The sequence below is a fragment of the Undibacterium sp. TJN25 genome, assembly GCF_049339885.1.
In the GTDB taxonomy this organism is placed as follows: domain Bacteria; phylum Pseudomonadota; class Gammaproteobacteria; order Burkholderiales; family Burkholderiaceae_D; genus Undibacterium.
On sequence record NZ_JBMPPM010000004.1, the window covers coordinates 575,655 to 633,325 of the forward strand.

Genomic DNA, 57,671 nt, shown 5'->3' on the forward strand with positions numbered 1-57,671 from the left:
TCGCCGGTGCCGCCGGCAATGTCGAGCACTTTGAAACCCGGGCGGACAGCGGCCTGGGCGATCGTGAATATCTTCCACGCCCGGTGCAGGCCGGCTGACATCAGGTCATTCATGACATCGTATTTAGCGGCTACCGAATGAAAAACCTCGGCAACCTTATGTACTTTTTCGTCTTCTTCTACGGTCGTATAACCGAAATGGGTCGTATTGGTCATGATTTTCGCCTATGGAATGCGGGCATTATCCCAGATTTTCCATCAAAACACGCCGGATATGCGTGTGCTGGACCGCTTAGCGGCCGCTATATGCCGTTAGGGGGCGCCCGCGCGCTGGCTTGACGGCCAGTTGTGCCGGGCGCAGGCTTTGATGACAGGCGCTAGTGCTGGTGTCCGCAGCCGCTGGCTTGTTGCACCATAGGAGTGTCCCGTCCTGCTTCCCGGTCAAAACCGGCGGCTTCCAGCCGGTTCAGGTAGTCCAGCCACAGGCTGGGCTGGTTCTCACCCAGCCAGTACAGGTATTCCCAGGTATAGATCCCGCTATTGTGCGCATCGGAAAAATGCGGCTGCACCGCATAGTGGCCCACCGGTTCCAGCGCAGTCAGCGTGATGTCGCGTTTGCCGGTCTGCAGCGTTTCCTGCCCGGGACCGTGGCCACGCACTTCGGCGGAAGGGGAATAGACACGCAGCAGTTCAAACGGCAACGAAAATTGCGCGCCGTCATCAAACGTGACCTCAACAACGCGCGACTGCGTGCGTACCGTCAACGCGGTGGGAATAGGCGCCGGAGCGCTTTGTTTGGAGCCTGTCATGATGTTCTCGTTTATTGGTTCGCCTGTGCCTGCAGCCGCCTTGCCAGCTCGGCGCGCAAGGCCGGCAGCAGTGTCCGCCGCGCCGACACGTCGGCGATGTCAGTATGCGCCGCAGCCCACACAGGATGAGGAAAATGCGCGTCGTCCTGATAGCGTGGAATTACATGCCAGTGCAGGTGCGGCACCATATTGCCAAAGCTGGCCAGATTGATTTTGTGCGGCAGCATCACAGCGCGGATTGCCTCTTCCACCGCCCATACTGCCTGCATGATCTCCGCGCGCTGCACAGCCGGCAGGTCCGTCATTTCCTTCACGTGACCGTTCCAGATCACGCGGCAAAAGCCGGGGTAGTTGCTGTCATCCACCAGGATTACGCGCCAGCGCTCGCTGGAAAACACCACATCTCCCAGCGCGGCATCACACAGTTCGCAGCCGTCCATCATTACACCAGCACCCGTTCTATGCCGCCATTGTTGGCGCGCGCCACATAATCCGGCATCCAGTTTTCACCCAAGATGTGTTTCGCCATCTCAACCACGATGTAGTCAGCCTGCGTACTGTTGTCGTCGTTATAGCGCGACAGGCCCTGCAGGCATGCCGGGCAGGACGTCAGTACCTTGACCTCGCCGGTGAAACCGTCGGCGCGCAGCTTGTCGGCGCCCTTGGTCATTTCTTCTTCCTTGCGGAAACGGATCTGCGTCGATATATCCGGACGCGACGCAGCCAGTGTGCCGGCTTCGCCGCAGCAGCGGTCGTTCTTCTCAACCTTCTGGCCGTCCACTGTCGTGATCAGCGCGTTCACCGTCTTCAGCGGGTCCTGCAATTTCATCGGGCTGTGGCAAGGGTCGTGGTACATATAGCGAGTGCCGCTGACGCCGGCCAGCTTGACGTCTTTTTCCAGCAGGTATTCATGGATGTCGATGATGCGGCAGCCGGGGAATATCTTGTCAAACTCATAGCCCTGAATCTGGTCGTAGCAGGTGCCACAGGACACCACTACGGTCTTGATGTCCAGGTAATTGAGCGTATTGGCCATCCTGTGGAACAGTACGCGATTGTCGGTGATGATCTTCTCCGCCTTGTCGAACTCGCCGGCACTGCGTTGCGGATAACCGCAGCACAGGTAACCCGGCGGCAGCACCGTTTGCACACCGACATTCCACAGCATCGCCTGCGTCGCCAAGCCGACCTGCGAAAACAGGCGCTCGGAACCGCAGCCGGGGAAGTAGAACACGGCTTCGGTATCAGCTGTGGTCGTCTTCGGATCGCGGATGATAGGCACCATCTTGTCGTCTTCAATATCCAGCAAGGCACGCGCGGTTTTCTTCGGCAGGTTGCCCGGCATCTTCTTGTTGATGAAGTGGATTACCTGCTCCTTGATGGGCGCCTTGCCCACCGACGCCGGAGGCGCCTTGGTCTGTTTCTTTGCAAACTTCTTCAGCAGGTCGTGGCCCATGCGCTGCGCCTTGAACACGATACCCGTCATGACCTGGCGGGTCGCATTGATTGTCGCCGGGTCGGTCGCATTGAGGAAAAACATTGCGCCGGCCGTGCCAGGGTTGAATGATTTCTTGCCCATCTTGCGTAGCAGGTTGCGCATGTTCATCGACACGTCGCCGAAATCGATATCGACAGGGCAAGGCGTCAGGCATTTATGGCAAACCGTGCAGTGGTCAGCCACATCCTCAAACTCCTCCCAATGTTTGATCGATACACCGCGCCGCGTCTGCTCTTCATACAGAAAGGCCTCCACCAGCAGCGATGTCGCCAGGATTTTATTGCGCGGTGAATACAGCAGGTTGGCGCGCGGCACGTGAGTCGCGCAGACCGGTTTGCATTTGCCGCAGCGCAGGCAATCCTTGACGCTGTTGGCAATCGCCCCGATGTCGCTCTGCTGCATGATCAGCGACTCGTGGCCCATCAGGCCAAAGGATGGCGTATACGCATTCCTCAGGTCGGCGGCAAAATCGGGCAGGTTCAGCAGCTTGCCCTTGTTGAAACGGCCTTCCGGATCGATACGCAATTTGTAATCGCGGAAATCCTTGATCTCCTCTTCCGTCAGGAACTCCAGCTTGGTGATGCCGATGCCGTGTTCGCCGGAAATGACGCCATCCAGCGAACGCGCCAGTACCATGATGCGGGCAACCGCGGTATGCGCCACCTGCAGCATGTCGTAATCGTCGGAATTGACCGGGATATTGGTATGCACATTGCCATCGCCCGCATGCATGTGCAGAGCAACGAATACGCGGCTGCGCAATACCTTCTTATGGATCGCCGTGCACTCGTCCAGTATCAGCCGGAACGCAGCGCCATTGAACATCTGGCGCAGGTGCGCGCGCACTTCGGTCTTCCATGACACCCGTACGGTACGATCCTGCACGATGCTGAATACGGTAGCATCCGGCTGTTTCTGCAGGCGCTCGTCAAATACGAACTCCAGTTTGTCCAGGCCCAGCGCCAGCAATTCTGCCTTGGCCTCGGCCAGGGGCTTATCCAGTTGGTCCAGCAGATAAGTCCAGCGCGCGCGGGTCAGGTCCAGCAGTTCGGCGGCATGGCTGACGCGGTCTTCCAGCATCTCGGCGGCGGGAATGTCGTCTCCGTCAGCGTCTTCACTCTTGCCCAGCGGCAGATTGCCCTTGGCAAAAAATGCGGACAACTGGTCCAGCAGCGCCAGCTTGTTCTGTATCGACAGTTCGATGTTGATGCGTTCTATGCCGTCCGTGTATTCACCCATGCGGTTCAGCGGGATCACGACGTCTTCATTGATCTTGAACGCATTCGTGTGCTTGGAAATCGCGGCCGTCTTGGCGCGGTCCAGCCAGAATTTTTTGCGCGCTTCCGGGCTGACGGCGACAAAACCTTCGCCGACGCGGGTATTGGCAATGCGGATCACTTCCGATGCAGCCTGCGCCACGGCGTTTTCATCGTCGCCAACGATGTCGCCAAACAGCGCCATCTTGGGCAGCACGCCGCGCTTGGATTTGGTCGTATAACCGACAGCGCGCAAGTAACGCTCATCCAGATGTTCAAGGCCGGCCAGAATCGCGCCGCCCTTGCGGGTTTCCGCATCAAGAAAATCCTTGATCTCGACTATCGACGGTATGGCATCGCGCGCCTGGCCGAAAAATTCCAGGCAGACTGTACGCGTATGCTTGGGCATCTTGTGCAAAATCCAGCGCGCCGATGTAATCAGGCCGTCGCAGCCTTCTTTCTGGATACCCGGCAAACCCGCGAGAAATTTATCCGTCACGTCCTTGCCCAGGCCTTCCTTGCGGAATACCCGGCCCTTGATGTCCAGCTGCTCGGTTCTGAACGACACCTTTTCGCCAGGGTGCGTCCATTCCAGCCTGAATTTGGCTACCTCCACATCATGGATCTTGCCGAGGTTATGCTCCAGCCGCGTCACTTCCAGCCAGTCGCCGTTCGGATCCACCATGCGCCATGAAGCCAGGTTGTCCAGCGCAGTCCCCCACAGCACAGCCTTCTTGCCGCCGGCATTCATCGCGACGTTGCCGCCTATGCACGAGGCCTCGGCAGAGGTCGGGTCCACCGCAAAGACAAAACCGGCCTTGTCTGCCGCATCCGATACGCGCTTGGTCACCACGCCGGCACCGGAATAGATCGTCGCATAAGGCTGGCTCAATCCTGGCAGTACCGTCATTTCGACTTCGCCCAGCTGTTCCAGCTTCTCGGTGTTGATCACGGCCGACATTGGCGTCAGCGGGATCGCGCCGCCGGTGTAGCCGGTGCCGCCGCCGCGCGGGATGATGGTCAGCCCCAACTCGATACAGCATTTGACCAGACCGGCCATTTCATCTTCGGTATCCGGCGTCAGTACAACGAAAGGATACTCAACGCGCCAATCGGTGGCATCGGTCACGTGAGACACGCGCGACAGGCCGTCGAACTTGATATTGTCCTTGGCCGTATGCTTTGCCAGCTTGCGGTTGGCCAGCTTGCGCAAGTCGTAGGTCTGGCGGAACTCTTCGGCAAAATCGGCGACCGCTTTCCTCGCAGCCTGCAGCAGTGCCTCTACGCTGGCACTGCGGGCCTGCGATTCTTCCGGGTTTGCGTCTGCCTCGTCGGACGTAATGCGGCGTTTTTCCACTTCATGCAGGCGGTGGTTCAGCGCATCGATCAGGTCCTGCCGGCGCTTCGGGTTGTCCAGCATGTCGTCCTGCAGGTAGGGATTGCGCCTGACGACCCAGATATCTCCCAGCACTTCATACAGCATGCGCGCAGAGCGGCCGGTCTGGCGTTTTCCGCGTAGCGTATCCAGCAACTGCCAGGATTCTTCGCCCAGCAGGCGGATAACAATTTCACGGTCGGAAAAGGACGTGTAGTTATACGGAATTTCCCTGACGCGGGTGGGTACGGCGCCATGCGGCGCATCTGCGAGTAGAGCCTGAATTTGTGCTGGAGCGTTCATCAGTAGGTTTGTGGTCTTTGAAGCGGCTGGGGTTCCTGGCGTCCGAAGTTCTTACCCCCCATCGCTGCTGCACAGTCCTGCATGAAAACTGCAATTCTACTGGCGGGGAGAAAGGGACCTCCGGCAAACTGCTGGGGCACCTCTAAAAGATTCATTCTAGCGTATTGCGATGCACCACGCCGTAACAGCCTTACACTTTTTACGGCATAAATAGGGGAAAAAGCCTGTTTTACCTGAGATTATTCGGCGGCAGGTCATTTGCGCTTTTCGTGAATTTCAAGGAGTATGCGATTAACCCTGGGCTATTTCCTGAGGGAAATGGCGCAATAAATTTACGATACTCCTGCCAGTATATGAAAAATCCCTGTGCAAGTGGCTTGAAGTGGTATTTAATTTACCATTCCGCAAGAGAAACCACTTAACCGAGCATTTCGGCGACCTTGCGCCAGAATCCATCCGGCACCGCCAGCAGCAGGTAAGTCATCGCAAGATACCGCAGGCATTTGCCGATTGCCATATACATCACGCTAGGCCAGAACGGCAGTTTCAGCCAGCCGGCCAGCGTGCAGATAGGATCGCCGATCACGGGCAGCCAGGCCAGCAGCATGGTCTTGGCGCCGAAGCGGCGCAGCCAGCGGAACCATGCCGCTTCCTGCTCCGCTGCAAACACCCGCTTGGCGCCGTAACCCATCCAGTAATCGACGATGCCGCCCAGCGTGTTGCCGATGGTGGCTACCAGGATCACCTGCCAGAACAGCGCCGGGTTGGCTCTGATGACGGCAAATACCGCCGGCTCCGAGCCCAGCGGCAGCAAGGTGGCCGAAATAAAGCTGATCAGGAAGACCGACGTCAGGCCGACCTTGGGCAAGGCCAGCACACCCAATAACCAATGTACTGCAGTTTCTATCATGCTGTATTGCCACTGTGTAAAATGCATCCATTATAATGAGCGGGCAACGTTTATATTCCACTATCGCCGACTCGCAGTTTTTTATTGCCCTATATTGCAAATTTGCAATCCAAAATTCATTTTATGACGACCGACTATCTTAAAAAAATCTTGACCGCCCGCGTCTATGACGTCGCTTTTGAAACGCCGCTGGAGCATGCGCCCAGCCTGTCGGCGCGCATGGAGAACCGGATTTATTTCAAGCGCGAGGACATGCAGAGCGTGTTCAGCTTCAAGCTGCGCGGAGCATACAACAAGATTGCGCATCTGAGCCCGGCCCAATTGAAGCGCGGCGTCATTTGCGCATCGGCCGGCAACCATGCACAGGGCGTGGCGCTCTGCGCCGCCAGAATGAATTGCAAGGCCATCATCGTCATGCCGACCACGACACCGCCGGTCAAGATTGATGCGGTCAGGACGCATGGCGGCGACAATGTGGAAATCGTGCTGCACGGCGAATCGTATACCGACGCCTACGACCACGCGATCAAGCTGGAACAAAAACACAAGCTGACCTTCGTCCATCCCTTCGACGATCCTGACGTAATCGCCGGCCAGGGCACGATAGGCATGGAAATCCTGCGCCAGCATTCAGAACCGATACATGCGATCTTTGTCGCCATCGGCGGCGGCGGCCTGATTTCTGGCGTAGCCGCCTATGTCAAGGCAGTGCGCCCCGATATCAAGATCATCGGCGTGCAAACCACGGATTCGGATGCGATGGCGCGCAGCATCAAGGCCGGCCGCCGCGTTACGCTGACAGACGTCGGCCTGTTCTCGGACGGCACTGCTGTCAAGCTGGTCGGCGAAGAGACCTTCCGCTTAACGAAACAATATGTAGATGAGATTATCCTGGTCGACACCGACGCCGTCTGCGCCGCCATCAAGGACGTGTTCCAGGATACCCGCAGCATCCTGGAACCGGCGGGGGCGCTGGCGGTGGCCGGCTGCAAGGCTTACATCGAACGCGCCAAGGCCGACAAGAAAAGCCTGAAGAACGAAACGATGGTCACTATCGCCTGCGGGGCCAACATGAACTTCGACCGGCTGCGCTTTGTGGCCGAGCGCGCGGAAGTCGGCGAAGCGCGCGAAGCGGTATTCGCCGTCACAATACCGGAAGAACGCGGCAGCTTCCGCCGCTTTTGCGAGCTGGTCGGTCCGCGCAATGTGACTGAATTCAACTACCGCATCAGCGATGAGAAGACAGCGCATATTTTCGTCGGCGTACAGGTTAGCAACCGTGAGGAATCGGGCAAGATCGCGAAGAATTTCGTCAAGCATGGCTTCCCCACGCTGGACTTGACCAACGACGAGCTCGCCAAGCTGCATATACGCCACCTGGTCGGCGGCAAAAGCGTGCTGGCGGAAAATGAATTGCTGTACCGCTTTGAATTCCCGGAGCGGCCGGGTGCGCTGATGCGTTTCCTGAACAGCATGGCGCCGAACTGGAATATCAGCCTGTTCCACTACCGTAACCATGGCGCCGATTATGGCCGCACGCTGGTGGGTTTGCAGGTGCCGAAAAAAGAAATGAAGGATTTCAAGGAATTCCTGAATTCGCTCGGCTACCGCTATTGGGACGAAAGCAGCAACCCAGCCTATCAATTGTTTCTGGGCTGAGCAGAACTGTAACAGTTTGCAATACTCGCCCTGCCCGGCGCGACGCGGGGCGAACATTCAGGGCCTGCAAGGGCCGCCATGAAACCTGTCGGCCTTTTCGCTGTCGCATGCATGTGAACAGATATTTGATAAAGTGCCGGGCTGGAAACGGCCCGTCTGTTTGGCTCCCTACAGTGGCCTGGACTGCTCGAATAGTATTGAGTACGTTAGCGCACGGTGCTGTGAACGCAAATTCGCAACAATGGAATCCGTCCAGGAACTTCAGGACTCTCAACGCCTGAGCGTTTTAGCACGCTAGGCAATTTAAAAAAAACGATGACTACAAGCTCAAACACCTCTGTGCCGCCAAGCACGCCGGAACTGTCCCAACTGGGAAAGCCTTCCACGTACAAAGCAGAGTACGACCCCAGCCTGCTATTCCCCATCTCCAGGGAAGGCAAACGCCAGGAAATCGGCATTACCGGCACCTTGCCTTTTTTCGGCCTCGACATCTGGAACGCCTATGAAGTGTCGTGGCTGAACCTGCGAGGAAAACCGCAAGTGGCGATTGCGTCGGTCAGCGTGCCGGCCGATTCGCCGAATATTGTCGAATCGAAGTCCTTCAAGCTATATCTGAACTCCTTCAACCAGACCCGCCTGGCAGGCACGGAAGCGCTGGTCAACCTGCTGCAGACCGACCTGTCCGCCGGCTTCGGCTCTGGCGTGCAGGTAACACTGACAACGCAGGAAAATTTCGGCAAGCTGGCAATGCAGGAAATGGACGGTCTACTGCTGGACCGCCTGGACATAGAGGTGGATTCCTATACGCCGGATCCCGCGCTGCTGAAAGCAGACCAGCAGGAAGCACCGGTAGAAGAAGTGCTGGTGTCGCATCTGCTGAAATCGAATTGCCTCGTCACCGGCCAGCCGGACTGGGGCAGCGTGCAGATACGCTATGTCGGCCCGCAGATAGACCAGGAAGGCCTGCTGCGCTACCTGATCGGTTTCCGCAACCACAATGAATTTCACGAGCAATGCGTGGAGCGCATCTTCAACGACATCATGCAGCACTGCAAACCGCAAAAACTGTCCGTCTACGCGCGCTATACCCGCCGCGGCGGCCTGGACATCAATCCGTGGCGCAGCAATTTTACGACTGCGCAGCGCCCATCCAACCACCGCAACGCGCGACAGTGAACGGAAACTGGACGGCACCGTATTTGGCGTCAGTAAAAAGAGCAAAAATATGTTTACTTTATCTGGAAGAAAAATATTACTGAAAGCAGCAAGCCTGGCGGCCCTCACGGCCGTCGCCATTGCCGGCATTTGCAGTCCGGCCATGGCGCAGCAAGCGGATGAGGAAATCAGCTTCTGGGAAAAAGGCAGCGAAAGGATAGGCGATATCGTCGACGAGGGCAGGCAGTCCATTCTGCTATCCGGCTATGCGCGCCATGGAAGGGGCACCTATTCCAGCGAGCGTCTGAAGGAATTGAACGAAGACGCCTGGGGCTTCGGGGTAGCCAAGACCCGCCGCAACGCCAAAGACAACGAAGAAATCGTCTATGCGCTAGGCATAGAAGACTCGCATTACAAACCGCAGCTGATGGCAGGGTATGCCTACCAATGGACCCGGCCGCTGAGCGGAAAATGGGAAATAGCCGGCGGCTATACAGCGATGTTCATGAGCCGTCAGGATTACTTCGGTGGAATGCCTTTCCCGATTGCGCTGCCTTTGGCATCCATAGGCACCCGGGATACCAAGCTGATGGCCTCTTACGTGCCGCGGCTGTCCAAAAACAAGGGTAATGGCGATGTGCTGTTGTTGTTTATGCGCTTCGATCTCCCTTAAAACCGTCATTTTCCCAAGTACCAGCAGACAAAAATGATGCATTTCCGCTGTTTTGATCATTTTTCCACGTCATATTGCCTGTTTATCAATAGATACTGTCCTTATTAGGCGGATAATGGCAGGCAATAACTTGTTCCCTGTAAACGCATTGGTATTAATTTCGTATTCATTTCATATTTATTGCGCAATTATTCGCATTTATTTAAAAGGTAGCCGGGATTATCCCACTCTGCATCTCATGCAAAATAGACAAGTCTCGCTGTGAACTCAATCTCCACCTTGAGCCGCAGCAAACAGCCACCGGCGGCACCGGCAACAATAGACAGCGAATGGCATGACAAGCTGATCCAGTTGAACCCGGACGCCATCTACGTTCTGGTAGATGGGGAGCTGATTTTCTCCAATCCCGCCGGCGCCGCGCTGCTGAAGGCTTCCGATTCTCGGCAATTGCTGGGCCTGAAGCCCGGCGCGTTTATCGCTCCAGCTTTCCTGGCACAGGCCGAAGATATGTTTCAGGGGCTGCTGCAGCACCGCATAGGCCCGTCCACTGTTATCGGCCAATGCCGCGGCCTGGACGGTAGCTTGGTCAACGTGGAAATCCGTGCCAGCCGCTTCATGCATGAACAACAGGCGGCCTTGCAACTGTCGGTCCACGAAACGGGTGCGCGGGAAAACCGCCTGCGCGGCCCGTCTGCGCAAAAAACTGTGTACGAAGAAAGTTTACTCGCCGCAGCAAAAAATCCTGCCGGCCATGAAGCGCTGAACACCGTCGCGCTGGACCGGCCACTGCCCAGCATCCTTGAAGATATCTGCAGGCGCATGGAAAAGCTGCTGGGAAATGGCGCAATCTGCTCCATCATGTTGCTTGATGCCGATGACGAACATTTGCTGCCCGGGGCGGCGCCTTCACTGCCTGAGGAATACTGGCACGCAATCACCAATGCGCCGGTGGGCCCGAATTCAGGCTCCTGCGGCGCCGCTATCTACCATGGCCGTCCGGTATTTTCTGAAGACATCGCCTACGATCCCTTGTGGGCCGATTATCGCGAGATCGCGCTGAAACATGGCCTGCAAGCCTGCTGGTCGGTGCCGGTGATCACGGCCTTCCAGACGGTGCTGGGCGCTTTCGCCGCTTATTATCCTGCGCCGCGCCTGCCGACTGAAGCAGAAAAGAACCGCATACTGGATGCAGTGGACCTGATCGCACTGGCCATCGACAAAAAGCGGATGGAACAGAGCCTGGCGGAAAGCGAAGAGCGCTACCGTTCCGTGGTCACCAACCTGACCGAAGGCATCATGGTCGTCGCGCCCGGCGGGCAGATACTGACCTGCAATCCGAGTGCGATGCGTATCCTGAAAATTACCGACATCCACTCCACCGGCCGCCGCCACCGCTACTTCAAGCACATCATCAATGAAGACGGCTCGGAAAGAAAGCTCGGGGACGATCCTGCTTCCGCAGTATTTCGCACCCGCGCGCCGATCATGAATTTGTCGATAGGCATGGAGTTGCGCGACCGCTCCGTCATCTGGCTGCTGGTCAATGTCATGCCCATCATTGACAGCGCCAGGGACGCTGTCACAGCGGTGCTGATTTCATTCACCGATACCACCGAGGTGCGCGAAACCCAGCGCCAGCTGCACTATATGGCGTCGCACGATGCGCTGACAGGGCTGCCCAATCGCCACCAGCTGAACCAGCGGCTGTCGCATGCGCTGGCCAACGCCAAGCGCAACAGCCACAGGGTAGCGGTGCTGTTTCTGGATCTGGACCGCTTCAAGAACGTCAACGATACCGCCGGCCACTCCGCGGGCGACAATCTGCTGAAAGATGTGGCGTCACGCCTCAGCTCCTGCATCAGGACCAGCGACATGCTCGCCAGGCTGGGCGGCGATGAATTCGTCATCGTGGCGGAAGCCGTCGATAATGCCGCGCATCTGAAGGAAATGGCAGAGCGCGTGCTGGCCCGTATCCGCGAGCCTTTTTATATCGAAGGAAACGAGTATTATCTTGGCACCTCGATAGGCATCAGCGTCTTCCCGCATGACGGCGACGATTGCGCCACGCTGCTGCGCTGTGCCGATTCGGCGATGTACTACGCCAAGGAATCCGGCCGCAACAACTATCAATTCTTCACCACCGAACTGAACGTGCGCGCGCAGCATCGTTATGCGCTGGAGAAAAACCTGCGCCGTGCCTTGCAGGACCAGGAATTCCTGGTGTACTACCAGCCCAAGATCTGCCTGAAAACTTCGCGCATCGTCGGCGCCGAGGCGCTGATACGCTGGCAGATGCCGGACATCGGCATCATCATGCCGAATGAGTTCATTCCGATTTCGGAAGAGATAGGCCTGATCCTGCCGATAGGCCGCTGGGTGCTGGAACAGGCCTGCAAACAAACCCAGCTGTGGCGCAAAAAGTTCACGTCCGACCTGGTCGTCAGCGTCAATATTTCGCCGCGCCAGTTCCAGGATCCAGGTCTGAGCAAATTCATTGAACAGGCGCTGGAAGATGCGGGGCTGCCCGCCGAAGGCTTGCAGCTGGAGATTACTGAAGGCTTGCTGATGGGCGAAGTCGACCAGTTGTTGCCGGTATTCAATGCGATCAAGGCGCTGGGCATCAGCATTTCGCTCGATGACTTCGGCACGGGTTTCTCGTCACTGTCGTATTTACAACGTTTCCCTATAGACAACCTGAAAATCGACCGCTCATTTATCCGCGATATCCCGGAAAACCCGGATTCGGTCGTCCTCACCAACGCCATCATTGCGATGGCAAATGCATTGGGCATGAGCGTTACCGCAGAGGGTGTAGAGAAGGCGGAACAGATGTTTTTCCTGACAGATTCAGGCTGCCAGCAGATGCAAGGCTATTATTTCAGCAAGCCGGTGCCGGTGGAAGAATTTGAAAAACTGCTGGCTGCAAATGCTGAATCGCAACATTGATTAGACTTGCATAGGCCCAAAAGAAGCCTATAATTTGTCAGACGCATATTTTGTGCGCCGCACCATTCCGCTTTACTGGTTTCGTATCATGACGAATATTGCAAAAATACTGCCCTTAGGCAACGTGCTGCTCGATCTTGAGGTCTCCAGCAAAAAACGGGCATTTGAACAAGCAGGGCTATTATTTGAAAATAATTGCAGCATTGCCCGCTCCGTTGTTTCAGACAATCTGTTTGCCAGGGAAAGACTCGGCTCCACAGGCTTGGGCCATGGGGTCGCGATTCCGCATGGCCGCATCAAGGGCCTGAAAGCGCCTATCGCCGCCTTTGTGCGGCTGGCGGAACCCATACAGTTTGAATCGCCGGACGGCGAACCCGTCAATCTGCTGATTTTTTTGCTGATGCCGGACAATGTCACGCAGCAGCACCTCGAAATCCTGTCCGAAATTGCGGAAATGTTATCCAATGAGGCCTTCCGTGCGTTGCTGAGCAGCGAACCGGATGCCGCCGCCGTGCACGACAAGATCATTTCCTGGCAGCCCAACCTGCAGTCTGTGGGCTGATGGCGCGGCTGCGCCGCCGTTCAGCGTCCGCCATGCGCCCCGCCCCGTAGCGCCCGCCCTTCATCCTGCCTACCCTTCCTATTCCTGCCGCTAGCCACTATGCCATTGCTGACCGAACTGACGATCCAAAAAATCTACGATGACAATCGGGATTCCATGCAGTTGGGCTGGTTTGCCGGCTTTTCCGGCGGCGACAAGCAGATCACCGGCGACGCCACTTCATCCGCCGACCAGGTGGGCCACCTTAACCTGATCCACCCGGGCCGCATACAGGTGCTGGGGCACCAGGAAATTGAATACTACAAACGCATCTCCCCCAACTCGCGCGCCAACCTGCTGAAAGAGCTGGTGGCCGGCGCACCGCCTGCGCTGATGGTGGCGCAGGGCCTGGATTCTCCGCCGGAGTTCCTGACGGTGTGCGATGACAATAATATCCCGCTGTTCTCCACGCCCTTGCCGGCGGCGCAGGTGATCGATTTCCTGCGCGTGTACCTGTCGAAAAAACTGGCGCAACAGATTACGATGCACGGCGTGTTCATGGATGTGCTGGGCGTGGGCGTGCTGATCACCGGCGAATCCGGCCTGGGCAAGAGTGAACTGGGGCTGGAACTGATCTCGCGCAGCCATGGGCTGGTGGCCGACGATGCCGTAGAGTTTTCACGCATCGCGCCCAATATGATAGAAGGCCGCTGCCCCAAGCTGCTGCAAAACCTGCTGGAAGTGCGCGGACTGGGCTTGCTGGATATCAAGGCGATTTTCGGCGAAACCGCGGTGCGCAGGAAGATGCGGCTGAAACTGATCGTCCACCTGGTCAGGCGCAGCACGCTGGAAGAAAATTATGAACGCCTGCCGATAGACTCGCAAACGGAGGAAGTACTGGGCCTGCCGATCAAGAAAGTGGTGATCCCGGTAGCTGCCGGCCGCAACATCGCGGTACTGCTGGAAGCAGCGGTGCGCAATACCATCCTGCAACTGCGCGGCATCGACACGCTGCAGGAGTTCATGGAACGCCAGCGCCGCGCAATGAATGACGAAATGGAGCCTTAGGCCAGGATGAGCGCTGCCGGAAAATTGATGTCCGGCATAGCCTGCAACGCCTCATCTGGAGCATAATATTGCCTGGGCTATAAGAAGCCCAGGCAAAAATGACGCTGGCTCGCGTCAGGCTACATCAAGTGCAATGCAAACCATCGAGACTACTATTCCATGCGCATACTCCTTATCTCCGGCATCTCTGGATCCGGCAAATCGGTAGCACTCAATGTCGTGGAAGACGCAGGCTACTATTGCGTTGACAACCTGCCCCCCAGCCTGCTGCCTGAACTGATTACCACGCTGCTGGGCGAAGGCATCGAGTCAGCGGCCATGGCCATCGACTCGCGCAGCGCGCACCTGCTGACCAGCCTGCCGGACACCATTGCCAAGCTGGGCCGGGACGGCCACGAAGTCAAGGTACTGTTCCTGACTGCCAGCACCGAATCGCTCGTAGCCCGCTTCTCCGAAACCCGCCGCAGCCATCCATTGTCACACCGCCAGCAACGGGACCAGCCGCTGACGGACAGGTTGAGCCTGACCGAATGCATACAGGAAGAACGCGAGATGCTGGCGGCAATACAATCGCTCGCGCATGTCATCGACACCTCCAACCTCAGCGCCAACAAGCTGCGCGAATGGGTCAAGGATGTCATACAGATACAGCATTCGCCGCTGACGCTGATGTTTGAATCCTTCGCCTTCAAGATAGGCGTACCGCTGGACGCCGATTTCGTGTTCGATGTGCGCATGCTGCCTAATCCCTACTACGATCTTGAGTTGCGCGCACTGACCGGACGCGATGAACCCGTCATCCAGTTTCTGAAGAGCCAGCAGATGGCGCTCGATCTGTATGAAGATATACGCAGCTTCATCGAAAAATGGCTGCCAATGTTCAAGAAAGACAACCGCAGCTACCTGACCGTGGCAATCGGCTGCACCGGCGGCCAGCACCGTTCAGTGTTTATGGTGGAACAGCTGGCAGGCTATTTCCGGGACAAGGAACAGGTCCTGCTGCGCCACCGCAGGCTAGGTTAGGCACAACCCGCGCAACAGACTTTTATCGACTACACCGGTTCAACAAGAGGATATTCCATGCGCAGACTATTCATTCTTTCCCTGCTTCCGCTGTTTTTTTCCAGTACCCTTGCCCTTGCGGATGAACAGGTCCGCAAACTGCCGGCCTTCAATGCGATCAATAGCAAGGGCCCCATCAGCATTTCGCTGGAAGCAGGAAAAGCGCAGACGCTAAGCGTCAAGGGCAGCGATACATTCCTCGCCAATCTCGTGACCGAAGTCGTCAACGGCGAACTGATGGTCAGCCTGAAGGACAAGAATTTCAAGTCCACCTCCGGCGACCCAAGGATCACCATCACGCTACCCGCACTGCGACAGCTTAAAGTGGAGGGCGCCGGCGACGCCACGCTGCGCAACATCGACGGCGAACGCATTGACATCAGCTACCAGGGTGCAGGCAGCCTTACCGCCAGCGGCAAGATCAAATGGCTGAGGCTGAAAGCCCAGGGTGTGGGGCAAATCGATACCAGGGAACTCAAGGCCGAACACGTTGACGTGGAATTCGAAGGCATCGGCACCGTCAAGGTCTATGCGAGCGACCTGCTGAATGCGGTAGTGGAAGGCATGGGTTCGCTGATCTACTACGGCAATCCTCGCACCTTCCATAAATCGGTACAGGGAATCGGCAGCGTCAGCGCCGGAAAATAAAAACGCAATTTTACGGCCTGTCGCCAACACGGGGGTAGGCCCTTACCCCATCACAACCCGCCGCATCTTCTGCGCGACATAAGACAGGCTCGCCACTGTCAGCGCCGCGCATACCAGCAAGGCGATCGCAATCGCCGCATGCCCGACGGCCTCGCCTTTCAGCACATGGTTCATCATGATGTTCTGCGCGAGCACCGGCGCCCACTGGAACCAGGCCGGCTCACGGCCGGGATTGAAGGTCAGCACCAGCGGCACCATGCTGACGACAAGGCTCAACATCTGGTTGCGCACCTGCGCCTCCTTGTAGCTCTTGCAATTCAGCGCCACCGCAATCTGTATCGCCGCCAGGCTGGCAGCCAGCGGCAACAGCACCATCAGGAAACCCCAGGCTTCTCGTCCGCCGAACTGGAATTCGGCGCGCAGGGTCTCGTTGCGGATCAGCCACTGCGAAGGGAAAAAACTCAGCACCGTCAGCACCACGACCGTCATGCTGACGGTGGCGACCGCCCCCCATTTGCCGATTGCCAGTTGCCATCCGGAGACGGGATTCATCATGAGCGGCTCCAGCGAGCCGCGCTCGCGCTCGCCAGCCGTGGTGTCGATGGCCGCATACATGCCGCCTATCACAATGGCCATGATCAGCATGAACGGCAGCATGCCGGTAATGGTGACCTTGCGCTCTTCTAGGCGGCTGATCTGGCGCTCCTTGATCTCCACCATCTGCAGCACCTCGGGTGACACGCCGCGCATCATCAGGCCCAGCAAAGCGTACTCCTGCGTATAGCCGTCCAGCACCTTCCGCAGGGGCCGCAGGCCGAACTGGGCCTGGGTATTGGCAGTATCGAATACGACTTCCAGCGTCACTTTTTCGCCTCGCGCCAGCTTGCCGTCAAAGTCGCGCGGCACCAGCAGCACGGGCTGGGTCAGTTCCTTGCTGCGCAGCTTGCTTTCGTAGTCGGCAGGCGCCGGCTGGATCTGGTAGCCCTGGCGCAGGATATAGCTTTCCAGGCCAGGCGCATATTGCATATCGACGGCGACGACGGTGCGCTTGATTTCCTGCGACTCTACCTGAGACAGCACTTCCGACACGATCAGCAACAGCAGCGGCACCCCCAGCAAAGAGCTGAGCAGCACTACCAGCAAAGTGCGCCGGTCGCGCATCGCATCCATCATCTCCTTGCGGAATATGGCGAATATGGATTTCATGCCAGGGTCCTGTCAGAATGTGCAGCCGGATGCAGAAAGGCCAGCTTGACGAAAGCATCTTCGAAATCGGCCTCGCCGGCCTGCACCAGCAACTCATCCACGCTGCCACAGGCAACGTCTCGGCCTTCCGCCACAATCACCACATGGTCGCACAGGCGCTCCACTTCCTGCATGATGTGCGTGGAAAAGATGATGCATTTGCCGCCGCCTTCCGGCGAGCGCAGCCAGCGCAAGAACTCGCGCAGCGAACGGGTCGCCACCACATCCAGTCCGTTGGTAGGTTCATCCAAAATGATGTTCTTCGGATCGTGCACCAGCGCGCGCGCCAGCGCCGTCTTCATGCGCTCACCTTGGCTGAAGCCGTCGGTGCGCCGCTCCATCAGCTTGTCCATGTCCAGCCAGTGTGCCAGTTGCTCGGTGCGCTGTTCTACCAGGCCGCGCTCCATGCCATGCAGGATGCCGTAATAATGGATGTTCTCCCTCGCGGTCAGCCTGGGGTAAAGGCCGCGCGCATCGGACAGTATTCCCATGCGCGACAGCGAGGCTTGCTGGCCAGGCACCACTTTTACGTCGTCAACCGTGATCTCGCCGCGGTCGGGCGCCAGCAGCGATGCCACCATGCGCAGGCTGGTGGTCTTGCCGGCGCCGTTGGCGCCGAGCAGGCCGGTAATGGAGCCGTCTTTTGCAGTAAAACTGACGCTGTCCACCGCCTTGACGGTTTCACGGGCGCGTTTGCGGAAAGAAAAACGTTCCTCCCTGATGAATTCCTTGTGCAAGTCCTCTACCCTGATCATGGCTTTGCTCCGGGGTTTGCAGGCGCAGCGGCGCCGGCTTGCGACGGCGGCACGGGCGGCAGCCAGGCCATAGGACGAGGTATTTGCCGCACGCAAGAAGTGTCAATCTTGGCTGCCTCGTTGTCATCTTTCGCATTCAGGTAACGGTAAGCCAGTTCGCGCAGGCAGCCGCCCTGCGACATCAGGCCGTGCCCGGCATTGCCGATTGAAAGATGCATGGCTTTCGGCCCCAGTGCTGCCGCAACATGCGCGCCATGCAAGGTGGGCGTTACCGGATCTATGCCGCCGCTCAGCAGCAGCACGGAAACGGGGCTGCGGGGTATTGTGTAAAACGCCGCGGGCACATCGCCGCGCGGCCATTTCTCGCAGATCCGTTTATACATGCCGTCCATCAACCGGGAGAATTCATCCGCCGCAGACGTTACAGGAAGGCGCGCATATTCTTCTGCACACCAAACGGAGAAATGCATACCGTAGGCAATGCTGGACTGGTCAGGCTGGCTGGTGACGCCGCTCAGCGCCACCAGCGGCGCATATTTACCCTGTTCCGCCTGCGTCAGTGCGTACGGAAGCCCTGCGAGGCTGGACGGCGCATACAGCGACTTATGCACCATGCTGACCAGCAGGTCGCGCGTCATCTGCAGCTGCATTTCATTGCCCAGGCGCGGATGAATCAACGTGACCTGGCGCGGCAAGGACGCCAGCAGGCTGTTCCAGCGCTGCGCAAGCTGCGGATAAGCCGTATTGCAACGCGCATCCTTTGCGCAGCCGGAGAACAGCGCATCCAGCGCCAGTTGCGCATCGCTGGAGGGCAGACGCTCATCCGGCGGCACCACGCCATCCAGGATCACCCGCCGGACCGATTGCGGGAACTGGCGCAAGTACTCCAGCCCCGCGCGAGTGCCATAGGAAACACCGACAAGATTGATTTTTGCATAGCCCTGCGCCTGCCTGACCGCGTCCAGGTCCTGCATCGCGATTGTAGTGGTGAATTGCTTCAGGTCGCCATACGGCAGTGCCTGCAGCCGGCTCAGACATTGCTGCGCACTGTGGAGGGCCTGCTCGGTATCGGACAGATCGCCACTGTTTTCAAGTTCCGGGCACTTCAACGGCGCGCTGCGGCCGGTACCGCGCTGATCCACAAACACCAGATCGCGCCGCCGGTTCAGCCTGCTGAATGCGAACTGCCCCCAGCCGGCGACGCTGATCGCGCTCTGCCCAGGTCCGCCGGCCAGCAGAAAGATGGCATCCGGCAGTTTGTTCCTGTCCTGCGACGGCACCACGACATAGCTGACGTCGATTTTCCTGCCCTCGGGATGGGCAGGGTCCAGCGGACGCTGCACCTTGCCGCACTGTACCTCCTGAGGGAACTCGGGAACGCGGCATGCCTGAGTGGCTGCCACAGCCAGACCGGGTAATAAAAGGCTCAGGCACAATGCTGCGCCTGCGAACATCCTGTGGGGCAAATTCGTCTCCTGCGTGCCCCGTTTAAACGTGAGGCTTTGTTCCTGCTGCGGTGAATTTCAATTAATTAATACTACAACATTCATCCGCACTGTCAAACCTGAAAAACACGATATTGCCTCTGCCGATTTGCGGCCCAAGAACGCGCGGTGCCCTGTTATGCGCAAACTTGCTGCAATCTATACCTGTTCGGGATAGGCAAAATCCCGATAATGAAGATGCCGGCTCGCCAGGGCCTGTTAACGATTAAGTTTATAGGCATACCATACACACGATAGAAAGCGCATGCAGCATGATACCTTTCCAAGATTTGTTATTGTTTGCCGGAGCGGCCCTGCTGCTGGTAATTACACCGGGGCCTAACATGATGTATCTGGTATCCAGGTCTATTTGCCAGGGAAGGATGGCCGGCGTCATCTCGCTGCTCGGCATCGCCACCGGCTTTGTCATGCATATGCTGGCGGCAGCGGTAGGCCTGGTTACGCTGTTCATGGCTATCCCGCTTGGCTACGAAATCCTTAAATTCGCGGGTGCCGGCTACCTGCTGTGGCTGGCATGGCAGGCTGTAAGGCCGGGCGCACGCTCACCCTTTGAGGCGCAAGACCTGCCCCTGGATTCGCCGCGCAAGCTGTTCCTGATGGGTTTCCTGACCAACCTGCTGAATCCCAAGGCGGCGATGTTTTACCTGTCTCTGCTTCCGCAATTCGTGCGCGTGGAGCGCGGCTCTGTATTCATGCAGAGCGTGGAATTGGGTATGACACAAATCCTGGTCAGCTTCAGCGTCAATCTGGTGATCACGCTTTCTGCCGCGGCAATTGCTTCGTGATTTGCGCGCAATACGCTATGGCTGGCCGTGCAGCGGCGGGTAATGGGCTTCGTACTGGCAGCACTCGCGGTACGGCTCGCTCTGGAACAGCGCCGCTAGTCTACCCGCCGCCAGGCGATGACACCCTGGCTAGACCGACCACAAGCTGGGAGCCAGCAGGGATTGCAGCAATTTCTTCACCGGCGCCGGCAAGGGCGCATCGCCGATCTGCTGCGTCGGATACCAGACATGCCGGGATTCGGCAATCTTGTCATGCCGGCTGGCCATCTTGAATTGTATCGGCATCACGTTCAGCTTGAAATGCGTGAAGACGTGGGCAAAAGGCGGCAGCGCCTCTATTGTGTCGACGTCGCCGAATTGCTGCGCCAGCCTGGTCACTTCCGGGAAGGCATCTGCCAGCGCATCGGGTTCGTCGTCCACGTCCTGCATGCCATCCAGCTCCGGCAGCGACAGCAGGCCGCCCCAGATGCCGCTGTCCGGCCTTTGCTCCAGCAATACCTGGCCTTCATGCAACATGACGAGCATGACGGCCTGTTTTTCCCTTTGCTGCTTTTTAGGCTTGCGCACCGGCAGTTCCGCCGCGCGTCCGCTGGCATAGGCAACGCAGCGCTGCTGCAGCGGACAGCGCGGACAGCCCGGGCTGCTGCGCGTGCATAGCGTCGCGCCCAGGTCCATCAGGCCCTGCGTATAGGATTCTATATCCTGCTCAGGCAGCAGCGCCTCGGCGCGCAGCCACAGGCCGTCTTCCACCGGTTTGGCGCCGGGATAGCCTTCAACGCCGAACACGCGCGCAAACACGCGCTTCACATTACCGTCCAGGATAGCCGCGCGCGTGCCGTAGGAGAACGCGGTTATCGCCGCCGCGGTGGAACGGCCTATGCCGGGCAATTCTTTCAGCAAGGCGGGGTCGGATGGAAAGCGGCCACCATACAGCGCCACCACTTGCTGCGCGCATTTGTGCAGATTGCGCGCGCGGGTATAGTAGCCGAGGCCGCTCCAGTGCGACATGACCTGCTCGGAGCTTGCCGCAGCCAGGTCCTGCACTGTGGGAAAACTTTCCAGGAAACGCTGGTAATACGGAATTACCGCCGTCACCTGGGTTTGCTGCAGCATGATTTCAGACAGCCATACCTTGTACGCATCGCGTGTCTGCTGCCACGGCAGGCTATGCCTGCCGTGCTGCTTCTGCCAACGGATCACGTCCGCGGAAAAGCCTGGGTCTTCGTAGTTCGCTTCGTGGTTCAATTGGTGGTTCAATTCGCCTAATGCCTCGTGTTCAGGAATGGGTCATGTCTATCGGCACGATCCACTGTACATACTGCTCCGCCGTTACATAACCGGAAGCCAGCGCCGCGTCGCGCAGGCTGGTGCCTTCCTTGTGCGCTTTCTTGGCAATCGACGCTGCCTTGTCGTAGCCGATGTGGCGATTCAGCGCTGTCACCAGCATCAGGTTCTTGTCCAGGTTTTCCTTCAGCTTCGGCAGGTTGGGCTCTATGCCCACGGCACACTGGTCGTGGAAGGCGTTGCAGGTGTCGCCCAGCAACTCTATGCTTTCCAGCACATTGTGCACCATGACGGGCTTGTAGACGTTCAGCTGGAAATTACCCTGGCTGCCGGCGAAGGCTACGGCGGCATCGTTGCCGAATACCTGCACGCATACCATCGTCATCGCTTCGCACTGGGTAGGATTGACCTTGCCCGGCATAATCGATGAGCCCGGCTCATTTTCGGGGATGTTCAGTTCGCCTATGCCGCAACGCGGGCCGCTGGCCAGCCAGCGCACGTCGTTGGCGATCTTCATCATGGCACCCGCCAGCGTGCGCAATGCCGCCGACACATTCACCAGCGCATCATGCGCCGACAGTGCAAAAAACTTGTTGTGGGCCGAGCGGAAGGGGTAACCGGTAATCTGCGCGATACAGTGCGCCGCCAGATCACCGAAACGCGGATGCGCGTTCAGGCCGGTGCCGACTGCCGTACCGCCTATCGCCAGGTCGTATACGCCTGGCAAAGTCTGCTTGACCGTGTGCAATGCAAAATCCAGCTGCGCAACCCAGGCGCCGATTTCCTGGCCCAGCGTGATCGGCGTTGCATCCTGCAGGTGCGTGCGGCCGGTCTTGACGATATCCTTATACGCCGCCGATTTGGCCGCCAGCGTATTGCGCAACTGCTCCACCGCCGGAAACAGGTGCTGGTACAGCTGCTCGACAACGGCGATATGCATTGCCGTCGGGAAGGTATCGTTGGACGACTGGCCGCGGTTGACATGGTCATTCGGATGCACGGGAGCCTTGCTGCCCATGACGCCGCCAGCGATCTCGATCGCACGGTTGGAGATCACTTCATTCGCGTTCATGTTCGACTGCGTGCCGGAACCGGTCTGGAATACCACCAGCGGGAAATGTGCATTCAGCTTGCCTTCGATGACTTCATCGGCTGCCTGGATGACACCCTTGGCAACATCGGCCGGCAATTCGCCGAGTTCCGCATTGGCTTGCGCTGCTGCTTTTTTGAGAATGCCAAGCGCGCGTATCATCGGCGCCTGCCACTTGAAGCGGGCAATACCGATTGGGAAATTTTGTATCGAGCGCTGAGTCTGCGCGCCCCAGTAGGCTTCGTTTGCCACCTCGACGGCGCCCATCGAGTCTGTTTCTGTACGGTGATTTGACATAGGGATTCCTTGTAACCAGCTGTCCGTTTGAAGAATCCATACAATCGCGGACGCCGCGCCGGAAATAACGGGCGCCGCCGGTCGCAATGGGTGGGAGGCTGGCAGGCCGGTAAATTACGGGCAGCCTGAATCGAAGGCCATTGCCTATGCGAGCAATTGGATGGCTATGTTTGCAAAAACTGCCTGCAAAACATGATTATGCCCTATGCGGCCACTTTCAGCGCAACCAGCTCCGCCGCCAGTGCGGACTTCAGGCTGCCTTCGAGGTCGGCCATGGTTTTCTTCTGGGCGTCAATGTCGGCCTGCATCGATTCAAAGCTCGCAATCTTGTCTTCCAGGCTGTCGGTCGCCACATTGATGCGCTGTATCGACTGCATACGGTTTTTCAGCTGGCTTTTGTGTTCGCGGATCTGCGCTTCCAGCGGCGCCATCACTACCTTTTGCCAGGCTTCCACATCGCGGTTGGCCTGCAGGAAGCTTTGCTTGACCCGTGATGCGATCGAATCAAAAAACTTCTGCATCAGGATCACTTGCGGCGTGGTCAGCATCGCCGCAGTCGTGAATTGCTTTTGGTACACCGACTCTATCGCGGCGATTTCCTTGATGTACTTGTCCAGCGAAAACGGCATCGGCGCGGACAGCGCCAGGCCGTGCTCGGTAGAAAACTTGCGGTACATGATCGCCATCATTTCCGAGATTTCGTCGGTCTTCTTGTTCGACGTCACCAGGTTATGCCTGAGTTGCGCAAAGAACTGCCTCACCGCTTCGCGCAGGCCTATCGACAGCTTGCTTTTTTCCATCGCGTCACGGGACTTGCGTATCTCTTCGCGCAGAATGTCCATGCCCAGGCTGGTATAGACCTCGGTGCACAGGCGGGTGAAGACCGCGCGCGTGCCCTGCATCTTGATCAGGCTGGTATCGAATTCCTTCTTCTCGGCGTCGATGCGCTTCATCATGTGGTCGATGACGCTCTTGTTCTTGCCGCGCAGGCTCTTCAGTTCCAGCATCTGCTCCACCACGCTGCGGCTGCGGGAAGACATCACCGCATGGTGCGCGCCGGTGATTTCACCCACGTCCTTGCTTAGCTGCGAACGGATGATGTCCTGCTTCGCCGGTATCAATTCGTGCGACAGTGCGTTTTCCAGCGAAGGCAGGCGGCTCTTTGCCAGCAGCTCTGCATCCTTGTTGATCTTGGCCACCAGGCCCTTTTGCGCAGACACCGGAAACACTTGCTTCTCATCCAGCGCCAGCGTATGCGCAACAGTACTGATCTGGTGCGCGATCTGGCTCTCTATTTCCTCCGGCGAGCGCAATTCGTCCCACATGCTGTCTATTTTGTTCAGCACCACCATGCGTCCCGCGCCGCCGCCGATGTGATTGCGCCAGACATCGATATCGCTCTTGGTCACGCCGGTATCGGCCGCCAGGATGAACAGCACCGCGTGGGCATTCGGGATCAGGTTCAGCGTCAGTTCGGGCTCGGTGCCTATTGCATTCAGCCCCGGCGTATCGACGATGATCAGGCCTTCTTTCAGCAACGGATGCGGAAAATTGACAATCGCGTGGCGCCATTGGGAAATTTCCACCATGCCGTCTTCATCGACTTCCAGCGGCGCATCCGGATCGTTCTCGTCGAACAGTCCGTAGGATTTTGCGACTTCGCGCGTCACCTTCTTTGTCAAGCTGACCTGCTTGAAGGCTTCCAGCATGCCTTCGCCGGAACTGATGTTCAGCGGCAGCACTGTCCACACATGGTGCTGGCCTTTGTAGTCGCTGGTGGACTGGGCCTCGGCCCGGGTTTCTATCGGCAGCAGGCGTATGCACGGGGGGATGGTTTCATCGTACAGCAGTTCGGTCGGGCACATGGTCGTGCGGCCGGCAGAAGAAGGCAGTATGCGCTGGCCGTATTCGGCAAAGAAGATCGCATTGATCAATTCCGACTTGCCGCGTGAAAATTCTGCAACAAAAGCGATAGACAATTTGTCATCTACCAATCTTTCCAGCAAACGGCTGATGCGCTGGTCGCTTGCTGCGTCCGCCAGATCGGAACTGCCCAGCCATGAGCGATACTGCTCCAGCGCAGTCACCACACCCCTGCGCCAGTCGCTGTATTCCTGGAATCGTTGAACCAGATTACTCATGTTGCCCCCAATCAATCTTCTATATATGCAGAATCTAGCATCTCAGCTCATTTTTGACAATTGACACAGTAAAATGTCGTGCGCTGGCCCTGCTTGATTTGCCTGATCGCGGCGCCGCATACCCGGCAGGCTTCGCCGGTACGATCATAAACGAAGTAGCTCTGCTGAAAGTAACCGGTTTGGCCGTCGACCCCGATAAAATCCTTCAGCGTGCTGCCGCCTTTCTCGATTGCAGCCGCGAGCGTCTCGCGTATGGCTTGGGCCAGCAGCTTGTAGCGCGCCAGACTAACGCGGTTTGCCGCGGTTTTCGGGTTGATGCCGGCCCGGAACAAGCTTTCCGACGCATAAATATTTCCCACCCCGACCACGATATCACCCGCCAGCAGCACCTGCTTGATCGGCGCGCTACGCTGCCGCGTCTGCCGGTGCAGCAGTTCGGCGCTAAATCCGGATTCCAGCGGCTCCACGCCCAATTGCCGCAAAAGCAAGTGGTTATCGACATGGCCGTCTTCGATGGAATGCCACAACACTGCGCCGAAACGGCGCGGGTCCGTCATGCGCAGGCTCTGCTCACCGACGACGATATCAATATGATCATGCTTTTCCGCCGGCGTAAGCACCGGCAGCACGCGCAAGTGGCCGGACATGCCAAGATGAATCAGCAGTGAACCGTGCTCAAATTCCAGCAGCAGGTATTTGCCGCGGCGGCCGGCGGCCAGGACACGCCTGCCGGTCAGCAAGGCTTTGAGGCCCGGCGGAAACGGCCAGCGCAAGCCGTCCCGGCGTACGATTACGTCAGTGACTGTCTTACCTGTAAGATGGGGGGCGACCCCACGGCGGGTGACTTCTACTTCTGGCAATTCTGGCATAAATAAGCTACCTGTACTCCGCCGACGGCGCGACTGAAAGTGCGCGGCCGAACGGATAAATTTATTTAAATTTCATACAATTTGACACACAGAAAACCGGCGTAGCCTCGCGCATCGACCCGGCTTTAGGCGTAAAATCAGAGATCGTCGACATATCAGGATTCTGTTTTGAAAAATATTTTTTCACCCATTTTAACGTCGATAGCACCAATTGCCTTGTTAACATCGCTGATGCTGACCGGTTGCGCCGGCATGAAGCCCGTCGCGGAAGCACCTACGGACGAAGCCCACCAGGCTTCGGATGCCGCCCATGCGGCGCTGGACGCCGAAAAAACGCTAAACGGCATCAACCAGCCGTCCAGCGAGGACCAGTTGCCGGCCGTTGAACTGACCGATGAGATTTTCTACAAGCTGCTGACCGCCGAAATCGCTTACCAGCGCGGCAACTGGCAAGCCGCTTACATTACGATACTGAGCGTGGCACAGCAGACCCGCGACCCTCGCCTGGCGCGCCGCGCCTCGGAAATTGCGCTGTCGGTCAAGCAGCCCGGTGAAGCAATGGCAGCCATCCGCCTATGGCGCGAACTCGCGCCCAACTCCAATGAAGCCACGCAGTATTACCTCGGCTTCATGGTGATGAACAATAACCTGGCGGAAATCCAGCGCGTTTTTTCTGAAAAACTGGCAAGCGCTCCCGCCAGCCAGTACGGCGTAATCATGCTGCAGGCCCAGCGCCTGCTGTCCCGCGCGCGTGACAAGAATGCCGCGTTCGACACGCTGGAAGCGCTGCTCGATCCCTATAAATCCACTTATGAAGCCCATCTGGCGCTGGCGCAAGGTTCTTATTCACGCGGCGACAATGCGCGCGCGTTGAGCGAAGCGCAGACAGCGCTGGGACAAAAACCCGATTCGCAACTGGCCATCCTGACCATCGCGCAGGTCTCCAGCCAGCAGGATGCGGCCAAGGCAATGTCGGGCTTCCTTTCCAAAAATCCGGCAGCGCGCGACGTGCGGCTGGCCTATGCCAGCATTTTGATTGACCTGAAACAGCTGGACAAGGCAACTGCGGAATTCGAACATCTGCTGCGCGACAAACCGGATGATGTCGGTGTCATGTATACGCTGGGTGTACTGGCGATGGAAGGCAAACACACCAAGGTTGCGGAAAAATACTTCAACGATTACCTGGGCGTGCTGGAAGCCAATCCTGCCGAGGAACGCGATCCCACCCCCGCGCTGATCAACCTGGCGCAGATCGCCAGCGACCGCAAGGACGACAAAGCGGCACTGGAATGGCTGTCCAAGGTCGAATCCTATGACGGCAGGAATGCTGCCTACCTGAATGTGCAGATACGCCGCGCGCAGATCATTGCAAAAAGCGGCAAACTGGTCGACGCGCGCAAATTCCTGAAAGAAGTTGCTGTCACCAGCGACGACGACAAGGTGCAGCTGGTCCAGGCCGAAGCGCAGTTGCTGAGGGAAGCCAAACAGCCGCAGGAAGCCGGCAAAGTGCTGGAAGAAGGAATACAGCGCTTCCCGAATAATCCCGACCTGCTGTACGACTACGCAATGATTGCCGAGTCGCAGCAAAAGGTAACGGAGATGGAGGCTTCGCTCAGGAAAGTGATGGAACTGGCGCCGAATAACCAGCATGCCTATAACGCGCTGGGCTATGCACTGGCCGAGCGCAATATCCGGCTTGACGAGGCGCTGAGCCTGATAGAAAAGGCGCTGCAGCTGGCGCCGGATGATCCTTTCATCCTGGACAGCCTCGGTTGGGTCAAGTTCCGCCTGGCGAAACCTGCGGAGGCCGAAGAAGCCTTGCGCCGCGCGTACACTTTACGGCCCGACGCAGAGATCGCCGTACATCTGGGCGAAGTGCTGTGGTCGCAAGGCCAGAAAGACAATGCGCGCAAATTCTGGCGCGAAGCCAGGGCGAAAGATCCAGACAATGAAGTACTGAAAAGCACCTTGCAGCGCCTCAACGCCAAGCCCTGATCGCCGATACCCGCTGGGCCTGTCTGCTGCAACAGGCTCGCGGTTCCTCTGAATATCCGTTGAGGTCTTTTTGATCTTGAGCACACCTTTGCTATTGTCTATGCCATCCATCCGATTTCACCGCCCGCTACTGAACCTACCCTTGCCAGGCTCGCTGCCGGGTTTGCTACTGACTCTGGCGCTATCGGGCTGCGCAAGCATGGCCAGCCGCGAGCCTGCACAGGCAACAACACCGCGTGTCTACCATGAAGATGTGGAACTCAGCGGCCGCATACTGGTGCTGTACTTCCAGAACAACAGGGAACAGTCGTTGCCCGGCAGTTTTGAATGGAAGCAGGATAAAGACAGCACCAAGGTCACGCTACTCTCCCCGACCGGCCAGACAGTTGCCACCATCACCTCGGATGCCCGTGGCGCCACGCTGGTGCAGTCCAAGCAACCGCCAAAACATGCGGATAACCTCGACAGCCTGATGAGCGAAACCCTGGGCTGGCCTATGCCGATCAACGGCATGCGCGACTGGATGCAGGGTTTCATCCGCAATGCCACAGGCGAACGGGTTGCCGTGGCCGCCGACAACGATGCGACTTTGTCCTCCGACGGCTGGCAGCTGCGCTATGCCAGCTGGCAAGATGACCGGTCTCTGCCCAAACGCATAGACCTGAACCGGTACACTGAACAGGCCGGCAACGTCACGCTGCGCGTCGTGCTGGACCAGCAAAACCCGCAAAAAGAATAGCAGGCGGCATGGAACCCTCGATGTTGCATTGCCCCGCGCCGGCCAAGCTCAACCTTTTCCTACATGTCACCGGAAGGCGCGCCGATGGTTATCACCTGCTGCAAACCGCCTTCCAGCTGATCGACTATAGCGACACGCTGGACTTCGCCGTGCGCGTTGACGGCGCAATACGCCGCTGCAACGATGTTGCCGGCGTGCCTGAAGACAGCGACCTGATCGTGCGCGCAGCACGGCTGCTGCAAAGCTACACGGACTGCAAGCTGGGCGCCGACCTGACACTGCATAAAAAACTGCCGATGGGCGGAGGACTTGGGGGCGGCTCTTCCGATGCGGCGACCACGCTGATGGTGCTGAACCACTTATGGCAGACCGGACTCAGCCGCGCGGAACTGCAACAACTGGGCCTGCAACTGGGTGCCGACGTACCGTTTTTTATCTTCGGCAGGAATGCATTCGCCGAAGGGGTAGGTGAACTGTTGCAGCCGATACAAACCGCCGAATGCTGGTTCGTCGTCATCGAGCCCGGCGTACAGGTGCCGACACCTGCAATTTTTTCCGCAAAAGAGTTGACAAGGGACACAAAACCAATCAGAATAGCGGACTTTTCCAGTCATATAAAAATGTTTGGAAAAAACGATCTGCAAGCAGTTGCCAGCGCATTGTTTCCGCCAGTCGATGCAGCCATTCAATGGCTCTCCACTTACGGCGAAGCAAGGATGACAGGATCGGGAGCTTGTGTATTTTGCGCGTTTGCTGACGAATTTTCAGCAGATGAAGCACTACGGCAGGTACCGGATCGCTGGAAATCCTGGAAAGCAAAAGCACTGCATAAACATCCTCTGGATTATTTAATGCAGACGTAATAAAGACTTGGTTTGACGTTGAAATACCGCTAGAATAGCGGCAAATTAATACGACAGACAAACGGTTGTGTAGGGGATTCGCCAAGCTGGTTAAGGCACTGGATTTTGATTCCAGCATACGAAGGTTCGAATCCTTCATCCCCTGCCATTAAATTAAGCCGCCGCATAGACATGTGCGGCGGCTTTTTCAGTTTTAAGCCAGTGTTCTTGCATAATTCCTAAGACTACCCTTGTTGCCAGAGGTATTATGCAAGAATATCCCGCCTTAACTTTAGCCAATAGGTCTCTTCATGGCACACGCACACGATAACATGATGGTTTTCACCGGCAACGCCAATCCGGCACTTGCCATCAGCGTTGCCAAACAACTTGGCTTATCGTTAGGCAAAGCGAACGTCTCCAAGTTTTCGGACGGCGAAGTGATGGTGGAGATCAATGAGAACGTGCGCGGCAAGGACGTTTTCGTGCTGCAGTCCACCTGCGCGCCGACCAATGACCACCTGATGGAAATCATCCTGATGGTCGATGCGCTGAAACGCGCGTCCGCCGGCCGCATCACTGCCGCGATTCCTTATTTCGGTTACGCACGCCAGGACAGGCGCCCGCGTTCGGCACGTGTGGCAATCTCGGCCAAGGTCGTTGCCAACATGCTGGAAGAGGCAGGCGTTGATCGCGTGCTGATCATGGATCTGCATGCCGACCAGATCCAAGGCTTCTTTGATATCCCGGTAGATAATATTTATGCATCGCCGATTTTGCTGGGCGATCTGGTAGCCAAGAATTACGATGACCTGCTGGTAGTGTCGCCGGATGTGGGCGGCGTGGTCCGCGCCCGCGCTCTGGCCAAGCGCCTGAACTGCGACCTGGCGATCATCGACAAGCGCCGTCCGAAAGCCAACGTCTCCGAGGTGATGAACATCATCGGTGAAGTCGAAGGCCGCAACTGCGTGATCATGGATGACATGGTCGATACCGCAGGCACGCTGACCAAGGCGGCAGAAGTATTGAAAGAACGCGGCGCCAAGAAAGTGCTGGCCTATTGTACGCATCCGGTCTTGTCCGGCCCTGCCATAGACCGCATTTCGCAATCGCCGCTGGACGAACTGGTTGTTACAGACACGATCCCGCTGACGGAAGCCGCCAGGGCATGCAGCAAGATCCGCCAACTGTCGTGCGACAGCCTGCTGGCAGAAACCTTCCGCCGCATCACCAAAGGCGATTCGGTCATTTCGCTGTTCGCCGATTAAGCAAGTTTAGTCAGTACCGTTTTTTCGGGCTCCGCCGCTGGCGGAGCCTTTTTAGCATCCCCTGGTCGCGGGGGATCAACCCGCAGGCATGGAATATTTTCCCCAAGCCTGCACATCATGGAGTTTCAAAATGAAAGTAATCGCATTTGCACGCAAAGAACAGGGGACCGGAGCGAGCCGCCGCCTGCGCAATGCTGGCCAAACACCTGGCATCATCTACGGCGGCACGGAAGCCCCTGTCTCTATCACTCTGGACCACAATGCGCTGTACCATGCATTGAAAAAAGAAGTATTCCACTCCTCCATCCTGGATCTGGAAGTAGACGGCAAAGTAGAAAAAGTATTGTTGCGCGACTTCCAGGTCCACGCATACAAGCAACTGGTATTGCACGCTGATTTCCAACGTGTTGATCCTAACAAGAAGATCCACGTTAAAGTGCCTCTGCATTTCATTAACGCTGAAGTTTCTCCAGCCGTTAAACTGAACGCAGCAGTCATCAGCCACGTTGCTGTTGAACTGGATATCTCCTGCCTGCCAGCCGACCTGCCAGAGTTCGTTACTGTTGACCTGTCCAACATCGTTGCCGGCCAGTCCCTGCACGTGTCCGACGTTGTGTTGCCAGCGGGCGTTACTATCGTTGCACACGGCGACAGCAACCCAACCGTTGCAATCGCAGTGGTACCAGCAGGCGCTACTGCTGCTGAAGCCGAAGCAACTGAAGAAAAGAAATAATTTTCAGCTTTTGCGAAAAAGCCGCCTCAGGGCGGCTTTTTTTACGTCCTCTTTTCTGCGGCTTGCCCTACAGTGCTACCGCAATCCCATCCACAAACCTGCCGGCACGAATACCAGCGCCGCAACATTGCCCAGCATGACAATGGAAGCCACTTTGTCCGGTTCCTGCTGATACTGTTCCGCCACCATGAAGCAGAACACTGCCGGCGGCAGCGCGGCAAACAGGTACATCTGTCCTCGCTGTGCCTGCGTCAGCGGCAATACTAGGTCCAGCGCCAGCGCCGCCAGCAGGCCCGCTACCGGGCAAACCACCGCTCCCACCATGCCGATGCGCCAGCTGGAAAAACTGATGTCCAGCATGCGAACGCCCAGCGCGAACAGCATGATGGGAATGCAGGAATCGCCGGTCATCTTCAGCGCCACGAACAGCGTATCAGGCAAGTGGATATGCAGCAGCGCAAACACCATCCCCAGCAGCATCGCCAGCATCATCGGGCTCAACAGGAACTTCAGCGATGATCCCTGATGGGCCGGATGCCCTTTCTGGATAATCTTGATACCCAGCGTGAAATACACCAGGTTGCAAGCCATGAACAGAGCAACAGCCGCCGACAGGCCACTGGCGCCGAAAGCCAGCGCCGCCAGCGGCAAACCCATATTGCCGCAGTTGTTGTACATCATCGGCGGCACAAAACTACGCACGTCATAACCCAGCAGGCGTGCCACCGGCCAGGCCAGCAAGCCGGAACCAAGGGCGATCAGTACGCCGGCCAGTATCAGCCAGGCATTCTGCACCACGTCGAACTCCTTGCCCGCCAGCGCGGTAAACACCAGCAGCGGACACAGCACGTCCATGCTGATGCGGTTCACCGCGACCATGTCTTCCTTGACCGATGCTCCTTTATAGCGGGCGTACACATAACCCAGGCCGATGACGATAAATACCGGCAGGATGATGGCGAGAATGCGTTCAAATATTTCCACTACCGGCTCTCAGTCTTGTTAATTCAATTCGAATTGACGATGCAGCGCCACGCGGCTTGCATGCCAGGGCGTTCAATTCCTGCCTTGCTTCAGCACCGCATAGTCCAGCGGCAGCGCGGTCGTACTCTTCAGCACTTCCATGACAAAACTGGAACTGACGTCCTGCAGGTCGGCGACCTTGACCAGTTTTTTGTACACGCTGTCGAAACCCGCCATATCGGGCACATGCACTTTCAGCAGATAGTCGATATCGCCACTCATGCGCAGGATTTCTACAATTTCCGGGATAGCGCTGGCGCCGCCGATGAAATTCTGCATCCAGGCTTCATTATGCTGGGCCGCTTTCAGCGTCACCATGACCGTCAGGCCCAGGTTCAGCTTGACCGGGTTGCAAATACTGACCTGCTTGAGGATAACCCCGTCTTCCCGCAATTTTTGCACGCGCCGCCAGCAAGGCGTCACCGACAGATGCACCGCCTGCGCCAGATCGGCCAGTGCTATCGTTGCATCTTTCTGCAAAATCTCCAGAATATCAATATCTTTTTTATCCATAAATCCAATTTTATAGAATAAATTTCTTATTTACTCAATATTTAGGCAAATATTAGGTAAAAATTTCTTTTCAGACATTGCTAAGATGTTGTACAGGGATTCGTCCCTCATTGGCAAACGGCAAACGCGCAAGCGCATCACTTTACGGATCAGGCATGCTGGAAATTTATCTGGATAACAATGCAACGACGCCCATCCTGCCGCAAGCCGCCGCGGCGGCAAATTTGGCAATGACATCGCATTTCGGCAATCCCAGCAGCACGCACATCAGCGGCCTGCAAGCCAAATCGCAGCTGGATTCGGCAAGGCAAAGAGCTAAGCGGGTGCTGGGCGCGGGCAACGGGCAGCTGGTTTTTACCAGCGGCGCCACCGAAGGCATACAGATTGCCGTCCTGTCCGCGCTGAACGCCGCCCGCCAGCGCGCACCCGCCGCCGGACAAGCGCGGCCCAAGCTGTTATACGGTGCGACGGAACATAAAGCGGTGTCGGAAAGCATCCTGCACTGGAGCCGGTTGCTCGGCCTCGATTGCGAAATAATGGCCATACCGGTAGATACAGACGGCCGCCACGATCTTCACTTTTTACGTGAGCACGCTGGATCGGCAGCCTTGATCTGTACGATGGCAGTCAATAACGAGACTGGCGTGATATCTGACCTGGGCGGCATAGAGCAAGTGCTGCGAGCCTGTGCCAGCCCCGCTTTGTGGCTGGTAGACGCGGTGCAGGCCCTGGGTAAAATGGCGCTTGACCTGTACGCCACGAAGATAGACTACGCGACATTTTCCGGGCACAAGCTGTATGCGCCGAAAGGCATAGGCATGCTGTATGCGCGCGAGGGAGCGCCTGTCACCCCCATCATGGTCGGCGGCGGACAAGAGTCGGCGTTCCGCTCCGGCACTGAAAATATGTCGGGGATCATGGCACTGAACGCCGTGCTGGAATTGCTGGAAAACCGCGATCCCGTGTTTCAGGATACCGCTGTACTGTATTCATTCCGCAGCAGGCTGGTTGCGGCGCTGACCGAGGCTTTTCCTGGCATAGTCCTGAATGCCCCGCTCGAACTGGCCGTGCCGACAACCATCAACTTCTCTGTTCCGGATATGGCAAGCAAGGAATTGCTGGACCTTTTTGATTCAGCGGGTATAAGAGTCAGTTCGGGCTCCGCCTGTAGTTCCAGTGTTGCTGCGCCCAGCTACGTCTTGCGCGCGATGCACATCGTCGATGCATATGCAGCTTCCGCAGTGCGCATGTCCTTCGGCCCGGCAACGACGGAGGCAGATATCGCCGCAGGCTGCGCCCGCATCATCGAATGCGGCGCAGCCTTGCGCAGCGCCTGCCTGGTACCGACCGGCGGTGCGGCAGTAATGCGCCAGCACGGCGTGCTGCGCCTGGAGTCGCAAGGCGCGTGCTGCTGGCTGCTAGCGGATGCCGATACCGGCAGCTGCATCATTATCGACCCGGTTGCCGCGCTGGTACCCCGTCTTGTGCATCAGGTGCAAGGCCAGAACCTGCAAGTGCTTGCAATACTGGATACGCGGCACAACGCCGCCCACGATTCCGCACGCGCGTTGCTGACGGAAGCCCTGGCAGACAAGTTCCCCGCCACCGAATGCAATAGCATGGGCTGGCCGGATAAAAGTGCCATAGGTATCACCCTTGCCGACGGCAAGCACGTGCAGGCACTGCAACTGGGCGAACTGGTGCTGGCGCGCGCAGCGCTGCATTCCAGCACCGGCGAAAGCCTTGCCTATGTGGCCGGCGCAGCGGCAGACGGTCGCATGGAAGCTTCCGCCGCGCGCTATGTGTTCACTGGAGACGCTGTTTCAATAGGCGGCCTGGATAGCAGCTCTGTATCGACCACAACTACGCGCGGTACGCTGCAGGGACTGGCCAACCTGGTCGGTGAGCAATGCATCATTTGCCCGGCGCACGACCATCACACACAATTCATCACCACTCTGGGCAGCGAGCGCCGCTTCTATTCTTCGCTGTTACCGGCACAGAGCCCGGCGCCGGCCGCTGACCGCACTGAAGAAGATGTGCATATCCATCCGGACCTTATCAGGGATTTGTCACACGACCTGCCCGATACGCTGCTAATTGATGTCAGGGAGCTTTACGAACACCATTTCATTGATGCCGACGGTTTCGATGCGCCGGTGCTGAATGTTCCCCTTTCGCGGCTTGCTGATCATGCCAGCGCCTGGCTTGGCAACAGCGAACAACCGCTGATCTTTTTTTGCCGTAGCGGAAAACGCGGAGAAGCCGCAGCCAGATGCCTGCGCCGCCTCGGGCACGCAAAAGCGTGGAGCCTTGCCGGCACTACCTGCTGACGGCAACAAAAAAAAGCCGGCGCGGCAAATGCCGGGCCAGCCTTTTGATCGCGGTGTAGCAGCGAATACCGGAAGCCTATTTAGCCTATTTAGCCTATCTGGGCCATCTGGCGGCTAAGGCACTGGTTGTAGGCCGAAGGACCGTTCTGGTATTTGTCTTGGGCGCACGCAGACTGTATGCTGTGCTGGCGAGCGGGGCTGAGTCGTGAAATGCCTGCGGGACGCGTGGACGGATCAAATTCCTCCAGCTGCCGGCTCAGGCAGGAGTTATAGGCGGCCAGGCCCTTGCCGTATTTGTCGCCCAGGCATGCATATTCCAGCGCACTTTTTTCATCCGGATTCAGTTCCGCCATGCCTGCGGGCCGCTGCGAAGGATCAAACGCAGCCAGTTGCCGGGTAACGCAATTACTGAAGGCGGCAGAACCGTTTTTCTTGTCGCTATTCTTTTGCGTCAGGCAGGCAAGGCCGATCGCACTCTTTTCCTGTTCGCTCAATTTTGCCAGTATCGCGGCGTATTTATCCTGCGCCGACGCCTTGATGGCCGGGAGAATCACAGGCATTACGGGTTCAGCCGGCGGCGCCTGGGTTGCTGCAGCAGCAGAAGTATTCAGCATGCCGGTACGGGCATCGCTACCGCCGGTAAAACCGTTCTGCACCGCGGCGCCGGCATCGCCGGAGATGCTTTGCCGGCCAGGCACATTACCGGCATACAAATGGTTGCCATCCGTCCATGCGGTGACCACCCATGCAGCCGCTACCAGCGCCACCATGCTGACTGCGGCGGTCATCCACAGGTAAGCTTTCTTGAAAACGCCAGAGGACGTGACGTCTTCAGACGGGTGCTCATCTCCGGCAACCTCGATATCGCCCTGCTGGTCGTGATGCCTGATCTGGTCCAGCCTCGCCTTGTGGCGCGTCAGGATATCCTCATCGACTGTCGCGCATATCCTGCCTATCACTTCCTTCGCGCGATCGAGTTCCAGTTCGTAATAATCCTGTTCCTTGCGGCCCCGGTGGCAATACTGCAATTCCTGGAAAATCAATTCGAGCGCGCCGCCGCTGTCGCGGGTATGCATTTCAAACTCGCAGACGAAGCTTCCCGGTATGGTGTTGTGGATGTCCCGATTCAGTTCCATCGCCTTGGACCAGCCTGAGCGGCGGGTGGAACCTATCTTGTAGACACCATCGCGCAAACCCTGGTTGGCAAGCAGGTAGACAATACCCGGTACGCCGCGGTTGGGCCGGGGTTCACGATAGGCGGTATGGTGTGGCGTCATTGTTTGCACCTGCAATATGGCTGGTGCCGCTGTCATAACGCATCAAGATTGCGCATATCAAACGGCATTACGGGGTTTTACAGTCTAGGGCCTTGGGACACCTTTCCTTGCCGCGAATAAAACGACGGAAACCCCTCTCTTTTCGCATTTACAGGCCAATATTCAAATATTGCCAAGCGTAAAAATTAAGCATGCTGATAAGATGTTGCTTTCTCTTCAATCGCCGTCTGCTCATGATCTATCGTCGTCCCCTTATTGCCGCCATTGCCGTCATTGTCCTGGGCGCGGCCGGTGCAGCTGGTTTCCTGGCCTATAAGAAAACCCCGTCTGCAGGACCTTCCGGCAGTGCCGATGGCGCGCCGGGCGCCATAAGCCCTGTATCGGCAGAAATTCTCGCGGGACCAGAGCAATTGCTGGCCGCGTACAGAAAAATTATTGTGCTTCTTGCCGACGAGAAAAGCCTGGATGCCAAGGAGAAGGCGGCCGCCAATCAGGTTGGCCAGTCGCTGTTCCATGAGAACCTGGGCCGCCAGGTAAAGATAGACGAGCAGTTGCAGCAGTTTCAAAGCCTGTCGCAGCAACAGCGCGAAGCCAGCTACGATGCGATGCTGACATATATAGAATCCGGCAAGGACCTGTATGACGCCGACAGGCTGGCGTTTCGCGAAACCTTGCTCAGCATGCAAAAACTGGTGGCCGCGGAACAAACCCTGCCATCGATCAAGCTGCATAAACGCATCTCGGAAGACCTGACGGCGCTCGACGATATTGAAAAGCAATACGACAAGGAATTGAAAGACATCTTCTCGCGCTTCGACAGTCGCGCGATACAGCCCAAGCGCGAACGCTGGGACGATTACGTGGCCCATCTACGCACCGTGTACACGCGTGACCAGATCATGAAGGATTACGGCGTGATCCTTCCATATGCGCCGACACCTGCCATGGCGGCCGCAGATGCAAAGGAAAACAAGGAATCCAGGAGCACGGAAATCTTCGGCGCCGGCCTGCCGCCCAAAACGGTGGTGCTCAGCTTCGACGACGGCCCGCATCCGCGCTATACCGCGGAAATCGCCGCGATACTGAAGCAGTACAATGTGCCCGGCGTCTTTTTTGAGGTGGGCAAGAACATCGGCAGCGTCAATGCGCAAGGCAAGGAAACGCTGGGCAGCAATGCGAAAATCAGCCGCGACCTGCTGGCCGCCGGCTATGCACTGGGCAACCATAGCTATAGCCACGCGCTGCTGTCCAAGCAGACCGGCGACAGCCTGCACAATGAAATCACGCAGACCGACCAGTTGCTGAGAGCAGTCGATTCCAAGCGCGCGCCGCTGTTCCGCTTCCCTTACGGTGCGCGCAACAAGGAAGGCATGGATCTGCTGACTTCGCTGGGCCTGCGTTCTGTAATGTGGAATATCGATTCGCTGGACTGGGCAGACCCGGTGCCCAGTTCCATCGCCGACCGCGTGCTGAGCCAGGTCAACAAGGAAAAACGCGGCATCATCCTGTTCCATGATATCCACGACCGCAGTATCAAGGCCCTGCCGCTGGTGCTGGACAAGCTGATCGCCGACGGCTATAGCTTTGCCGGCTGGGACGGCAAGGAATTCAGCGTCAGCAAGGACAACAAGCCCAGCACCGAAAAAGTCGCCGTCAGTACCGGCTACCAGAACAGCTGGGCAGTGGTGATCGGCATCAACGACTATGCCAAATGGCCGAAACTGCAATATGCGGTGCAGGACGCCAAGGCGATACGCGACACACTGGTGAACCGCTTCGGCTTTGCCAGCGACAAGGTGCTGACCTTGACCAATGGCGAAGCAACACGCAACAACATCATGGCGCTGTTCCACGACAAGCTTGCCCATTCGCAATTGCAAAAAGACGACCGCGTCTTTGTCTTCTTCGCGGGCCACGGCGCCACGCGGCAGCTGAGCTCAGGCCGTAATCTCGGCTATATCATTCCGGTAGACTCAGATCCGGAACAGCTGACTTTTGATGCGATCCCGATGACCGACTTGCAGAATATCGCAGAGAGCCTGAATGCCAAGCACATCCTGTTTGTCATGGATGCCTGTTACAGCGGCCTGGGGCTGACGCGGGGCGGCGGCTCCGCCAATTTCCTGCGCGAGAATGCCAAGCGCATGGGCCGGCAAATGCTGACCGCGGGCGGCGCCGACCAGATGGTGGCCGACGGCGGCCCCAATGGCCATTCGATCTTCACGTGGACGCTGTTGCAGGCCCTGTCCGGCAAGGCCGACCTGAATGGCGACGGCATGATCACCGCCACCGAACTGGCGGCCTATATCGCGCCGGCCGTATCCAGCGTGTCGCAACAGACGCCGGCGTTCGGCAGCCTGCCGGGCTCCGAAGGCGGCGAATTCGTCTTTGAACTGCCGACCGAAACCGAGTTCCTCAGCGCGCAGACCAGCCAGCTGCCGGCCGATGCCATCGCCATGAATACCAAGCTGGATAAAGGACTAAAGGCCGAAGTCGCAGACAATGGCGGCGCAACAATCACGATCAAGAATCTGCAAGGCGAGGAACAGAAAATTGCCGCGCCCAAGCAGGTGGACGCCTCCAGCCGCCAGCTGGCGCAGCGCTCCAACGACAAGGGCTTGCAGTTGTATAAAGAAAAGCAATATGCGGAAGCGGAGAAAGCCTTTACCGAAGCCTTGAAATATCGTCCGGACTTTGGCCTCGCAGCCAATAACCTGGGCTTTGTGTATTACAAGCAAGAAAAATATGCAGAGGCTGCGCGCTGGTTTGAAAACACGCTGAAGATCGACGCATCACGCGCCATCGCCTACCTGAACCTGGGTGATGCCAGGGCGCATCTGGGCGAAGCCGACAAGGCCAAAAAAGCCTATGCCAGCTTCCTGGAGCTGGCGCCGAACAATCCGAATGCGCCGTATGTAAAGGAACAACTGAAAAAGCTGGAGTAAGCGGGAAGATGGCAAATACCCTGTCATGACGGCGTCACACTAATATATTAACATCTGGAAATCCGCTACTCCTCCAAAGGTTCGGATCTTAGCCCGCTGCATAGTCAGCGGGTTTTTTTTGGCGTTTCCCGCGTGTATCCGGCAAGCTACATTGCCACAGCACAGGTTTTATATCACGGTTTCCTACAAGTCCAATAGCTGTTGTCCTGCATACGATATAAAGATGAAAAGTTAATCTACCAAGACTTTTATTACTTCTGCATGCCATGAAATACATATCAGAAATTGAAATTGCCGAACCGATGCCTGACCAGCCTTCGACGATAGAACGCGATGAGCATACCCGCAGCCACTACAGGAATGACCGCGTATCGTTTACGCGCAAGGAACTGGACCACGTGACCGAAAAGCGCGAACTCGCACCCAACAAGGCGCTGAAACCCGCCAAATCGCGGTCGGCGCGCGAACTGCGCTGCTAGACCAGATAAGCCAGAAGTCATAAAAAAGGAAGCCTCAGGCTTCCTTTTTTATGCACGGAAACATCAGCCCGGCGGAGGCGGAGGCGCCGGGACCTCGGCAGGAGGCTCATCCATGTCCAGCGTCTTGACGCCATTGCCGGTGCTGAATTCGTTATACATCCAGTCGCCGTCGACAAAGGAAACGCCCTCCGGCAAGTTCCTCGGCGTTTCCGGCTTGCCGGACATGGCCTGGCGCATATAGTCTATCCACGCGGGCATGGCCAGTGTCGCGCCGAACTCGCGTCCGCCTAGCGACCGCGGATCGTCATAGCCCATCCATGACACCGCCACCACGTCGCCGGCATATCCGGCGAACCAGCCGTCGACGGCATCGCTGGTGGTGCCGGTCTTGCCGGCCAGATCCTTGCGCCCCAGCCGTTGCGTCGCTGCCGCGCCGGTGCCTGTCCTGACCACTTCGCGCAGCATGGTGTCGATAATGTAGGCATTGCGGCCGTCGATCACGCGGTTGTCTTCCGCCGCCACAGGCGGCGCCTTGGTCTCTGAAATCACCGTGCCGCGCGCATCGGTGATTTTCTGTATCAGCCACGGCGTGACCTGGAAGCCGCCATTGGCAAATACTGCATAGGCCCCTGCCAGTTGCACCGGCGTGACCGATCCGGTGCCCAGTGTCAGCGTCAGGTTGACCGGCTGCTTGTCTTCTTCAAAGCCGAAGCGCGGCAGATAGTCATGTGCGTAACGCGGCGTAATCGCGCGCAGGATGCGGACGGATACCACGTTCTTCGACATCGCCAGCGCGGTGCGCATCGTGATGGGGCCGTCGAATTTGCCGTCGTCGTTCTTCGGTTCCCACGGCTGGCCGCCGGTGTCGGCACTGGTCAGCGGCAACGGCGCATCGTTGATGATCGTCGAAGGAGAGAAGCCTTTTTCCAGCGCGGCGGAATAGATGAAGGGCTTGATGCTCGATCCCGGCTGGCGCCAGGCGCTGGTCACATGGTTGAATTTCTTACGGTTGAAGTCGAAACCGCCGACCATCGCGCGGTAAGAGCCATCCTTGGAATTCAAGGCGACAAAGGCAGCATCCACCTCCGGCAACTGGCTGATCACCCAGTGCCCTTTGGCGTCCTGCGTCGCGCGTATCACGGCACCCGGCCTAATCTTCAGGTCGCGGTTGGCGCTGGCCTGCAGGGCCTTGACGGCAAAGCGCAGGCCGTCGCCGCTGATCTCTATGGTGTCGCCGGACGCCGGCTCGGCGCGGATCAGCTTGGGGGACACTTCCACCACCACGGCAGACACCAGCTGGTCATTGCTGGGATGTTTCAGCAGCACCTCATCTATTGCATCGTCGCGTTCGTCTTCATCGGCCGGCAATTCAATAAAGGCTTCGGGGCCGCGGTAGCCATGCCGCTGGTCGTAGTTCATCACATTGCGGCGCACCGCATCATAGGCGGCGTCCTGCTCGGCCTTGTTGATCGTCGTATACACCTTGAAGCCGCGGGTATAGGTTTCATCCTTGTATTGTGCATACAGGTTCTGACGCACCAGTTCGGCCACGTAGTCGGCATGCGCTTCAAACTGCTGGCTGCTGCTGACCTGGATTTTTTCTTTCAGCGCCTGGTCGTACTGCGCCTGCGTGATACGGCCCAGTTCCAGCATGCGCTTCAGCACCAGCTGCTGCCGCTCTTTCGCGCGTATCGGGTTGACTGCGGGATTATGCCGCGCCGGATTTTGCGGCACGCCCGCCAGCATCGCCGCCTCGCCCAGCGTCAGGTCTTTCAGCGGCTTGTTGAAATAGATGCGCGCCGCGCTGGAAAAGCCGTGGGTACGCTGCCCCAGGTAGATCTGGTTCATGTACAGCTCAAGGATCTGGTCCTTGTTCAGCGCCGCTTCAATGCGGTAGGACAGCAGTATTTCAGTCAGCTTGCGGGTCAGCGTTTTTTCCTTGGTCAGGAAAAAATTGCGTGCAACCTGCATCGTGATCGTGGACGCGCCCTGGTGAAAACCGCCGGACAGATCGGCCAGCAGTGCGCGGGTGGCGCCGCGGAAGTCGATGCCGCCGTGTTCATAGAAACGCGAATCTTCTATCGACAGCAGCGCGTCTTTCATCACGGGCGGAATTTCCTTGATGGACACAAAGTCCCGATGCTCTTCGCCAAATTCGCCTATCAGTGCATTGTCGGCGGTGTACACCCGCAATGGAATCTTCGGCCGGTAATCGGTCACGGCATCCAGCGACGGCAGGTTGGGCACCAGCACCAGCAGCGTGTAGGCGATGATGAACACCAGGATCACGGCAGCGATTCCCGCCAGGACAATACCTGCTTTCAGCAGCGTTCTGTGCATGGGATTTTTTAAATTAAATATCAAATCAACAACCTTTTCCGCTTTCAGTAGAAAATTTTTCGCTTCGGCATTTTAGCCGATCAGGCTCGCAGGGCATCCGCTTAGTCTTCCAGCGCCTGTAACAAGTATAACTTTTGGTAAATTCCCTGTTCCATCGCCATCAATTGCGCATGGCTGCCCTGCTCTGCAATATGGCCGTGGTTCAGCACGACGATGCTGTCGGCATCGCGTATCGTCGACAGCCTGTGCGCAATCGCGACGATGGTGACGCTGCCGCGCAATTCGGACAGCGCAAGCTGCACGATCTGTTCGGTTTCGCTGTCGATATGCGAGGTCGCCTCGTCCAGGAACAGGATGCGCGGCTTGCCGGCCAGCGCGCGGGCAATCGCAATCAATTGCTTCTGGCCGGTGGACAACCGCGCCCCGCCCTCGCCCAACGGCGTATCGAAGCCTTGCTCCAGTTGCAGGATGAAGTCATGGGCCCGCGCCGCGCGGGCGGCGGCGATGATGTCCTGTTCGCTGATGTCGCGGCCCATGGCAATGTTTTCGCGCGCGCTGGTGGCCAGCAGGAAGGGGTCCTGCGGCACCAGGCCGACGCTGGCGCGGAATTGCTCATCGCTAAAGGATGCCACCGGCGTGCCGTCGATTTCCACACGGCCCGACTGCGCGGTATAAAACCGCAGCATCAGGCTCAGCATCGTCGACTTGCCGCTGCCGGTATGGCCGACGATGCCGTAGAAACTGCCGGCCGGGATATGCAGGCTGACATCCTTCAGCACCGGGTCGGCGGCGTCATAACCGAAGCCGACATGCTGCAGCCGCAGGTCGCCTCGGCGTATTTCTACATTGCTGCTGACCGCCTGCGTGGTTTTTTCATTCAGCAGCGTATTGACACGCGCCGCCGACACCGTGGCCTGCTGTATCTGGCCGAACTGCAGCGTAATCTGGATCAGCGGATCCACCACGCGGCCGATATAGCTGACAAACGCATACAGCACGCCTATCTCTATGCCGGAAAAGCTGCGTGTACTGAAACTGAAAATGACGACTACCAGCAGCAGCGAATTCAGCAAATCCAGCGCCGGGCGCAGCAGCCAGGCATTGGCGCGCAACTCAGCCAGCCGCGACAGGTAATGCTGGTGGTTGGTCGCGGCAAACCTGTCGCCGAAGCGCCGCTCGGCATTGCTCGCCTGCAGCGCGCTCATGCCATTGATGCTCTCCGCAACCTGGGCATTGATCTCGCTGCGCAGGTGTCGCGCGCGGGTCACTGCCGGCGCGCTCCAGCGCTGGTAAAACCAGACGATTACAACCACCGCCGGGATCAGCGCGGTGACAATCAGCATCAGGCGCCAGTCCAGCCATGCCATCGCCACCATCGCGCCGGTAACGACAATGGAGCTGTCCAGCATGACGAATAGCACCTGCACATACAGATTCTTGACTGCTTCGGTGTCGTTGGTGACACGGCTGACCAGCTGGCCGGTAATCGCCTTGTCGAAGAAAGCCATCGGCAGCCTCAGCACATGGCCGTAGACTTGTTCGCGCAGCCGGCGCACTGAACGCATTGCTACGCCGGCCAGGCGAGTCAGCTGCAGGTAGCGCAACCAGGTTGCCGACCAGCCTGTGATCACATAGGCCAGCAACAGACCGATGACCAGCCCCCAATCCATGTGGTGCGGCAGCAGAAAGCGGTCGATGAAGGCCTTGCCCATCAATGGACCCAGCGCCTCCAGTCCGGCCGCCACGGACAGGTAGAGTATACCCAGCAGCACATGCCTTTTTTCGGGTCTTGCCGCCTGCAGCAGCAATTGCACGGCCTGTTTTTTTTCGGAAGCGGTGGCATTCCTGATTTCATTGTCAGGCTGCATCCAGGCTTGCCTCCAGTTGTTGGTAACGCCATTGCGCCGCATACCAGCCGCCCTGCTCCAGCAGATAGGCATGGGTGCCCTGCTCGATGATCCTGCCTTCGTGCAGCACCACGATATGGTCGGCATCCGCCACCGCGCTGAGGCGGTGGCTGACGATGATGGCCGAGCGCGAGGCACGCTGGCGGCGCAGTTCCTGCAAATGCTGCAGGATACGGGTTTCGGTATCGGTATCCACGGCCGACAAGGCATCATCGAGCAGCAGCAGCGGGCTCTCGGTCAGTAATGCGCGCGCGATGGCGACACGTTGCCGCTGGCCGCCGGACAGAGTAACGCCGCGTTCTCCTACCGGCGTGTCGTAGCCTAGCGGAAAGCGCAGGATATCGTCATGCACGGCGGCCAGTTCCGCCGCATGCATGACCTGTTCGCGCGTCGCATCCGGATTGCTGAGCGCAATATTGCTGGCAATCGACGCAGAAAAAAGAAAAGGCTCCTGCGCCACCCAGTTGATCGCCGAGCGCAGCGCATGCAGTGTGTATTCCGGCAGCGCATGGCTGCCCCACGTCAGGCTGCCCTGCTGCGCCTCATATTGGCGCAGCAGCAGGCGTACGATGGTGGATTTGCCGGAGCCGGTGTGGCCGACGATACCCAGTGTCTTGCCGGGAGCCAGTTGCAGCGTGACGCCGTCCAGCGCTGGCGCCTGCTGCCCCGGGTAGCGGAATACAACATCATCCAGCCGGACGCTGCCTTCCGGCACGCTGTACAGCGTGCCGCTGTCCTGCACCGACAGGTCGCGCACCAGCACCGGTTGCAAGCGGCCCCAGGCGGCCTTGCCGCGCTCCAGTAGCGATAATACCCAGCCTGCGGCAAACATCGGCCAGATCAACTGGCCCAGATACATCGTGAAGCTGGTCAGAGCGCCTATCGTCATCTGCCCATGCCAGACCAGGTAGCCGCCCAGCGCCAAGGTCAGCACACCTGCGCTGCTCAGCGCCAGGCCGACCGCAGGTTCATAAGCCGCCTCCCAGCGCTGTGCCGACAAGCTGGCATCGGCGGCATCGCCTGCCAATTCGGCAAACTGGGCTGCGCTGCGTTGCTCCAGCCCCAACGCGCGCAAAGTACGCACGCCGGCCAGCGTCTCCTGCACCTGGTCGTTCAGCTTGCTAAACCTGTCCAGCGAATCGCGCGAGGCATCATGCACATGATGGGTAATATGCTTGAACGCCCATGCCATGAAAGGAAAAGGCAGCAGCGCCACCAGCGCCAACCGCCAGTCTACGCCCAGTAGCATCATGCCTATCACCAGCGCGAAGGTCATTGAACCGTCAAAACCGGCCAGCATGGCCTCGCCGGACGCCAGTTCTATTGCATCGGCATCGTTGGTGCCCAGCGCCATCAGGTCTCCGGTGCGCTGCTGCTGGAAAAAGCTCGGTCCCTGCAGGCTGAGCCTGTGGTACAGCCGCGTACGCAATTCCACTCCCAGTTGGAACGAGGCCGCAAACAGCTGCATGCGCCAGCCCACGCGCAGGAAATAGATGGTAACGCCCATCAGTACCAGCCAGCCCAGCTGCAGCAGCAACGCCTGCGTGTCCAGCCGGTGCGCAACCAGGCCATCGATGATAGCGCCGACCTTGCGCGGGATCAGTACTGTCAGCAAAGCAACTGAAAACAGCATCGCGCCGGCGGCCGCGTAATGGCGCCAATGCTGGCGTATAAACTGGGCAAGTAATTGATACAGGGACATACTTTATTAGTATTGAAGAAGGGAGACGACAGAAGCGAGAGGATAACATCTTTGTAAAAACAAAAATCCGCGGCAAACCGCGGATTTTGTCGGACCGTAGCCGACGGTCCCGGCTCGCTAACGATCAGGCTATTGCTGGCCTGCTGCCACAACCGCATTATCCGGTTTCAACATATCCCACAAGAAAGTATAGGTAATCGCCGCCATATCTGCCCTCTGCGCGTTATTCGCAGCGCCGCCGTGGCCTCCTTCGGTATTTTCATAGTACCAGACGTTCTGATGACCCTGCTCCAGCATCCTGGCCGCCATCTTGCGCGCATGGCCCGGATGCACGCGGTCGTCGCGGGTGGACGTGATGAACAGTACATTCGGATAATTCACGCCCTTCTTTACGTTCTGGTACGGCGAATAGCGCTGGATATACGCCCATTCGGCAGGCACATCGGGATTGCCGTATTCGCCCATCCACGAAGCACCGGCCAGCAGCTTGTTGTAGCGCTGCATGTCCAGCAGCGGCACCTGGCTGACGATGGCATTGAACAGGTCCGGGCGCTCGGTCAACATGACGCCGGCCAGCAAGCCGCCGTTGCTGCCGCCCATCGCACCCAGGTGGCGTACGCTGGTGATCTTGCGGGCGATCAGGTCTTCCGCCACTGCAGCGAAATCATCGTAGGCGCGCTGGCGGTTTTCCTTCAGCGCCAGCTGGTGCCAGCGCGGGCCGAATTCGCCGCCGCCGCGGATATTCGCCACAACATACACGCCGCCTTTTTCCAGCCAGGTCTTACCCAGGCTGCCGGAATAGGTCGGCGTCAGTGAAATCTGGAAACCGCCGTAGCCGTACAGCAAAGTCGGGTTGCTGCCGTCGTCCTTGCTGTCCTTGCGGCGTACAACAAAATACGGGATCTTTGTGCCGTCCTTGGAAGTCGCTTCATTCTGCGTCGTCACATAAGGCGAAGCGTCAAAGAAGGCGGGCGTGCTTTTCAGCTGCTCGCGGCTATCGCTGCCGGCATGCGCCAGCACATAGACGTTCGGTGTCAGGTAGTCGGAATAGCTGAGCGTGTAGTCGTCCGATTTTTGCGGATCGACAGCACTGACGCTGACCTGGCCCAGTGTCGGCAACACCACTTCGCGCGACGCCCACTGATTGTGCGTCAGCGACCATTTGCCGCGCTCCAGCTTCCACTCCACCAGCTTGCCCTTGACGTTGTCCAGCGACTGCACCAGCACATAGTTGCGCGTGTAGGCCGCCCCGGTCAGCGAAGTGCGTTCGCTGGGTTCAAACAGCAGCGCGAAATTACGGTCGCCCTTCTGGAACTTGGAAAAATCGATCGCCAGCATGCTGCCGGACGCATAGGTCTTGCCGCCTGCGGTCCACGGTTCGCGCAGCGTGACGATGAACTGCTTGCCGAAGAAAGCCACATCGGATTTCTCGGGCACCGGCAGCTTCTTCAGCTTGTCGCCCTCTTTGAGGAAATATTCCGACGTGAAGAAGGTTTTGCTGCGGTTGACGATTTCATGGTGGACGCCGCCGTGGTCGCTGCTGAAGCCGGATACGCTGATATCCGTCTTGCCGCCTTCCAGCACTGTCTTCGCGGCGCTTAGCGGTGTGCCGCGCTTCCATTCCTTGAGGATGCGTGCATAGCCGGAATCGGTCAACGAACCGGGTCCGAAATCAGTCCCGACAAAGATCGTATTCTTGTCGCGCCACGCGATATTTACCTTGGCTTCCGGCAGGCTGAAGCCGTCCTTGACGAAGGTCCTGGTCGGCAGGTCGAACTCACGCACAACGACCGCATCGGCACCGCCGCGCGATAACTCCAGCAGGCAGCGGTCATAAGCGGGAAAACGGCAATCGCTGCCCTTGTACACCCAGTTTTCATTTTCGGTTTTGGCCAGCGCATCCAGGTCCAGTACAGTTTCCCAGGCAGGCTGCGCCTTGCGGTACTCGTCCAGCGTGGTCTTGCGCCATACGCCGCGCGGATGCTCGGCATCGCGCCAGAAGTTGTAATAATAGTCGCCCATTTTCTCGACGGTCGGGATCCTGTCCTTGGAATCGAGTATGGTTTGCAGGTTTTCCCGCAGCGGCAAGAAACCGGCGTCGCTCTCCACCTTGGCGCGCGTGATCTGGTTACGGCCCTTGACCCACTCCAGCTGCTTCTGGCCGCCTATGTCTTCCAGCCATTGGTGCGAGTCCAGGCTCTGCGCCATCGCAAACCCGTAGGCGCCGGCAAGGCCGCATGCCAGTATTAGTTTCAGCTTCATCGTTTTCCTTTATTTTCGTTATCGTCACAGACACCGGTCTGCTGCATGCAAGGCGCTCCGCGCACAAATCATTTTAATGCATATGAAGCAAGTAAAACGCTGTGAATTGGCACCGCTTCCAAAACTAAGTTCAGATTTCCTCAGGCCTTGCAGAACGAATGACGGAGCACCTGCCGCCCGCATTTTGTAACATGCAAAAGATAAGGGTAGGCAGAGCCGCGTTTCCCACTATAATAAGGCTGCAGCGACGTTGCAGGTCCTGCAGGCAGCACCTACCGCATGCAGCGCCAAATCCGTTTTACAGCCAGCCGCGACATTCTCTCCCTCTGTCAGCCAGCCATTTTTATTCCCTTCTGCTTTTCCCTATCCTAGCTTCCTCGCCAGTATCAGCAAGCCTGCCGCTAGTGCTATAGTGCGCGCTTTGCATTACAAAACACCATGTTCAAACGCCTCCTGTTCCAGCTCCACTGGCTGTCCGGCATCAGCGCCGGCCTCGTGCTGGCCGTCATGGGCCTGACTGGCGGCGTGTACGCGTTTGAGGAAGACCTGCTCAGGCTGCTGAATCCTGCCGTCACCCAGGTCAGCCCCGGCAACCCGGCACAGCCGGCGCTGGAACCGGCTGAACTGCTGGCCCGCATTGCCGTCAACCGGCAATACGTTTCGTCCCTTACGCTGTCCGGCTCCGCGCAGGATGCCGCCCGCATAGGCTTCATGCTGCCGGTGCACGGCAGCAGCAAGAAAAAATTCGACCTGCAATATGTCAATCCCTATACCGGCGCGCTGCTGGGCAAGCCGCGCGGCGAGGAATTTTTTCGGCTGATGCTGGACCTGCATCGCAGCCTGGCACTGGGCGACGCCGGCAAGGCCCTCACCGGCGCATCGGCGCTGGCCCTGGTGTTCATGTGTATTTCGGGACTTTACCTGCGCTGGCCGCGCAAGGGCGCATGGAGCTGGCGCTCCTGGCTGGTCGTCAACACGCAACGCCAAGGCCGCAGCTTGCTGGCAGACCTGCACGCCGTCAGCGCCACCTGGCTGCTGGCCCTGTACCTGCTGGCTGCGCTGACCGGGCTGTATTGGTCGTATGACTGGTACCACGGCTGGGTTAACCGTGTCGCAGCTCCCGCCCAGAAGGCCGCCCAAGCACCGCAGGCAGCCGAAAAAGGTCGTCCTGCGGCCAGCAAGGAAAGCTCCGGCAAGGAAGTGGATCTGCATGCGGTGTGGCGAGGCTTCAAGGCGGAAGTGCCGGCCTACGGCAAGCTGATCATGCTGCTACCGTCCAAACCCGGCCAGCCGGTGCGTGCGCTGTATCTGGACGAAGCCTCGCCACACCGTTATGCGAACAGCACATTACTGATCGACTCCCAGACAGGCGACATCGTCAAACGCGAACCGTATTCAGAAAAACCCGCAGGCGGAAAATTCATTGCCAGCATCTATGCGCTGCATTCGGGCAGCTACTGGGGTAATACAGGCATGCTGGCCATGATGCTGGCAGGATTTCTGCTGCCGCTGTTTGCCGTGACCGGCTGGATGATGTACGTGGCGCGTCGCAGGGCGAGCAAAGTCTGACGCTTGGGGCTAAGAGCTAGCGCCTGGCGATCCGTGCTGCGCTGGGCACGTTGCGCTTGATCCAGCCCAGCATATCCTGCCAGATGCGCTGCACCTCGGCATCCGGCGGCATCGCCGACGCGTTGGGCAGCTCTATCGTCACCACCGGAATATCCTTGTGCAGGCCGCTGTAGTTGCCCAGTGAACCTGGATAGACACCTACACGGTTAAACATCAGGCGGCCGAAACGGCTGGGCGGTTTGACCGGGCCGTCAAAATCCAGCACGCCGAAAGGTGCGTGCACCGAGATGATGACGTCGGGTTTAAATTTTTCTATCGTATCGTAGACCCAGCGGCTTTCCGGCTCCGACAAGGGCGCCGAGCCGGGATAGCGGCGCGGATCGCTGCCGGTGACCCTGGCCCAATAGCGCGGAGCATCCTGCTGCCAGCCGGGAGTCGGGAAATTGCGGTTCAGGTCCACGCCACGGGCATTCATGCGGCGCGGCTTGAGCGCCAACAAGCCGTCAGGATTGACGACCGGCGCGACCTTCCACTGAAATTGCTGTGCATCCGCTTTCTGCATCATGTCCAGCCACTTGAACACGATGGCACTGGAAGTCAGTTCATCGCCATGAATGCCGCCTATCAGCAGCACCTTCAACGCCTGAGGGTGGCCGGGCCCGGCGGCGATTTCGCGCGCCAGTATCGGAAAACCGTTTTGCGACAGCGAACCGCTGGGCAGCAGCTTGCTGTCCTTGCAATCCGTCGTGGAAATATTCGGGAGGCGTGCGGCCAGCTGCACGCACCAGTCGTCGGCGGCATGGGCGGGCATGCTGAACAACACGGCCTGCAGTACCACTCCCGCCGTTGCAGCAGCGAGCAAACGGCTCGCAGGGTGATCAGATAATGTCCACGCAGCCATTCGAATCAGCGTGGGCAAGACATGCCCACGCTACCTGTTCCTCATTGTGCTTGCGCCTGGATCCGCATACTGTCCTTACAGTCCAGCAGCAGCGCGCAATGCGGCGACCTTGTCGGTACGCTCCCATGTGAATTCCGGTTCTTCGCGGCCAAAGTGGCCGTAAGCAGCGGTCTTCGAGTAAATCGGACGCAGCAGATCCAGCATCTGGATGATGCCTTTCGGACGCAGGTCGAACAGTTCATTGACCAGCGCGGCGATTTTATCGTCAGGGATCACGCCCGTGCCTTCGGTGTACACGGTAACGTTCATCGGACGTGCAACGCCGATCGCGTACGCCACCTGGATCTGGCACTGCCTGGCCAGGCCGGCCGCGACGATATTCTTGGCGACATAACGCGCTGCATAGGCTGCCGAACGGTCCACCTTTGTAGGGTCCTTGCCGGAGAAAGCGCCGCCGCCATGCGGACAGGCGCCGCCGTAGGTATCCACGATGATCTTGCGGCCGGTGAGGCCGCAATCGCCTTGCGGACCGCCGATAACGAAGCGGCCGGTCGGATTGACCAGGTATTTGGTTTCTTTCAGCCACGCGGCCGGCAATACAGGCTTGATGATTTCTTCGATGACCGCTTCAATGAAAGACGCTTTCATCTTGCTGCCGTCGCTTTGTTCCGGGCTATGCTGCGTGGACAGCACCACGGTATCGATGCTGTGCGGCTTGCCGTCGACATAACGCATCGTGACCTGGCTCTTGGCGTCGGGACGCAGGAAAGGCAGGCGGCCATCCTTGCGCAGCTGCGCCTGGCGCTCCACCAGGCGGTGCGCATAGTAGATGGGCGCGGGCATCAGTTCCGGCGTTTCATCGCAGGCGTAGCCGAACATCAGGCCCTGGTCGCCTGCGCCGATGTTAAGGTGGTCGTCGCTGGCCTGGTCCACGCCCTGGGCAATATCATTGCTCTGCTTGTCGTAGGCGACCAGCACGGCGCAGCCCTTGTAGTCGATGCCGTATTCGGTGTTGTCGTAGCCGATGCGCTTGATGGTGTCGCGTGCGACCTGGATATAGTCGACATTGGCGTTGGTGGTGATCTCGCCGGCAAGGACGACCAGGCCGGTATTGCACAGCGTTTCGGCGGCAACGCGCGAACGCGGATCCTGTTCGAAAACAGCATCAAGAATGGCGTCTGAAATTTGATCAGCTACTTTGTCCGGGTGTCCCTCGGATACTGATTCGGAAGTAAAAAGAAAATCATTTGCCATCGCAGGCTCCTAGCTTATGGTTGACCATGTCGCAGTAATACGAGAACCTGCGACGCTTTAGCGAAATTTGTATACCGCCTCGCAAGTTGTCTGTTAACTCGGCGGTGAATAATCGGCAAGGTATCGCGTAATCAGCGGCTTACTACAGCAGTAGCAGCGAGCTCAGCCTGCCTTTATCTGCTTTTGCCTGATTTCGCAATAACTTCCATCTGTGATATTTTACGCCTCTTATTCATTCGCTGTCTAATACCCGTACGAATCCGATTAGAATTCCTATTATTAAATATACTATTATTTGACCGGTATCATGCTTGTTGCGCTGTTTCGCTTCCTGTCCTTTTTCCCCTTGCCGCTGCTGCATGCCGGCGGCGCGCTGCTGGGCCACGTGGTCTATATGGCATCGCCGGCTTACAGGACAAGGCTGAAAGACAACCTGAACCGGGCCGGCTTCGGCGCCGACCTGAATACCGCCATCAAAGAGGCCGGCAAGAACGTCCTGGAGCTGCCTTTCATCTGGTGCGCGCCGCTGGACCGCGTGCTGGCAAGCGTCAGGATAGAAAACTGGGAACTGGTGCAGGCGGCGCTGGATGCGCAAAAAGGCATCGTCTTCCTGACTCCGCACGTAGGCTGCTTCGAAGTTACTGCACAGATGGTCGCCACTCGTACCCGCCTGACCGTGCTATACCGCCCGCCACGCAAGGAAATCCTGCGTCCCTTGATGGAAGGAGGCCGCACGCGGGGCGAACTGATGCTGGCGCCAGCCAACCTGTCCGGCGTCAGGAGCATGGCCAGGGCATTGAAAAAAAATGAAGCCGTCGGCTTGCTGCCCGACCAGGTGCCGCAGCAGGGCGAAGGCGTATGGGCCGATTTTTTCGGCAAACCCGCTTATACGATGACACTGTCCGCCAAGCTGCATGCGATGACCGGCGCGCCCATCATCCTCACCTACGCAGAACGCCTGCCGCGCGGCCGCGGCTATGTAATGCGTTTCGTTCCGTTTGAAGGCGATTTGAGCGGCAGCGCCGAACAGCAGGCCGCTGCCATCAACGCGGCGATGGAAAAACTGATTGCCCGCTGCCCTGCGCAGTACTTCTGGAGCTACAACCGCTACAAGAAGCCGGCAGGCGTGGCCGCGCCGGACCAGGGCGGCGACAGCGGAACAAGCATGAAGGCGAACGCATGAGACTGCTGCTCGCTTTCATGTGGCTGCTGCACTGGCTGCCCCTGCCGGTGCTGGGCCGGCTGGGCAACGGCCTGGGTTCGCTGCTGTTCCGCATCATGCAGCCGCGCCGCCATATCACGCTGACCAACCTGCGCCTGTGCCTGCCGCAACTGTCGGAACAGGAACGCAAGCAGCTGGCGATACGCCATTTCCAGGCGTATGCCAGGAGCGTGCTGGAACGCAGCATCCTGTGGTGGGCGCCGCTGAAGCGGCTAAAGAAACTGATCGTGCTCGACCCTGCGCTGCCTGTTGAACAGATACGCTCCGGCCCGACCATCCTGCTGTGCCCGCACTTCGTCAGCCTGGACGTGGCGGGCGCGGCGGTGGCCATGGAAATCTCGATGAGTTCCATTTATACGCAGCAGCGCAATGACGTATTCGACAAGGCCTTGCGTGACGGCCGCCTGCGGTTCCGCCCTCAAAAGCTGATATCCCGCGCGGAAGGCGTCAAGCCCATCATCCGCGAACTGCGCAGCGGCGGCGGCTTCTTCATGCTACCGGACATGGATTTCGGCGCCAAGGACGCGGAGTTTGTGCCCTTCTTCGGCATACCGGCAGCCACGCTGACGGCCACTGCGCGAATCGCGGCCATGACCAATGCACAGGTCATACCGGTGATTGCAACGATGCTGCCGGACTTCAAGGGATGGAAAGTGACGTTTCACCCTGCCTGGAAGGACTACCCGGGGGATGACATCGTTGCCGCGACGCGTTTCATGAACGAATTCATCGAACGAGAAGTGCTGAAGGCGCCGGCCGAATACTTCTGGACCCACAAGCGCTTTAAAACAAGACCGCCGGGCGAGCCCGGCGTTTATTGAAACGGTAAAAGCCCGTGAAGCCGTAAAACCTGATACCTGGAAGCGATCAGCTGCCTGCCAGCAGGTCTCTTTCACCCGGCAACAGCGTATTGGCCGGCAAGGCCTCTACCTGTTTCAACCGCTCGTACATGGGCGTGAAATCCGGCGCCGTATCCTCGAACAGCTGCTTGAAATCGCGGATGACGAAATAGGTTTCCTGATAGGAGTCTATCTTGTACAGCGTGCGCATGCAGCGCTCCACGTTCAGCGGAATATGGCGTGAAGGCGTGTTCTTCAGGCAGTATTCCAGCTCGCCGCCGGAAGACAGTATGCCTGCACCGTATACACGCAAACCCTGCGGGCTCTCGATCAAGCCGAACTCCACCGTATACCAGTACAGCCGCGCCAGGTAATCGAGGCCGCCCAGTTTCATCGCCTTCAGGCCGCCTTTGCCGTATTCCTGCATATGGTCGGCAAATACCGGATCGAACAGCAGCGGTACGTGGCCGAAATAGTCATGGAACACATCCGGCTCGACGATGTAGTCGAACTCCGCCGGCGTGCGCAGCCATACGGTAACTGGGAAACGGCGATTGGCAAGATGATTGAAAAAGGCTTGTTCGGGAATCAGGCCGGGAACGGCGACAATGCGCCATCCGGTTGCCTTTTCCAGCGCTTCCGAGGTTTTTTCAAAATCGGGAATCCCGTCGGATGCCTTCAGGGCCGCCAGCGCAGTAATGAATTCATCGCAGGCGCGGCCCGGCACCAGCGCTTCCTGGCGCTTGTACAGGCGGCGCCACAAGGCGTGCTCTTCTTCCGTGTAGGCTGCCCAGTTCTGCTTGACCACGTATTGCGCGTCGGCCGCGGAATAGTCGCCGCGCAAGGCGGCGCCGTCCGATTTTTCGGCAACGGTGGCCAAAAACTCTTCGTTGGAAACTACTGCGGTATCCATAGCTTTCTCTCTTTAATCGAAACAAAAAAGGCTGACAGGGTGAACGCTCGTCACTCCAGTCAGCCCCTAGCCACGCAGTATACTACGCAGTGGCCGTATCGTCTTTCAGCACGCCACGGCGTATCTGGTCCAGCTCGATGGACTCGAACAAGGCGCGGAAATTACCTTCGCCGAACCCCTGGTCGCCCTTGCGCTGGATGATCTCGAAAAAGATGGGACCGATGACGGTGGACGTGAAAATCTGCAGCAGCAATTCGCGCTTGGTCGCATTGCTGTTGCCGTCCACCAGGATGCGCAGGCGGCGCAGCTCTTCCAGGTTTTCGCCGTGGTTAGGCAAGCGGCGGTCTACCAGGTCATAATAGGTTTCTATCGTGTCCTGGAATTCAACGCCGTCGGTCTTCATGCCGGCCACTGTTTCATAGACGTTGTCCGTGCCCATTGCGATGTGCTGGATGCCTTCGCCATGGTACAGGTCCAGGTATTCGGAGATCTGCGATTTGTCGTCGGAAGATTCGTTGATGGGAATACGGATCTTGCCGCAAGGGGAAGTCATCGCCTTGGATTTCAGGCCTGTCAGCTTGCCTTCGATATCGAAGTAGCGCACTTCGCGGAAATTGAACAGGGATTCGTAGAAATCCGCCCATTCCTTCATGCGGCCGCGATGCACGTTGTGCGTCAGATGGTCGATGTAGGTCAGGCCGTGGCCTTTAGGGTTTGCCTCGGCGCCGGGGATCGCGACGAAATCGGCGTCGTAGATGCTGATGTTGCCGATCGCGCCGGGAGTGCCGCCATCCTTGCCGTGCCAGCGGTCGACAAAATAGATCAGCGAATCGCCTATGCCCTTGATCGCGGGGATATTCAATTCCATCGGGCCGGTCTTGTTGTCGAAGCCCCAGGCACCCAGTTCCAGCGCGCGGTTATACGCATAGGCAGCATCTTTTACGCGGAAGGCGATCGCACATACCGAGGGGCCATGCTTGCGCGCGAAGCGCTGCGCAAACGAGTCAGGCTCGGCGTTGATGATGTAGTTGACTTCGCCCTGGCGGTATAAAGTGACGTTCTTGGTGCGGTGCCTGGCTATCGCGGTGAAGCCCATGCGGATGAACAAATCGCCCATTGCTTTTGGATCGGGTGCGGCGTATTCGACAAATTCGAAGCCGTCTGTGCCCATAGGGTTTTCCCAGGGTTGAAAATCCATGCGTGTCTCCTCGGTGTGATCATGATCGGTGGGCAACAAAGAACACCGGCTTCACCTGCCCTCGTCTGACGAAGGCCACCACTCCGGCTTGCTGTGCGTTTTGCTGCTGGCTAGTTTTCTAGTATAGGCTTCAGGTGACGCCATATAATTGCAAAATAACCCAATAAATCCGTTTTTTGAGCAATAATATTGCTTAAAATATCGGATTTATGGTGAAATATGGCCTCAGTGGAATTAGATAAGATAGACCGCAAGATCCTGGCAATTTTGCAGTCGGATGGGCGCCTGACGAACCAGGAGGTAGCCGAACGTGTCAACCTGTCGCCGTCGCCCTGTCTGCGGCGCATCAAGCGTCTGGAAGAAACCGGCGTTATCCGCAAGTACGTAGCGCTGCTGGAACCGGCCAAGATAGGGCTGGGCCTGCTGGCTTACGTCAACGTGCGGCTGGAAAAGCACAACGACACCCCCGGCAAGGGTGCCTCGCGTTCACCGCGCAATGATTTTGCGGCATCCATAGAACAGTGGCCGGAGATCGTCGCCTGTTATGCAATGACGGGGGAAATGGATTACCTGCTGAGAGTGCATGTGGAGGACATGGACCACTTTTCGCGCTTCATGATGGAAACGCTGCTGCGGCACCCTGCGGTGCTCGATGTCAAATCCAGTTTTGCGCTCCAGCAAATCAAGGATACAACGGCACTGCCGGTACTTAGCACGCAGGCTTAGCCGCTAGTCAATTGCCGCCGCTCATCCCCGGCAGGTTACGCAGCCATTTGACGGCGGCGCGCCGGTTGGCCTTGATGTTGTAATCCAGCGTGGCTACCTGTTCCTGCACCGCTTCCGTCAGCATGCTGGTTGCATCTGCCGGCAATAGCTTCAGGTAGGCATCTGCCTCGCCATATTCCCTGTGGATTTCCATACCGGCTTTTTTGGCAATGTGGATCATGGTCTGGTTACTGGACAGGCAATGCATGTACAGCGTATCGACATCGGCATTGCGGCAATGGATGGCGCCGCGTTTGAACAGGCGCGAGCCTACACCCTTGCCGCGAGCGGAATCGGATACCGAAACGCCAAATTCGGCAACCCGGTCTTTTTCCGTCGCTTCCGCGCCATGCTCGACTTTTTCACGTGGCGCGAATGCAAGATGGCCGACGCCGACAACTTTGAAACGGCTGTTGACGACGCCGAAGACCTTATCGCGTGAGAAATCAATGCCTTCGACATAACGGGTGACGAGTTCATCCTGCAGATAGGTGCCAAAGCGCAGTAAGCGGTCACTTTCTTTTAATTCCAGAAAATGCCTCAGTATCCTGTGCCTGTCACGTTCGGATAACTCCTTGACGAAGACATTGGATTTTTTCTTGGGTGCGGGTGTGGCGGCAGGCGGGGTGTCGCCCGGTTTGTGCGGATAAAGGTCAGCAGCGTTCATCATTTACCTCCGGTACATCACATTTTGTGCGGTGCACAATAACATTGTAGGCGATGTCGCGCTTTTTTTCCAGCCAAGGCACAAATTTTTGCATTCAGGCAAGCCCTGG

At 58.1% G+C, this 57,671-nt stretch carries 44 protein-coding genes, 1 tRNA gene and 1 pseudogene (1 of these 46 only partly in view); 22 read left to right on the forward strand and 24 right to left on the reverse strand.

Features of this window, described 5'->3' with window-relative positions; all coding sequences use genetic code 11:
* The 5 genes from ubiE to ACO0LO_RS12740 form a co-directional block, all read right to left on the reverse strand.
* On the reverse strand, positions 1-215 hold the beginning of the coding sequence (gene ubiE / locus ACO0LO_RS12720) for a bifunctional demethylmenaquinone methyltransferase/2-methoxy-6-polyprenyl-1,4-benzoquinol methylase UbiE (protein ID WP_422964589.1). 520 nt of this gene lie to the left of the window's left edge; 215 of the gene's 735 nt are visible here — the first part of the coding sequence; the start codon lies at positions 213-215; the stop codon falls past the left edge of the window.
* Positions 216-376: 161 nt separating this feature from the next.
* On the reverse strand, positions 377-808 hold the full coding sequence (locus tag ACO0LO_RS12725; RefSeq protein ID WP_422964590.1) for a gamma-butyrobetaine hydroxylase-like domain-containing protein: 432 nt from the start codon (positions 806-808) through the stop codon (positions 377-379).
* Between the two features lie 11 nt (positions 809-819).
* Positions 820-1,248, reverse strand: coding sequence for an HIT family protein (locus ACO0LO_RS12730; RefSeq protein WP_422964715.1), 429 nt, complete (start codon positions 1,246-1,248; stop codon positions 820-822).
* A gap of 2 nt (positions 1,249-1,250) precedes the next feature.
* The gene (locus ACO0LO_RS12735; protein ID WP_422964591.1) at positions 1,251-5,240 is read right to left on the reverse strand and encodes a DUF3683 domain-containing protein; all 3,990 of its coding nucleotides are present in this window, start codon (positions 5,238-5,240) and stop codon (positions 1,251-1,253) included.
* Between the two features lie 418 nt (positions 5,241-5,658).
* Positions 5,659-6,150 (reverse strand): YqaA family protein, encoded by a 492-nt coding sequence (locus ACO0LO_RS12740; RefSeq protein ID WP_422964592.1) that lies wholly within the window; start codon positions 6,148-6,150, stop codon positions 5,659-5,661.
* Between the two features lie 123 nt (positions 6,151-6,273).
* On the opposite strand from ACO0LO_RS12740, the gene ilvA reads away from it, so the two are divergent.
* The 8 genes from ilvA (at position 6,274) to ACO0LO_RS12780 (ending at position 15,902) form a co-directional block, all read left to right on the forward strand.
* Positions 6,274-7,809: a threonine ammonia-lyase, biosynthetic gene (gene ilvA / locus ACO0LO_RS12745; protein WP_422964593.1), complete on the forward strand. Its 1,536-nt coding sequence runs from the start codon at positions 6,274-6,276 to the stop codon at positions 7,807-7,809.
* Positions 7,810-8,124: 315 nt separating this feature from the next.
* Entirely contained in the window at positions 8,125-8,985 is an 861-nt protein-coding gene (gene queF, locus ACO0LO_RS12750) for an NADPH-dependent 7-cyano-7-deazaguanine reductase QueF (RefSeq protein ID WP_422964594.1), read from the forward strand.
* A 49-nt stretch (positions 8,986-9,034) separates the two neighbouring features.
* Positions 9,035-9,637 carry a hypothetical protein gene (locus ACO0LO_RS12755; protein ID WP_422964595.1) on the forward strand — a complete coding sequence of 201 codons (603 nt, stop codon included), beginning with the start codon at positions 9,035-9,037 and terminating at the stop codon, positions 9,635-9,637.
* Positions 9,638-9,898: 261 nt separating this feature from the next.
* The gene (locus ACO0LO_RS12760; RefSeq protein ID WP_422964596.1) at positions 9,899-12,583 is read left to right on the forward strand and encodes a putative bifunctional diguanylate cyclase/phosphodiesterase; all 2,685 of its coding nucleotides are present in this window, start codon (positions 9,899-9,901) and stop codon (positions 12,581-12,583) included.
* An 88-nt stretch (positions 12,584-12,671) separates the two neighbouring features.
* The gene (locus ACO0LO_RS12765; RefSeq protein ID WP_422964597.1) at positions 12,672-13,145 is read left to right on the forward strand and encodes a PTS sugar transporter subunit IIA; all 474 of its coding nucleotides are present in this window, start codon (positions 12,672-12,674) and stop codon (positions 13,143-13,145) included.
* 99 nt (positions 13,146-13,244) lie between these two features.
* Positions 13,245-14,192: an HPr(Ser) kinase/phosphatase gene (hprK, locus tag ACO0LO_RS12770; RefSeq protein WP_422964598.1), complete on the forward strand. Its 948-nt coding sequence runs from the start codon at positions 13,245-13,247 to the stop codon at positions 14,190-14,192.
* 159 nt (positions 14,193-14,351) lie between these two features.
* The gene (gene rapZ, locus ACO0LO_RS12775) at positions 14,352-15,215 is read left to right on the forward strand and encodes an RNase adapter RapZ (protein ID WP_422964599.1); all 864 of its coding nucleotides are present in this window, start codon (positions 14,352-14,354) and stop codon (positions 15,213-15,215) included.
* 57 nt (positions 15,216-15,272) lie between these two features.
* A complete protein-coding gene (locus tag ACO0LO_RS12780) occupies positions 15,273-15,902 on the forward strand; it encodes a head GIN domain-containing protein (RefSeq protein WP_422964600.1) in 630 nt (209 codons plus the stop codon).
* 42 nt (positions 15,903-15,944) lie between these two features.
* Here the strand turns inward: ACO0LO_RS12780 and ACO0LO_RS12785 are convergent, their stop codons facing one another.
* From ACO0LO_RS12785 to ACO0LO_RS12795, 3 genes are read right to left on the reverse strand one after another with little or no spacing between them, the layout of a single operon-like run.
* Positions 15,945-17,108: an ABC transporter permease gene (locus ACO0LO_RS12785; protein WP_422964601.1), complete on the reverse strand. Its 1,164-nt coding sequence runs from the start codon at positions 17,106-17,108 to the stop codon at positions 15,945-15,947.
* Entirely contained in the window at positions 17,105-17,902 is a 798-nt protein-coding gene (locus ACO0LO_RS12790) for an ATP-binding cassette domain-containing protein (RefSeq protein WP_422964602.1), read from the reverse strand. The genes ACO0LO_RS12785 and ACO0LO_RS12790 overlap by 4 nt, the downstream gene beginning before the upstream one ends.
* Entirely contained in the window at positions 17,899-19,368 is a 1,470-nt protein-coding gene (locus ACO0LO_RS12795; RefSeq protein WP_422964603.1) for an alpha/beta fold hydrolase, read from the reverse strand. The genes ACO0LO_RS12790 and ACO0LO_RS12795 overlap by 4 nt, the downstream gene beginning before the upstream one ends.
* Positions 19,369-19,658: 290 nt before the next feature.
* Here ACO0LO_RS12795 and ACO0LO_RS12800 point away from each other — a divergent pair.
* Positions 19,659-20,291, forward strand: a pseudogene (locus ACO0LO_RS12800) (LysE family translocator).
* A 30-nt stretch (positions 20,292-20,321) separates the two neighbouring features.
* Here ACO0LO_RS12800 and mutY read toward each other — a convergent pair.
* From mutY to mutM, 4 genes are all read right to left on the reverse strand, one after another.
* Positions 20,322-21,449, reverse strand: coding sequence for an A/G-specific adenine glycosylase (mutY, locus tag ACO0LO_RS12805; RefSeq protein ID WP_422964604.1), 1,128 nt, complete (start codon positions 21,447-21,449; stop codon positions 20,322-20,324).
* Between the two features lie 19 nt (positions 21,450-21,468).
* The gene (gene fumC, locus ACO0LO_RS12810; protein WP_422964605.1) at positions 21,469-22,863 is read right to left on the reverse strand and encodes a class II fumarate hydratase; all 1,395 of its coding nucleotides are present in this window, start codon (positions 22,861-22,863) and stop codon (positions 21,469-21,471) included.
* A gap of 203 nt (positions 22,864-23,066) precedes the next feature.
* On the reverse strand, positions 23,067-25,004 hold the full coding sequence (locus tag ACO0LO_RS12815; protein ID WP_422964606.1) for a dynamin family protein: 1,938 nt from the start codon (positions 25,002-25,004) through the stop codon (positions 23,067-23,069).
* A gap of 47 nt (positions 25,005-25,051) precedes the next feature.
* Positions 25,052-25,873: a bifunctional DNA-formamidopyrimidine glycosylase/DNA-(apurinic or apyrimidinic site) lyase gene (gene mutM / locus ACO0LO_RS12820; protein WP_422964607.1), complete on the reverse strand. Its 822-nt coding sequence runs from the start codon at positions 25,871-25,873 to the stop codon at positions 25,052-25,054.
* Between the two features lie 216 nt (positions 25,874-26,089).
* Between mutM and ACO0LO_RS12825 the strand changes: the two genes are divergently transcribed.
* From ACO0LO_RS12825 to ACO0LO_RS12850, 6 genes are all read left to right on the forward strand, one after another.
* Positions 26,090-27,871 carry a tetratricopeptide repeat protein gene (locus ACO0LO_RS12825; protein ID WP_422964608.1) on the forward strand — a complete coding sequence of 594 codons (1,782 nt, stop codon included), beginning with the start codon at positions 26,090-26,092 and terminating at the stop codon, positions 27,869-27,871.
* Positions 27,872-27,971: 100 nt separating this feature from the next.
* Complete coding sequence (gene lolB / locus ACO0LO_RS12830) at positions 27,972-28,610, forward strand: lipoprotein insertase outer membrane protein LolB (protein ID WP_422964609.1); 639 nt, start codon at positions 27,972-27,974, stop codon at positions 28,608-28,610.
* A gap of 8 nt (positions 28,611-28,618) precedes the next feature.
* Positions 28,619-29,473, forward strand: a complete 855-nt coding sequence (gene ispE / locus ACO0LO_RS12835) for a 4-(cytidine 5'-diphospho)-2-C-methyl-D-erythritol kinase (protein ID WP_422964610.1) — start codon at positions 28,619-28,621, stop codon at positions 29,471-29,473.
* Between the two features lie 71 nt (positions 29,474-29,544).
* Positions 29,545-29,621 (forward strand) — tRNA-Gln (locus ACO0LO_RS12840).
* 142 nt (positions 29,622-29,763) lie between these two features.
* Positions 29,764-30,720, forward strand: coding sequence for a ribose-phosphate pyrophosphokinase (locus tag ACO0LO_RS12845; protein ID WP_422964611.1), 957 nt, complete (start codon positions 29,764-29,766; stop codon positions 30,718-30,720).
* Positions 30,721-30,850: 130 nt separating this feature from the next.
* Positions 30,851-31,453 carry a 50S ribosomal protein L25/general stress protein Ctc gene (locus tag ACO0LO_RS12850; RefSeq protein ID WP_422964612.1) on the forward strand — a complete coding sequence of 201 codons (603 nt, stop codon included), beginning with the start codon at positions 30,851-30,853 and terminating at the stop codon, positions 31,451-31,453.
* A 75-nt stretch (positions 31,454-31,528) separates the two neighbouring features.
* Here ACO0LO_RS12850 and ACO0LO_RS12855 read toward each other — a convergent pair whose 3' ends face one another.
* Both ACO0LO_RS12855 and ACO0LO_RS12860 read right to left on the reverse strand, forming a co-directional pair.
* Positions 31,529-32,437 (reverse strand): AEC family transporter, encoded by a 909-nt coding sequence (locus ACO0LO_RS12855; RefSeq protein ID WP_422964613.1) that lies wholly within the window; start codon positions 32,435-32,437, stop codon positions 31,529-31,531.
* A gap of 72 nt (positions 32,438-32,509) precedes the next feature.
* On the reverse strand, positions 32,510-32,989 hold the full coding sequence (locus ACO0LO_RS12860; RefSeq protein WP_422964614.1) for an Lrp/AsnC family transcriptional regulator: 480 nt from the start codon (positions 32,987-32,989) through the stop codon (positions 32,510-32,512).
* Between the two features lie 155 nt (positions 32,990-33,144).
* Here ACO0LO_RS12860 and ACO0LO_RS12865 point away from each other — a divergent pair, with 155 nt between their 5' ends.
* Positions 33,145-35,322 (forward strand): aminotransferase class V-fold PLP-dependent enzyme, encoded by a 2,178-nt coding sequence (locus ACO0LO_RS12865; protein ID WP_422964615.1) that lies wholly within the window; start codon positions 33,145-33,147, stop codon positions 35,320-35,322.
* 89 nt (positions 35,323-35,411) lie between these two features.
* Here ACO0LO_RS12865 and ACO0LO_RS12870 read toward each other — a convergent pair whose 3' ends face one another.
* Entirely contained in the window at positions 35,412-36,599 is a 1,188-nt protein-coding gene (locus ACO0LO_RS12870) for a GIY-YIG nuclease family protein (protein WP_422964616.1), read from the reverse strand.
* A 233-nt stretch (positions 36,600-36,832) separates the two neighbouring features.
* On the opposite strand from ACO0LO_RS12870, the gene ACO0LO_RS12875 reads away from it, so the two are divergent.
* Together ACO0LO_RS12875 and ACO0LO_RS12880 are read left to right on the forward strand one after the other, a co-directional pair.
* Complete coding sequence (locus tag ACO0LO_RS12875) at positions 36,833-39,544, forward strand: polysaccharide deacetylase family protein (protein ID WP_422964617.1); 2,712 nt, start codon at positions 36,833-36,835, stop codon at positions 39,542-39,544.
* A 266-nt stretch (positions 39,545-39,810) separates the two neighbouring features.
* Positions 39,811-40,023 carry a hypothetical protein gene (locus tag ACO0LO_RS12880; RefSeq protein WP_422964618.1) on the forward strand — a complete coding sequence of 71 codons (213 nt, stop codon included), beginning with the start codon at positions 39,811-39,813 and terminating at the stop codon, positions 40,021-40,023.
* A 63-nt stretch (positions 40,024-40,086) separates the two neighbouring features.
* Here ACO0LO_RS12880 and ACO0LO_RS12885 read toward each other — a convergent pair whose 3' ends face one another.
* From ACO0LO_RS12885 to ACO0LO_RS12900, 4 genes are all read right to left on the reverse strand, one after another.
* Positions 40,087-42,363 carry a penicillin-binding protein 1A gene (locus ACO0LO_RS12885; RefSeq protein WP_422964619.1) on the reverse strand — a complete coding sequence of 759 codons (2,277 nt, stop codon included), beginning with the start codon at positions 42,361-42,363 and terminating at the stop codon, positions 40,087-40,089.
* A 101-nt stretch (positions 42,364-42,464) separates the two neighbouring features.
* On the reverse strand, positions 42,465-44,231 hold the full coding sequence (locus ACO0LO_RS12890; RefSeq protein ID WP_422964716.1) for an ABC transporter ATP-binding protein: 1,767 nt from the start codon (positions 44,229-44,231) through the stop codon (positions 42,465-42,467).
* A complete protein-coding gene (locus ACO0LO_RS12895; RefSeq protein WP_422964620.1) occupies positions 44,221-45,972 on the reverse strand; it encodes an ABC transporter ATP-binding protein in 1,752 nt (583 codons plus the stop codon). Before ACO0LO_RS12895 ends, ACO0LO_RS12890 begins: the two co-directional genes overlap by 11 nt.
* Positions 45,973-46,101: 129 nt before the next feature.
* Complete coding sequence (locus tag ACO0LO_RS12900) at positions 46,102-48,234, reverse strand: prolyl oligopeptidase family serine peptidase (RefSeq protein ID WP_422964621.1); 2,133 nt, start codon at positions 48,232-48,234, stop codon at positions 46,102-46,104.
* Positions 48,235-48,672: 438 nt separating this feature from the next.
* On the opposite strand from ACO0LO_RS12900, the gene ACO0LO_RS12905 reads away from it, so the two are divergent.
* Complete coding sequence (locus tag ACO0LO_RS12905) at positions 48,673-49,803, forward strand: PepSY-associated TM helix domain-containing protein (RefSeq protein ID WP_422964622.1); 1,131 nt, start codon at positions 48,673-48,675, stop codon at positions 49,801-49,803.
* 16 nt (positions 49,804-49,819) lie between these two features.
* Here the strand turns inward: ACO0LO_RS12905 and ACO0LO_RS12910 are convergent, their stop codons facing one another.
* Positions 49,820-50,704, reverse strand: coding sequence for a M14 family zinc carboxypeptidase (locus ACO0LO_RS12910; protein WP_422964623.1), 885 nt, complete (start codon positions 50,702-50,704; stop codon positions 49,820-49,822).
* A gap of 75 nt (positions 50,705-50,779) precedes the next feature.
* On the reverse strand, positions 50,780-51,958 hold the full coding sequence (gene metK, locus ACO0LO_RS12915) for a methionine adenosyltransferase (protein ID WP_422964624.1): 1,179 nt from the start codon (positions 51,956-51,958) through the stop codon (positions 50,780-50,782).
* A gap of 307 nt (positions 51,959-52,265) precedes the next feature.
* Between metK and ACO0LO_RS12920 the strand changes: the two genes are divergently transcribed.
* On the forward strand, positions 52,266-53,141 hold the full coding sequence (locus ACO0LO_RS12920; RefSeq protein WP_422964625.1) for a lysophospholipid acyltransferase family protein: 876 nt from the start codon (positions 52,266-52,268) through the stop codon (positions 53,139-53,141).
* Entirely contained in the window at positions 53,138-54,001 is an 864-nt protein-coding gene (locus ACO0LO_RS12925) for a lipid A biosynthesis acyltransferase (RefSeq protein ID WP_422964626.1), read from the forward strand. Before ACO0LO_RS12920 ends, ACO0LO_RS12925 begins: the two co-directional genes overlap by 4 nt.
* A 46-nt stretch (positions 54,002-54,047) precedes the next feature.
* On the opposite strand, the gene phhA is transcribed toward ACO0LO_RS12925, so the two are convergent.
* Both phhA and hppD read right to left on the reverse strand, forming a co-directional pair.
* Positions 54,048-54,932, reverse strand: coding sequence for a phenylalanine 4-monooxygenase (gene phhA / locus ACO0LO_RS12930; protein ID WP_422964627.1), 885 nt, complete (start codon positions 54,930-54,932; stop codon positions 54,048-54,050).
* Positions 54,933-55,014: 82 nt separating this feature from the next.
* On the reverse strand, positions 55,015-56,130 hold the full coding sequence (gene hppD / locus ACO0LO_RS12935) for a 4-hydroxyphenylpyruvate dioxygenase (protein WP_422964628.1): 1,116 nt from the start codon (positions 56,128-56,130) through the stop codon (positions 55,015-55,017).
* A 219-nt stretch (positions 56,131-56,349) separates the two neighbouring features.
* On the opposite strand from hppD, the gene ACO0LO_RS12940 reads away from it, so the two are divergent.
* Positions 56,350-56,856 (forward strand): Lrp/AsnC family transcriptional regulator, encoded by a 507-nt coding sequence (locus tag ACO0LO_RS12940; protein WP_394777763.1) that lies wholly within the window; start codon positions 56,350-56,352, stop codon positions 56,854-56,856.
* A gap of 7 nt (positions 56,857-56,863) precedes the next feature.
* Here ACO0LO_RS12940 and ACO0LO_RS12945 read toward each other — a convergent pair whose 3' ends face one another.
* Entirely contained in the window at positions 56,864-57,562 is a 699-nt protein-coding gene (locus ACO0LO_RS12945; RefSeq protein WP_422964717.1) for a GNAT family N-acetyltransferase, read from the reverse strand.
* Between the last annotated feature and the right edge of the window lie 109 nt (positions 57,563-57,671).

Excerpts from the sequence above, each read along its gene's own strand:
- ACO0LO_RS12850 (WP_422964612.1), top strand. The coding sequence starts at position 30,851 with ATGAAAGTAATCGCATTTGCACGCAAAGAACAGGGGACCGGAGCGAGC.
- fumC (WP_422964605.1), bottom strand. The coding sequence starts at position 22,863 with ATGTCAAATCACCGTACAGAAACAGACTCGATGGGCGCCGTCGAGGTG.
- ACO0LO_RS12785 (WP_422964601.1), bottom strand. The coding sequence starts at position 17,108 with ATGAAATCCATATTCGCCATATTCCGCAAGGAGATGATGGATGCGATG.
- ACO0LO_RS12735 (WP_422964591.1), bottom strand. The coding sequence starts at position 5,240 with ATGAACGCTCCAGCACAAATTCAGGCTCTACTCGCAGATGCGCCGCAT.
- rapZ (WP_422964599.1), top strand. The coding sequence starts at position 14,352 with ATGCGCATACTCCTTATCTCCGGCATCTCTGGATCCGGCAAATCGGTA.
- hprK (WP_422964598.1), top strand. The coding sequence starts at position 13,245 with ATGCCATTGCTGACCGAACTGACGATCCAAAAAATCTACGATGACAAT.
- ACO0LO_RS12875 (WP_422964617.1), top strand. The coding sequence starts at position 36,833 with ATGATCTATCGTCGTCCCCTTATTGCCGCCATTGCCGTCATTGTCCTG.
- ACO0LO_RS12725 (WP_422964590.1), bottom strand. The coding sequence starts at position 808 with ATGACAGGCTCCAAACAAAGCGCTCCGGCGCCTATTCCCACCGCGTTG.
- ACO0LO_RS12910 (WP_422964623.1), bottom strand. The coding sequence starts at position 50,704 with ATGGCTGCGTGGACATTATCTGATCACCCTGCGAGCCGTTTGCTCGCT.
- queF (WP_422964594.1), top strand. The coding sequence starts at position 8,125 with ATGACTACAAGCTCAAACACCTCTGTGCCGCCAAGCACGCCGGAACTG.
- ACO0LO_RS12945 (WP_422964717.1), bottom strand. The coding sequence starts at position 57,562 with ATGAACGCTGCTGACCTTTATCCGCACAAACCGGGCGACACCCCGCCT.
- ilvA (WP_422964593.1), top strand. The coding sequence starts at position 6,274 with ATGACGACCGACTATCTTAAAAAAATCTTGACCGCCCGCGTCTATGAC.
- ACO0LO_RS12845 (WP_422964611.1), top strand. The coding sequence starts at position 29,764 with ATGGCACACGCACACGATAACATGATGGTTTTCACCGGCAACGCCAAT.
- ACO0LO_RS12730 (WP_422964715.1), bottom strand. The coding sequence starts at position 1,248 with ATGGACGGCTGCGAACTGTGTGATGCCGCGCTGGGAGATGTGGTGTTT.
- hppD (WP_422964628.1), bottom strand. The coding sequence starts at position 56,130 with ATGGATTTTCAACCCTGGGAAAACCCTATGGGCACAGACGGCTTCGAA.
- mutM (WP_422964607.1), bottom strand. The coding sequence starts at position 25,873 with ATGCCAGAATTGCCAGAAGTAGAAGTCACCCGCCGTGGGGTCGCCCCC.
- ACO0LO_RS12940 (WP_394777763.1), top strand. The coding sequence starts at position 56,350 with ATGGCCTCAGTGGAATTAGATAAGATAGACCGCAAGATCCTGGCAATT.
- ACO0LO_RS12890 (WP_422964716.1), bottom strand. The coding sequence starts at position 44,231 with ATGCAGCCTGACAATGAAATCAGGAATGCCACCGCTTCCGAAAAAAAA.
- phhA (WP_422964627.1), bottom strand. The coding sequence starts at position 54,932 with ATGGATACCGCAGTAGTTTCCAACGAAGAGTTTTTGGCCACCGTTGCC.
- ACO0LO_RS12765 (WP_422964597.1), top strand. The coding sequence starts at position 12,672 with ATGACGAATATTGCAAAAATACTGCCCTTAGGCAACGTGCTGCTCGAT.
- ACO0LO_RS12925 (WP_422964626.1), top strand. The coding sequence starts at position 53,138 with ATGAGACTGCTGCTCGCTTTCATGTGGCTGCTGCACTGGCTGCCCCTG.
- ACO0LO_RS12860 (WP_422964614.1), bottom strand. The coding sequence starts at position 32,989 with ATGGATAAAAAAGATATTGATATTCTGGAGATTTTGCAGAAAGATGCA.
- ACO0LO_RS12755 (WP_422964595.1), top strand. The coding sequence starts at position 9,035 with ATGTTTACTTTATCTGGAAGAAAAATATTACTGAAAGCAGCAAGCCTG.
- ACO0LO_RS12870 (WP_422964616.1), bottom strand. The coding sequence starts at position 36,599 with ATGACGCCACACCATACCGCCTATCGTGAACCCCGGCCCAACCGCGGC.
- ACO0LO_RS12790 (WP_422964602.1), bottom strand. The coding sequence starts at position 17,902 with ATGATCAGGGTAGAGGACTTGCACAAGGAATTCATCAGGGAGGAACGT.
- lolB (WP_422964609.1), top strand. The coding sequence starts at position 27,972 with ATGCCATCCATCCGATTTCACCGCCCGCTACTGAACCTACCCTTGCCA.
- ACO0LO_RS12900 (WP_422964621.1), bottom strand. The coding sequence starts at position 48,234 with ATGAAGCTGAAACTAATACTGGCATGCGGCCTTGCCGGCGCCTACGGG.
- ACO0LO_RS12780 (WP_422964600.1), top strand. The coding sequence starts at position 15,273 with ATGCGCAGACTATTCATTCTTTCCCTGCTTCCGCTGTTTTTTTCCAGT.
- ACO0LO_RS12885 (WP_422964619.1), bottom strand. The coding sequence starts at position 42,363 with ATGCACAGAACGCTGCTGAAAGCAGGTATTGTCCTGGCGGGAATCGCT.
- ACO0LO_RS12880 (WP_422964618.1), top strand. The coding sequence starts at position 39,811 with ATGAAATACATATCAGAAATTGAAATTGCCGAACCGATGCCTGACCAG.
- ACO0LO_RS12895 (WP_422964620.1), bottom strand. The coding sequence starts at position 45,972 with ATGTCCCTGTATCAATTACTTGCCCAGTTTATACGCCAGCATTGGCGC.
- ACO0LO_RS12920 (WP_422964625.1), top strand. The coding sequence starts at position 52,266 with ATGCTTGTTGCGCTGTTTCGCTTCCTGTCCTTTTTCCCCTTGCCGCTG.
- ACO0LO_RS12740 (WP_422964592.1), bottom strand. The coding sequence starts at position 6,150 with ATGATAGAAACTGCAGTACATTGGTTATTGGGTGTGCTGGCCTTGCCC.
- ispE (WP_422964610.1), top strand. The coding sequence starts at position 28,619 with ATGGAACCCTCGATGTTGCATTGCCCCGCGCCGGCCAAGCTCAACCTT.
- ACO0LO_RS12815 (WP_422964606.1), bottom strand. The coding sequence starts at position 25,004 with ATGAGTAATCTGGTTCAACGATTCCAGGAATACAGCGACTGGCGCAGG.
- metK (WP_422964624.1), bottom strand. The coding sequence starts at position 51,958 with ATGGCAAATGATTTTCTTTTTACTTCCGAATCAGTATCCGAGGGACAC.
- ACO0LO_RS12865 (WP_422964615.1), top strand. The coding sequence starts at position 33,145 with ATGCTGGAAATTTATCTGGATAACAATGCAACGACGCCCATCCTGCCG.
- ACO0LO_RS12905 (WP_422964622.1), top strand. The coding sequence starts at position 48,673 with ATGTTCAAACGCCTCCTGTTCCAGCTCCACTGGCTGTCCGGCATCAGC.